Source organism: Pseudomonas sp. R37(2017) (assembly GCF_002113375.1).
Taxonomy (GTDB): Bacteria; Pseudomonadota; Gammaproteobacteria; order Pseudomonadales; family Pseudomonadaceae; genus Aquipseudomonas.
The window spans coordinates 56,827-114,497 of record NZ_NEHO01000013.1 but is presented as its reverse complement, the minus strand read 5'-3'; the positions used below and the strand labels follow the sequence as shown (position 1 = coordinate 114,497).

Below are 57,671 nucleotides of genomic sequence, written 5' to 3'. Positions count from 1 at the left end.
TGACTACAGCGGCTACTTCGTCGATCTGTGCCGAGATTTCGGCGAGAGGGTGCTCAAGGTCAAGGTGACCTTCGTCGATACCAACTGGGACAACCTCGTGGCTGGATTGCAGAGCAACAAGTGGGACATGGCCATGGCCCTCAACCAGACACCGGAGCGCGCGCTGGCCGTCGCTTTCACCGTGCCCGCGACGGACTATCAGGTGTCGCTGCTGGTGAACAAGGAAAACCCCAAGTTCGCTGAGGTGAAGGACGATATTGCCGCGCTCGACAAGCCAGACGTCACCTATGCCGTCATGTCGGGCACCGCGCAGGACAAGGCCATCTCGTCGGTGGTTCACAACGGCAAGATCATGCGCCTGCCGGGAATGGACGAAGCCCGCCTGGCGGTCATGTCCAAGCGCGCCGATATCCTGGTCGACGCCAGCGATACCAACCACTTGTTTGCCCTTGCCAATCCGGACTGGACCCGCGAAATCCTGCCCAAGCCAGCATTGGCCAAGCAGGGTGTTTCGTTTGGCGTGCGCAGGGACATCTCGGCGGCGGATCTGCAAGTGCTGAATATTTACCTGACGCAACGTCGGGACACGGGTGAAATCCAGCAGTTGGTCGACAAAGCGTCGCTCGCGGCCAACGCCACGAAGTAGGGATTCGCAGCCTGGCATGCCGCCTGTTTCAGTGAAGCGGACGGCATCTCTAATCTCGATAAAGGAAGGTGATCACCGATGAGTGACTGCACACGCCCCCTGGCCGGGCAGATCGTACTGGTAACGGGGGGCTCTGGTGGTATCGGCGCTGCAATCGTTGAACAGCTTGCCGCCGAAGGGGCCCGCCCGCTGATCCATTACAGCCGTGATGTGCATGGCGCACAGCGTTTACTGGATCGCATTGACGGCCAAGGCTGGATCGTTCAAGGCGATTTGAGTGAGGACACCGGGCCGGAGCAGCTGTGGCAAGCTGCCCTGGAACTGGCGGGGGGACGCATCCATGGCCTGGTCAACAACGCCGGTATCCGTACCGAAGTGCCGCTGGAAGCACCCGCTGCGCAATGGCGTGCCGCCTGGCGTCGTGAGTTCCAGGTGAACTTCTTCGCTGCCGCCGACCTGTGTCGCGAAGCCGTCGCGCATTTCCGTGCCAATGGCGGTGGACGCATCATCAACATGGCAAGCCGTGCCGCCCAACGTGGGTATGCGGCTGACGCTTTGCCCTACGGATCAAGCAAGGCAGCATTGATCAACCTCACCAAGTCCCTGGCTCGCAGCGTGGCGGGCGAGGGCGTGGTCGCAGTGGCGATTGCGCCGGGCTGGGTCCGCACAGACATGGCCGAGCAGTTTGTCGCTCAGCATGGGGAGGCAGCGGCAGTGGCTGATATACCCACTGGGCGCATGGCCAGTCCTTGCGAAATCGCCGAACTGGTCGCGTTCACCCTGCGACCCTCCCAGGCGTCCCTCAACGGCGCAACACTGGACGTCAATGGTGGCAGTTACATTCGATAGCAGATTGCTCTGAATGTCGCCCAGGCCGACTTTTGCCCGTCCCCCAAAACAACCTTGAATCGACCCTTCTTGCCTATCGCTGCCTGTGGAGCGAACCCTGCGGGGATTAATAAAACAGATTCAATAATGTAGTGATTTTGAGTTAACCAACGCCTGGCGTTCACTTCGTATAGTCCAGCCACACGCCGGCTGACCTCCCATCGAAGGCGCATGAAAATAAAAGGTGGAGTTAACGATGAACACTTACAAAATTGCAGTGGTTCCAGGTGATGGTATCGGCGTGGAAGTGATCGACGCCGGCACTCAAGTGCTCAAGGTGCTGGCCGAGCGTTCAGGCACCTTTGCCCTGGACTTCAAGCACTTTGACTGGAACTCCGACAACTTCCTCAAGAACGGCCACTACATCCCAGCAGGTGGCCTGGAGGAACTCAAGACCTTCGACTCGATATTCTTCGGGGCCGTAGGGGCACTCGATGTGCCGGACCACATTTCACTCTGGGGCCTGCGCCTGCCGATCTGCCAAGGCTTTGACCAGTACGCCAACGTGCGTCCGGCTCGTGTGTTGCCAGGGGTGAAGAGCCCGCTGCACAACGGTCACGAGATTGACTGGGTGGTCGTCCGGGAAAACTCCGAAGGCGAGTACTCCGGTAACGGTGGCCGGGTGCACCGTGGCCTGCCGGAAGAGGTGGCCACCGAGGTGTCGGTGTTCACCCGCGCCGGTGTCGAGCGCATCCACCGCTTCGCCTTCGAGCTGGCGCGTACTCGGCCGCGCAAGCACCTGACCCTGGTCACCAAGTCCAATGCACAACGTCATGGCATGGTGCTGTGGGACGAGATTTTCCACGAGGTGGCAAAGGATTTTCCTGACGTCAGAATCGACAAGGAACTGGTCGATGCCGTGACCACCCGCATGGTGCTCAAACCGTCGACCCTGGATGTGATCGTGGCCACCAACCTGCACGCCGACATCCTCTCCGACCTGGCGGCAGCGCTGTCGGGCAGCCTGGGCATTGCGCCCACCGCCAACCTCAACCCGAGCAAGAAATTCCCATCGATGTTCGAACCCATTCACGGTTCTGCTTTCGACATCACCGGTAAAGGCGTGGCCAATCCCGTCGCGACCTTCTGGAGCGCCGCGATGATGCTCGAACACCTGGGCGAGGTGCAGGCCTCACGTCAGTTGATGTCGGCCATCGAAGCCGTGACCGAGGCCGGAGTACACACCCCTGACCTGGGTGGCACGGCCACTACCCGCGAGGTGACCGATGCAGTGATTGCGCTGATCAGGCGCTGAGCATTTCCCCACCGTGATTCAGCGCCACAGGAACCGGTCTCTCGTACCGGACTCCCGGGCATTACCTGACAACAATTACAATCAGGGCCAGCCATGAAACGCATACTCGGCAAACTCTACGTACAAGTACTCATCGCCGTTGTACTCGGCGCCATCGTCGGCGTGCTGTTTCCCGAAACCGGGACAGCACTCAAACCCATCGGCGACGGTTTTATCAAACTGATCAAAATGCTCCTTGCACCGGTGATCTTCCTGACGGTGGTCAGCGGTATCGCACGCATGGAAAACATGAAGGAGCTGGGGCGCGTGGGTGTGCGCGCATTGCTCTACTTCGAAGTGGTGTCCACCCTGGCCCTGGCCATCGGTCTGATCGTGGTGGATGTGTTCAAGCCCGGTGCCGGCATGAACATCGACCCCAAGACGCTGGACACCTCCAGCATCGCCACCTACACAACCCAGGCACCGCACCACTCGTTCATGGATTTCATCCTGAGCATCATTCCGGACACCATCATCGACGCCTTCGCCAAAGGCAATGTGCTGCAGATCCTGCTGTTTTCGATCCTGCTGGGTGTAGCCCTCGCCAATGCCGGCCCCCGCGCCAGCATCTTCATCGACGTCATCGACAGCCTCATGCGCGGCATGTTCAACATCGTCAACATGGTGATGCGCCTGGCGCCTATCGGTGCCTTCGGCGCCATCGCCTTCACCATCGGTAAGTACGGTTTCGGCTCGATGTTCTCGTTGGGCAAGCTGATGGCCTGTGTCTACCTGACCTGCGTGCTGTTCGTGATCTTCGTGCTCGGACCGATCTGCCGCTACAGCGGATTCAGCCTGTGGAAGTACCTGCGCTTCATCAAGGAGGAGTTGTTCACCGTATTGGGCACCAGTTCCTCGGAGTCGGTGCTGCCACAGATGATCACCAGGATGGAACAGGCCGGGTGCTCCAAGCCCGTGGCCGGCATGATGATTCCCGCCGGACTGAGCTTCAACCCGGACGGCCAGGCCATCTACTACACCATCGCCGCGATCTTCATCGCCCAGGCGACCAACACGCCATTGACCTTGACCGACCAACTGATCGTCCTGGCGGTGTTGATGTTCACCTCCAAGGGATCGGCTGGCGTGAGTGGCTCGGGCTTCATCATCCTCGCCGCGACGCTGGCCTCCCTGGGCAGCATTCCGGTATCAGGCATGGTGCTGCTGCTGGGGGTCGATCGTTTCATGTCCGAGGCCCGTGCCATTACCAACACCATCGGCAACGGCGTAGGTTGCCTGGCCATTGCCAAATGGGTGGGGGCGCTGGACACAGCCAGGCTGGAACGGGCCCTGGAGGGTGAAGAGGAAACGGTGCAAGAGGCCGTGGTCGACAAGACCCCCGGCTTCACTTACCAGAATGAAAGTGCCCATTCGTTGGGTGTTGCGCAAGCCGTCAACCGCAGTTGATCGAAGGGGTGTCATTTGGCTGCCGATTCTCCCGTGGAGTCGGCAGCTTTTTTTCAGCCGCGGTCTTCGATGTTATCGATCTGCTTGAAGCGTTCGATCAGAAAGTCGATCAGGCTGCGTACCCGGGCCGACAGGTGCAATTGCTGCGGGTAAACCGCATACACGTCTGCACGGGTAGGGGTATGGTCCTCCATCACCAGGCGCAGGCGCCCGCTGCGCACATAGCGGGCAATGTCCCATTCCGCGCGCAGCAGCAAACCGTAACCTTCCAGCGCCCAGTTCAGGGCGACCTCACCGTCGTTGCAGCCCAAAGCTCCGCGGACCTTGATGTTCTCGGTGCGGCCGCCGTTGTTGAAGCTCCAAACGCCGTAGGGGGATTCGTTCTGGCGAATGAAAATGCAGTTGTGGTCCTGCAAGTCGCTGAGCTTCTGCGGGGTCCCGTGCTTGTCCAGGTAAATCGGCGAAGCGCACAGCAGGCGTCGGTTCGAGGCAATCTTGCGGGCATGCAGCGCCGCGTCCGGCAGGGAGCCAAAGCGAATGCCCAGGTCGAAACCGTGGGTGGCGAGATCCAGCGGGTGGTCGCTGATCTCCAGCTGGATTTCCACCTCCGGATAGCGTGAGTAGAAAGCCGCCAGCGCAGGACCAATATGCCGACGACCGAACCCCAGCGATGCATTCACCCGTATGAGCCCCTTGGGGGTGGCGCGGCTGCTGCTGACCAACTGCTCCATCTCGTCGACTTGGGTAAGAATGCGCGCGATATGGGCGTAGTACAGTTCGCCCTCGGGGGTCAGGCTCATGGAGCGGGTAGTGCGGTTGACCAGCCGGACCCCCAGCCGCGCCTCCAGGGACGCCAGGCGTTTGCTGACGGCAGGTGGCGTCACGCCAAGCTCCCTGGCAGTGGCAACCAGGCTGCCCTGTTTTGCCAACAGGTGGAAAAAACCCAAGTCTTGGGTGTTGCTCATTCGTGACTCCAGGTTAATTGCCTAGTGATTTCTGGCTGAATTTCGCTTTTGGTTCACTACATATACTCCAGCCGGTCCTGCGCGAACAGCTTTGGAGTTCACGCCGGCCTCGCAGACCGTGGACCTGTTTTTTTCCTGACAACTGTAAAAATCAGGTCGAGGGCCAGACTAATGCCGATCAGTTAAGGAAATTGTAGGAGCGAGCATGCTCGCGAGAAACGCCGGGGCAACGCGGGCATTCAGGCATCCCGCGTCATCGTTGACGTCCATCGCGAGCGTGCTCGCTCCTACAGGGGGATAGGGTCTTTGTAGGAGCGAGCATGCTCGCGAGAAACGCCGGGGCAACGCGGGCATTCAGGCATCCCGAGTCATCGTTGGCGACCATCGCGAGCGTGCCGCAAGCGGGCACCCGCTCCTACAGACTGGCATTAGACGGCCAGACGGCTTTTATTATTCCGATACGTTCATGTAATCCCGAGCCCAGGCCATACAGGTCTCGGTGTCGGCGTAGTGAGCCGCCAGCCGCGACGGATCAAGCGGTTCCTTAATGCTCAAGCCGCGCTGCTCGCGCAGACGTTCGTAGGTCGCCTTGATCGCTGCGAAATACGGGGCGTGGCCATCGACCACGATACGTACCCCCAGCTCTGCCAGCAGGTGATCGTCGTTCAGCGCCGGGTTGCCATAGGTCACCAGCATCAGGGGTACGCAGACGTTTTCGGCGACGGCGTGCAAATGGTCGGCGTCTTTAACCCCGACCAGGCAAACGGCATCGGCCCCGGCGTCTTCATAGGCACGCAGGCGCGCCACCACCTCGGCCAGGGGCTGCACACCGGCGTGGGTGCGTGCGATGATCGCCAGCGACGGGTCCTGCCGCGCGCGCAGGGCGGCGCGTAGCTTGCCCACGCCTTCCTCGATGCTGATCAGGTCCGAGGATTTGCAGCCGAACCGGGCGGGTAGCACGGTGTCCTCCAGGGTCAGCGCGGCGACCCCGGCACGCTCCAGCTCGACCACGGTGCGCATGGTGTTCAGCGCATTGCCGTAACCGTGGTCGGCATCGGCAATCACCGGCAGGCGAGCCACCCGGCCGATGCGCGTGGCCTGTTCGGCGAACTCGCTGAGGGTAATCAAGGCGATATCCGGGGCGCCCAATACTTGCAGGGAGGCGACCGAGCCGCCGAGGATGCCGACCTCGAAACCCAGGTCGGCGGCCATGCGCGCCGACAACGGGTCGAAGACCGACGCCGTATGGTGACAGGAGGAGCCGGCAAGCAAGGCATGAAAGGTGTTTCGCAGTTCGTGATGACTGGCGTTATGCATGATGGTGTCTGATTCTGTGATGGAGGGGTTGCAGCCCGCTTGTTGCGGGTGCCGGCCACGAGGCGCAGGGCACTCAAGGAGCACGCCTGGGGCTGTGTTGGAAAGGGGGCTGCCCGGCGGGCCGGGCAGTGATGCAATGCCAGCGCTGCGTGGGCGCTGGCATTGTCGGGCGTCACAGTCGGGGTGCCAGGTCAATGTGTGAAACCTGAGCAGCCCACCTGATCATTTGATGAAGCGCACCTGGGCATTGATCTTCTCGATGATCGACCCCTTGCGCTCGTTGAAGCGCACCTTGTTCTGTTCGAACAGATTGTTGCCCTTGGTGTCGATGGAAATGATCAGCGGGCCGAACTCGCGTACCCGGTTCACCCACAGGGTTTCCGGCATGCCCAGGTCTTGCCATTCGGCACGTTCGATCTCCTCGACTTTAGTGGCGGCCAATACCGCGCACCCACCCGGGAACACCGCATGCACCGCCTTGTTTTCCAGGCAGCCAGCCGTGGTTTCAGGTCCCATGCCGCCTTTGCCGATGATCAGCTTGACCCCGGTTTCCTCGATGAACTGCTTCTCGAACTTCTCCATGCGCATGCTGGTGGTCGGTCCGATGGAGACCATCTCGAAGCTGCCATCGTCTTTCTCGCGCACGATGGGGCCGGCATGGAAAATCGCGCCACCGCGCAGGTCCACCGGCAACTCGCGCTTGAGCTCGATCAGGCGACGGTGCGCAACGTCACGACAGGTCACCAACTGGCCAGTGAGGTACACCACATCGCCGACGTTCAGGCCGGCCAGATCCTCATCCTTGATAGGGGTATTAAGGACTTTGATCACAGTACTACTCCTTCATGGGAGAGGATGTCGTAGGAAAGGTCGGCGTTGATACGGATCTTGCCGCGGCGATGGGCCCAGCAACCGGTGGATACGGCCACGCCAATAGTGGAAGGGTGACGCGCCGAGGACTCGATGTTCACCCCCATGACACTGCTGTTACCGGTCAGACCCTGCGGGCCGATGCCCACCTCGTTCAGGCCTTCCTCCAGCAATTGCTCCATGAGCGCTGCGCTTTCGTTCGGGTGACTGGAGTCCACCGGGCGCAGAATGGCACGCTTGGACAAGCGGGCAGCCGTCTCCACAGACGTCGAGACACCCACGCCAACCAACAGCGGCGGGCAGGCATTGACGCCGCGCGAGGTGATCACGTCAAAGACAAACTCGGTCACACCCTCGTAACCCTGACCCGGCATCAACACCTTGGCCGAGCCAGGCAAGGTGCAACCGCCACCGGCCATGTAAACGTCGATCAACGCATAGTCGGCATCCGGGATGATTTCCCAGTCCAGCCATGGAATCTTCGAGCCGGTATTTGTGCCGGTGTTTTTCTCGACAAAGGTCTCTACCGCGTTATGACGCAGCGGCCCCTTGATGGTGGCCTCGCGCGTGGCGTTTTCCAGGATGCTCTCCAACTCGCCCAGGAGGGGGAACCGGGCACCGGCACTGATGAAGTACTGAATGACACCGGTGTCCTGGCAGCTGGGTCGGTCCAGCTTGTCGGCGTATTCCTGATTCTCGGCCATGGAGTCATACACGGCAATGGCCAGCGGGTTGGTTTCCGCAGCGCGTAACTGGGCGGTTTTTTTCTTTACGTCGGTGGGCAGGCGTTTGCCGATATAGGCCGTGAACTTGGCCATCACATCGGTCAGCGAATCAACGGCTGTGTCTTTATCCACTTTGATTTTCCTCACTGCATCTCAAGGCTTGGTTTTTTGTTTTGGCGCTTAGGGTTGTGCAAAAGGGCACCGACAGGCCGTGCAGGAAAATCCCGCATGGAATGCATGGTTAAGGCGCTGAGGTAAAATTAACAGTTCAGTTGAAGTGATTGAATTGGGTCCCGGTTACTACACTATTTACTTAAAGTTAATTATTGGGGTGAGGAGTTGGAACGCGGCTTATGTGGTTGGGAAGGAATGTGAAATGGGTATTAGCGGGGGGATGCAAGCTGTGAGTCGGGGAAGGGGGATGGCAAGTAGAGTCTCGCACATCCTCAAAGCCGGGTCTGGATTTGAGGATGGCGACTGAACGAACCAGGAACTGGATTCTCGGCGGTCTACGGGATTAAACGCTATGCAGCCGATTGTCCGGGAATCATTCAGTGTTTTTTCACGGCCCTGATCCGCAACAGAATATTCAGCAGTACAAGCGCTGCAACAGGCGCCATTACCAGGATGGCCGCTCGCGGCGACAAGCCCACTCCCAGTTCATGGATGCCCGAATACAGCAATTTGAACAAGCTCAGTACGTAGTAAGTGATGGCGATGATGGAGAGCCCTTCGACCGCTCGCTGAATCTTGATCTGCGCATCGGCGCGGGCATTCAGGCTTTTCAGGATTTCGGCATTCTGTTCTTCCATTTCCACCTGGACGCGGGCCTGCAGGAGCTCCCCCAGATTGGCCACGCTCTTGCCCAGCACGTCGAGCCGTTGTTCCGTCACGGCGCAGTACCTGACCGTCGGTTTGAAGCGCCGCTCGATGAAGATGCCCAGGCGCTGGCAGTCACCGGCGCGATCCTCCCGCAGTTCTGCCAGTCGTTCGAAGACCAGTTGCGCGTAGGCTTGAGTGGCGCTGAAGCGGTGACGGTGCCTGGCGGAGAGGCTGACGACTTGTGCCGACAACGCCGCAATTTCTGTCAGCAGTTCTTTGGCATTGCTGGTATCGGGGGCGGCATTTCGCTCCGACAGGTCGGCCAGGGTTCTGTCGAAAACATTGAGTTGCGCGCTCAATTGCTTGGCCGCTGGAAGCGAGAGCGAGGCCATCATGCGGTAGGTTTCAATCTCGAGCAGCCGGCGAATCATCCGCCCCTGGCGGTAGGCGTTGAGGTGATGATTGATGAACAAAAACCTGTTCTCGCCGCCTTCGCTCAACCGGAAGTCGCTCCACACCGCCGCATCGCCGCCGCCAATGGACGAGCCGCAAGGGTCCTTGAACCCGTATTCCGTGTGATCGCCTCCCCAGGACTGCTTGTTGCGCACCACAATTTGCACGCTGTTGATCAACAACTGGGTGTAGGGACTGATTTTCGCCGCCAGGGCCTCGGGCAAGGCAATCCAGTGCGGGCTATCCGAGGTGGTGGGGACGACGTAAGTGAGGGTAAAGAATTCGGCATGGCGCTCCCATTTCAACCAGTGTCCGTCGAGCCTGGTGATGCCTTGGGGCGCCTCATCATCGACCGGCTCGGGGTAGAGGCTGTCGAGCAGTGCCTGTCGTTCGTCTTCATTGCCCATGATGGCCAGGTGAAATACATAGGCCGGCTCGCTGAAGTACAGGGAGGGGCGGGCGTGCAGTTCGTTGTGCAGCGTATGTCGTAGCGGGTGCATGGTGGGCGATGCCTTAATGGTGCTTATGCCTTAAGCGCTGGGTCTTTGCCGCGAGTGCTGATGCCCGGGGCAAAGTGGGTCAGGACATCCGTGAGTTTTTGTTCCGTGACTTCCATGTTGTGCCTGTCCAGAAAGCATGCCAGTGACGGCTTCTGTGTTCAGGCCTATAGGGTCACTGATGGAACCACAGCCACTTTCGTCACATTCAGCGCAAAGTGGGGAAGAGCGGGGGGGCATGCTGTAGCAATTGTCGATGCTGGCGTGGCTGCAATAGACAGGCCTCTAGATGCCCCAGCCTTTCAGGGCCCACAAGGCCCCCATCCCGACCCCCAGCGTGAGCAATGAGCTGCGAGTTCGCCAGGCCACCAGGCTTGCGAGTATCGCCGCGGGAATTTGTGGATTGCTCCAGTCGAACGGCGCATGTCGATCCTGGTACATCACCGCCGGCAACACCAGCGCTGCCAGCACACTCGCCGGTACGTACAGCAAGGCACGGCGAAGGAGCGGTGGAATGCGCAGGCTTCCATAAAATTCGATAAAGGACAGCCGAATCGCGAAGGTGCCTGCGCCGATCAACAGGAACAGGCCCCACTGGGATAGCTCACTCATGATGCCTCCTGTTCGGCGTCTTCGCTTTGTGAAGTCAGCGAGCCTTTTTGCAGATGCTCGACGGCAAGCCCCGCAATAACGCCGCCGAGGGACGCCGCCAGCATGCCCAGGTTGTAGGGCAAGTCGACTGCCAGTACCGCCAGCGAACCTCCCGCCATGGCTGCGCAGAGGGTTGCCGCGCTACGGATACTGGGGATCAGAAGTGCCAGAAAGGACAAGGGAACCGCAAAGCCCAATGACCAGGATTCGGGAATGCGTGCTCCCAGGAATACTCCCGCCAGCACCGATAGATTCCAGCCGACCCACAACACGACCGCCGTACCGGCGTAGTAGTGGAAAGCGAATCGTCCCAGTTCACCCGAGGCCGATCTCAGGCTGAACAGCGCGAACACCTGGTCGGAGAGCAGGTACGACAGAGGCCAGGTGCTGCGCCGGGGCAAGTGGTGCAGGTGAGGCGCCAGCGATGCGCTGTACATCAGAAAGCGAAGATTGATGACGAGTGCGGTAATCACCATGGTCAATGGCAGGGCGCCGTTCTGCAGCAACTGCAGGACCGCGATCTGCGCCGACCCTGAATAGAACAGCAGCGTCATGCCCATGGCGGTGGTGGGTGACATCCCCAGGCCGACAGCCGTGACGCCGGCGATCAGCCCGAAAGGAATGACCCCGGTGGTCAAGGGGAGGGCGGTGTGAGCACCGTGCACGAGCGCATGTGTCCCACTTCGATATTTCATTTGAGTTCCTTGAATAGTGATCAGGCTGATCGCTGCGCACAGTGCCTGGCTTCAGCGGGTGGCGCCTGATCAACATAATGCGCGTGCCAACTGGGAACAACGGCAGATTTCTGGAATATTAGGCCTAGAAAAAATGAGGCTCACGCTATGCATCTTGACTCGCCGACCAGGCACACATTGCAACTGAACGCTCTACGCGCGTTCGAGGCGTCGGCCCGTCTTGGCGGTTTCGCCCGGGCGGCAAATGAGCTGAAGGTCACGCCGGGCGCTATCGCCGCGCAGATCAAGGCACTGGAAAATGAGTACGGCGCGGCCCTGTTCGAGCGCCATGCAAAGGGTGTCCGGCTGACGGCTCTGGGCGAAAGCATGAAGGAGCCATTCATCCAGGCATTCGATGCCGTAGAGGAGGCCGCCCGAACCCTCCGGCGACTCTCGGCACCCCAGCGGGTGCATATCGTCACCTCTCCGGCGCTGGCGCAATTGTGGATCGGGCCGCGCCTGCCACGTCTTACCGAAATCCTGGCCCCGATCGAGATCTCGGTCACTGCGGTCGATGAACCGCCCAACCTCAAACGCAGCCCGTTCGATCTCTGCCTGTTCTACACCGAGCGGCTCGAGCGCGGGCAGCGCATGATCGCCGTCGAGGAGGTACTGCCGGTTTGTGCGCCTGCGTTGGCAGCCCAAATCACACATCCTGGCGATCTCGCCAATGTTCGCTGCATCGCGGATGTGGGATGGAATGACTGGGAGGTCTGGACTCGCTCAGTCATGCCCAATCAGAAATTCGTGGCCCGCGGCCCCGGATTTTCCCTGTACTCCATCGCCGTGCAGCAAGCATTGCTGGCAGCCGGTGTACTGATCGGCCGCCGCAGCCTGGTCCAGCGATATCTGGACAATGGCGAACTGGTTGCGCCTATCGATCAAGCGGTTTCGCTTGGCATGGCAATCGCCACCTGGAGGCTTCCAGGCGCCAAGGGCAACCGCGTGGTGGCAGCGGTGGAAGAGGCGCTGACGCAGCTGGCGTAGTCAGGGTTAAAGATGCCCGAAGGTCAGCGGGTACTCGATGACGATGTAAATCCTGTCGATGTCATCCCCGGCCTGGGCGGCATTGGCCCGATGGGTCACATGGGACAGCTTCATGGACAAGTCCTTTGCCGGCCCCGATTGCACGATGTAGTGCAGATCGATGTCCCGCTCCCAGTGCCGTCCGCCGTCCCCTTGTTGCGGGACGAACTGGCCGGTCTGCGGGTCAAACGGGTTGTACCCGCCACCTTGGGGGGCATGGGTGCCGTCAATGTCGCGTCCGTTGACATAGCGGGTCATGAACGTCCAACCGGGGATGCCGAAGGTGGCCAGGTCGAGGTCATAGCGGGCCTGCCACGAGCTTTCCCCGGGACCATTGAAGTCGGCGTATTTGATTGAGTTGGCGAGGTAGATCGAGTCGCCGCCGACAAAGTCGAACGGTGTGTCACCCTGGACTTTCTGATAAGCCACGGTGAAGCCCTGGGCACCGAGGGTAAATTTTCCCGACAAGCTATAGGCGGTGTTATCGATCGCTCCGGCCACGGCATCGCCGTAATCCCGAGTGTGATAAACATTGCCGTCGAGCAACAACCCGGATTGCTTCAGATGCAGGTTGGCGTAGTACTGACGCCAGGTCTCGGTCAACTCGGAAGCGTACAGGGCGCCGCCCAACGGCTGGTCTTCGAACAATTGGGCACCGAGGAAACCGATGCCGCCGGTATCGGTGCTCACCCCATAGCCGGTGAAGTCACCTTTGCTGGTCGTGGCATCCTGATTCTTGAACGCAGTGAAGTGCCCAGCCTGGACATGCACGTCGGCATACTCGTGACTGTCGAGCAGAAAACCCGTGGCGTATTCCGGTTGCAGGCGTTTGTCGCCGGTGTCGAACACCGGGGTTTCCACGGTCATCTCACCGTAGGCCAGGGTGGTTCTTGACGTGCGCATTTTCAACGCGCCACCGGCGCTGGAGTAGTTACTCTCACTGCGGCCGTCCGAATCCAGCGGCAGCAAGCCCGTACCGGCATGGCCCTTGCCGCCATCCAGTTTCACACCGAGAAAACCGTGGGCATCGACGCCGAAACCGAGAGTACCGGGGGTAAAACCGGAGGCAGACGAAACGATAAAACCCTGAGCCCATTCCTGTTTGTAGTTTTGCTTCGCCGCAGAGGGGGATCGGTAGTCACTTTGCAGGAAAAAATTCCGGTCCAGTACGTTGAGGGTCGAACCGTCGACAAAACCTTGCGCTTCAGGCTCGCCGGCCAAGGCTGTCCCGCTGGCGGTGGCGATGAGCATAAGCCAGTGAGTGACGCGAAGTTGAGTCAACTTCCTGTGTCTTTGAGCGGTAATGAAGACTATCGATGCGGGCTGCATGAGCGAGTCGTTCCATTTGGGAATGGGGATTCTCATGGGCATCTGGAGCAGTGCGATTGTACGAATGTGCGTATTTGGAAATGTTGTGCTGAGGTAAACCTGAGGAGAAACGGACTGATGAATCAGTGGCCTGGCACGCTCACGAACATACACGATTTAACAAGTGGCCGATGTGATTTGTTCATAAGTGAACTTTGCTCAATCATTACCAGGATCTCCCACAATTTGCGGAATCTAATGTTCACAGATTTATGTTCATGATGGGCCTCTGACTTGTTTGTAAAAGACTCCCAAGAATTCAAGACTTCGCTTGCGCCAAATGAGATGACCAGGCGGAATAATAAGTGAGGCACCCCAGGGCGCCTCACGTCTGGGCCGACTCCTACTTAAAGCGCTTGGCCTTATGGAACAGACGGAAGTCGTCGAACTTCTGGCCGTAGATGAACGGCACGTAGGCATCTGGGTCTTCCAGGGTGTCGAACCATGGCACAACCCAGGAAGACTCACCTTGCGAGTAGTAGGCCTTGCCAACCGACACCACCGGGATGGTGTCCAGTGGGTCGAACTCGTTGCCGGTAAGCTTGAGCGTGGCGATGCCCTCACGGCGAACGCGGTAGTTCTCCATGTTTTTCATGCAAGTGAGAATGACCTTGTCCTGCAGGCCAATGCCTTTGACATGGGGGCTTGCTTTCAATTCGAAGTCCAAGCCTTCGAAGCTGACCGGGCCTTGGTCTTCACCAAACTCGGCACTAATCTCGATCAGGCGTTGGCCGTTACGCTCAGCAAATCCATAGAATTGGTGGCCGTCCATATACACTTGGGTGGTACCTGTTTTCTTTGGCTCTCCCCACATTTCGCGACCGATACTCACAGGCATGTCACCGCTGACGATGATCCACAACATGGTGGTGCCTTCGTATTCTTTGTATCGGCACTTCAGGAACACAATGGCGCAATCGAACTCGCCGCACATCGCGCTTTGCCATTTCGAAATGTTTACATAGGCGGTAGGCGTGTCGCCGGGCTCGAAGCATGGAGCCAGTACGCTGCGTACGAACTCAGGTGTGGTCTCGAACTCAACCGTCACACCCTCAGTGGTGAACTTTCCATCAGCAAGCAGCTTCTGGATTTCTTTGACTTCTTCGGCTGTTTTTATAAACCCCATGGGATGTCTCCTTGTTTTTCTACGGGCGCTAAAGTCTGAGCGCTCGAAGGAACGCGTGGCGGATAGCTGTTCGGGAAAGGAGATGGGAGAGCGCTACGGCTCTCCTCATCAATGGATCAGAGGCTCACTGGAACCGTGCCTGCTTCCTGATGAGCATTGAGACTGGGCCGGCTGATTACGGCCAAAGTCGAATCGTAGGCACCTTTGTGCATCGGAGAAATCAGCAGGCGCACGCACAGGTAGTACGCGCCGCCGGAAATCAAAATGACCGGCAGCGAGGCACCGAGATAGCGGAAGGGTTCAGCCATGGCAACGGTAACTGGGTTATATAGCCAGAGGTAACCAAAGGTCGCTGCGATAGTGATGATGACCGCTACCCAGTTAACGCCACCCCAGAATTCGTATTTGCCACCCTTGTGAGCGAACAGGCTGGTCACGTCGATTTGCTCGCGGCGCAAGATAAAGTAATCGACGAGCGTGATGCCGGTGATCCCGACGAACATGACACCGTTGTACGAGAGCCAGCTCATCACCACCGAGAGCAACCATTCGGTTTTGAATGCGAAGTAAACGCCTGGCAACAGCAGGACGGCTAGCAACAGTTCCCACTTCAATCGGGCAAGAAACTTGATCTGCTGTACCGAGACGCCTGCGAGATAGATCATGACCACCATGGTCGCAATGTTCGCCGTCAGAACGATCGCCATGACAATGGAGCCGAATACCGGGCCGCCCACCGCAATCATCCAGACCGTGGGGTCGTAGGTGCCGGCACTGATGGCAGCCAGCGCGGCGACGCTTGAAACGAATGCAGCACCCAATACACCTACACCAACCACCGATGGGCCTACCACGTGTTTGCGCTTCGCTACGAGACGGGTCAGGCCGCCCATCACCGGCCACCAGGTCATCGAATTCGAAACCCCGAACTCAACAGCCAGGGCAAACCCTTGGACAGGGTCCTTGCTCAGCATCTGGTCTGCAGGCAACTGGGTCCTCCAGAGATGCTGCAGGCCGAACCTGTGGATCAGGATACCCAGCATGACCAAGGTGATCAGCATGTGCAGTGGGCCAATGTAGCCATTGAGGCGTTCGAAGAGCTTAGGCCCTTTGCTCGCAATCACCCATACCAGCACCAAGGCGGCCAAGGCAACGCCGATGACCAGGTGTTCATGTGATGTCCCTGTCACCTCGGTACCTGTAATTGTTGCCGCTATATTGGCGGCGCCGCGAGCAGTCAGAGCCTCGACGACATACGACCAACCTACCAGGGTGGCAAGCAGTCCAAACATCGGAACGATAATCCCTCTGTAGCCAAACGACGACTTAGCATTATCGATGACGTCTGTGCCGTATTTGTGGCTGGGCGCTCCTGATGCGAGGGTGACGATGGCCATACCAATCATCAAGCCAATTACGTAGCCCATCACGCCGAGACGCCAGTCACCGACATAGGGCAAATAGCTGCCAATGAGAAACGCCCAAGTGGCAGCGCTGAAGGCGCAGCATGTCCAGAGAAAAGATCCATACGTCTTGTACACGCGATCACGGCCGAGTACGGGCAGCCGGCCTGCAAGGGCTTCCTGCTCCACGTGGTTTTTGAAGTCAATATTGGCGTTGGTCATGGCTGGCCTCCTATACGACAAGCATCAAGATGCCGATCCAGAGGATCGCTGCGATCAGAATCCAGAGACTGGACTCAACTATCATCGGGCGCGCCGGCCTCCAGCAATCGGAGGAGGTGTGTTCTTCGCTAGACAAAGCATTCAGTTGGCGAACCAAATCCTGGTTCAAGCTTTGGCTGGTCAGCATCATCCCTGAGCTGATATCGACTTCGGTTTTGCTCATTTTGACCCTCTTCCAGGCAACTCACGTAGGGATGCCAGTAGTGTTTGTTATAGAGAGGCAGCAACTCAATGGAGCAGGGACCAGCAATTACAGTCCCTCTTCCCATTTAAAAAGTCCTCTCTTGATTGCACATGGCTTTCAAGATCAGGACGAGGCTTTGGATATTCAGCTCCTGGCCTTGTGATCTAGGCTACACCCACCTTCGTCGCTCCTTTATCCAGAATCGGCAACCCTGATCGAGTAGCTCTAGTACAAGGGATTCAAGGGGTGTGTGGGCGATTGAGCGGTCTGAGTGGAGCCAGATCGGTGTTCTTGTTTCTGTGTTTTGCGGGATTGCGTGAAGAACCAAAAAAAGCCCCGATGCGCTACGGGAGCGCGCCGAGGCTTGAGCAATACAAATTACTGGTTTTTGGCGACCAGATACTGGGCGCAGAAGCCCAGGTTGCCGTGACCGGCTTTCCGGGTCTCGGTCAAGTCGTCTGCCACAGCGCCGATCAGGCTTGCACGCAGGCCCGAAGCACGCAGGGCGTCGCGCCATTGGATGACGGCATCAAGGTAGACGTCCACGGTCGCCTGGATGGTGGTGAAGTCGTTGGCCTCGATCTCCTTGATGCTTTTCTGCACCTTGTAGCGCAGCAGGTCGATGCACTTGTCAGCGAAGTCGCCCAGCTGACTGGCGTTGACGCCATGAGTTTTCGCGTAGGCAGCTGCTTCCAGGAAGCCGGCCAGGCCTACTGCATAGAAACTACCGGTCATTGCCGCGTCGACGGTGCTGGGAACAGCCAGGTCTTCACCGGTGTAGAGGGTGGCTTGAGGGGCTATCGGCTTCATGGTGGATTCGACTCCAGCCCATACATCTGGATTACCCGAGTACTGAACGATGGTGTACGGGCCACCGATCAGGTCTGGGTAGGACGTGATAGCGGCGTTGATGAACTTGCCGCCGTTGCCTTCAACGACTGAACGGAACGCTTCGCCGTCTTCCGGCATGGAGGAACTCAGGTTGATCACGTACCGATTGCTCAGATCGAGCTTGCCAGCGTGCTCTTTGAACAGAGCGATGCCACCCGAGGCACTGCTGATAATCGAAAGCACCACCTCGCTGGCATTCACTGCTTCAGCGAATGAGGGGGCCAGTGCTGCGCCATTGGCAACGACACCTGCAGTTGCTTGAGGGCGACCGTCCCACACGGTGACTTTGGTACCGGCTTTGAGCAGGGTGTTGACGAAGGCGGAACCCATGAGGCCGGTGCCGATGACGGTGACTGTTTTGCTCATTTTATTAGCCTCTGATTATTAGGTTTTGGCTTTAACCTGGCCTTGAACAAAGCATTCCTGGCCGGGTTTGAGTCGTCGAGTTTCGAGTCGATTATCAGAGCGCCCTGCAAAGCACCCTAGCCAATTTCGGCAACGCCGCTACGCGTTGCGACGCAGCCATCAAAAAACGAAAAACGCTCTTGGAGGAGCCTTTTGCGCATCCCGCTTGGAACACGAGGATCGGCTGAACGGACATAAACTTCATGCTGGAGATACCCAAAAAAAGCACCCCCAGGGCGCCCAAGCACGGGCGTAGATCAGTCGATAGTCATCAGGCTGGCGTTGCCGCCTGCAGCCGTGGTGTTGATGCTGATGGAGCGCTCCAGAACCAGGCGTTCCAGTGGTATGTCGATGCTTGCGGTGGGCAGGTAGATCACGGAAATGATCTCGTCCCGATCCCTGATCACCTGCTGCGCCATTTCTTCTGCCTCGGCGCGTTGACCGTGATAGATCACCGCATCGAAGTGGAAGTTTTGCCATTGCTCAAATGTGGTTACGCGATCACGAAGGCTCTTGGGCAGCGAGTCCACTACGGGTTGGAACCGGCGTGGTACCAGTGCGTTGCTGCCGACTGCGACGGTAGCGGCCAGCTGTGTTACCAAATCCTGCTCGGACTGGGCATGACAAAGTACAAGTTCGTGTGGAAGTACAGAGTAGAGGTTACGTTCCCCAGTCGGGCCCGGCAGCGTACAGGTCACACCGCTCGGAGTGGCTCTCGCGTAGCTCTGACAAATCGTTGTGAGTTGGCTATGGCCGTGCTTGACTCCCCAGCTTTGCAGATGTCCCAACTCAGCAACAAAGCGATTTCGCACAGACTCATCTACCGCAACTGCAATGCTCGAAGCCTTGAGGCCAGCGTATGGAGCCACCGAAGGCCTCTTCGAGAGCAGACGGAAGGTGTAGAGTGGGCCGCCTGCCTTGGGGCCTGTACCCGAAAGGCGCTCGCCGCCGAAAGGTTGAACTCCGACCACGGCACCTACGATGTTGCGGTTGACGTACAGGTTGCCGACCTTGGCCAGATCGATGACCTGGTTGATGGTTTCGTCGATCCGCGTATGCAGGCCCATGGTTAGCCCATAGCCCAGCTCGTTAATCTGGCGAAGTAGCGATGTCAGATCCTTCCGGGCGTAACGCACAACGTGAAGAACAGGGCCAAAAACCTCCCGTTCGAGTTGGGAAAGCTGATGGAGCTCAATCAGGGTTGGCGCAACGAAGGAGCCCCCGCGTCGATCCAGTGCCAGCTGTGGGACAGCCTGGAAAACGGAGCATCCCTCGGCGCCAAGTTTCACGATGTGGTTGACGATGATCTGTTTGGCTTGCTCATCAATTACGGGGCCGATATCGGTGGATAGCAGGCTCGGATCGCCAATCGACAGTTCGCTCATCGCTCCTTTCAACATGTGAATGACGTTGTCAGCAACGTCTTCCTGAACACAAAGAATCCTCAGGGCTGAGCAGCGTTGACCGGCGCTGTCGAAGGCAGATGCAACCACATCATTGACGACCTGCTCGGGAAGAGCTGAGGAGTCCACCAACATCGCGTTCTGACCACCCGTTTCTGCGATCAGGGGGATGAACTGCCCCAATGCGTCGATTCGACCGGCGACCTGGGCAGCAATCAGTTTCGCAACTTCAGTCGAGCCGGTGAACATCACACCTTTGATTCGACGATCCGCAATCAGTGCTGTGCCGGTCAGTTCGCCTCGACCAGGCAACAAATGTAGTGCCGCACCCGGGACGCCTGCTTCATGGAGAATCCGGACGGCCCGGCATGCTATCAAGGGTGTCTGCTCTGCTGGCTTGGCCAGTACGGTGTTACCTGTGGCCAACGCGGCTGCGACTTGACCTGTGAAGATTGCCAGCGGGAAGTTCCACGGGCTGATGCAAACAATCGGGCCCAGGGGCTGGTGTTGATCGTTTGTAAAGCCTTCCTCGACCTGGGTGCTGTAAAAGCGCAGGAAGTCGACCGCCTCGCGCACCTCAGCGATGGCGTTGGCGTAGGTTTTACCCGCCTCCCTGGTCAGCAGGCCGATCAAGGACACCATCTCTGCCTCCATCAAGTCGGCTGCTCTGTACAGGATTTCAGCACGCATCGTCGGCGAAACCGTCGGCCAGGTACTGAAAGACTCAACGGCGGCAGTGACAGCCTCGTTGACTTCAGCCTCCCCAGCGTCAGCCACCTGGCCAATGATTGTCTGCCCATTGGAGGGGTTGAAGACTGAGCGATTCGCCATACTGCGCCGCTCGCCGTTGATGACAGGGCCTGCCGTCCAGATTTGCTCCTCGGCTGCGATGCGACTCTCTTCGAGCTGGGTCAGCACGAACTCGTTGCTGAGATCCAGTCCGTGGGAGTTTTCGCGGTGTTGACCGAACATCGCAGCCGGAAGACCAATCTGCGGGTGCGCAAGGCCGGTGATTCCTTCTGCAGCAGCTGCTTTACGAATGGTCTCGATTGGCTCCTCGATCAAGGAGTCGACGGTGAGACTCTGATCGGCAATACGGTTCACGAACGAGGTATTGGCACCGTTCTCCAGAAGCCGGCGAACCAGGTAGGCGAGGAGCGTCTCGTGTGAGCCAACCGGGGCGTAGATTCGGCATGGACGATTCAGCTTCCCTTGCGCAACTGGGCCTACCACTTGGCGATACAAAGGCTCACCCATGCCATGGAGGCACTGGAACTCGTACTGCCCGGGGAAGTAGTTGCTGCCGGCCATTTTGTAGATCGCAGCCAGCGAGTGCGCATTGTGTGTGGCGAATTGGGGATAGATCGCATCGGGTGCGTCGAGCAGTTTTTTGGCGCAGACCAGGTAGGCCAGGTCGGTGTGAGCTTTCCGGGTGTAAACCGGATAGTCTTCCAGTCCATCAACCTGAGCGCGCTTGATCTCGCTGTCCCAGTACGCGCCCTTGACCAGACGGATCATGAGGCGATGTTGGGTGTTGCGGGCAATGTCGATGACCAGATCGATGACGAAAGGGCAGCGTTTTTGATAAGCCTGGATGACGAAGCCGATACCGTTCCAGCCAGCGAGCCGAGGTTCGTTGCACAGGCGTTCAAGCAGCTCGAGAGAAATTTCGAGCCGGTCAGCTTCTTCTGCGTCGATGTTCAGGCCAACGTCGTAGTGCCGTGCGAGCAAGACCAGCGACAGAAGACGCGGGTAAAGCTCGCCTGCAACGCGGTCGATTTTCGCCCGGCTGTATCGTGGGTGAAGCGCAGACAGTTTGATCGAGATGCCTGGCCCTTCGTAGATGCCACGCCCCGCCGACCGTTTGCCAATCGCATGAATAGCGTCTTCATATGATTTGAGATAACGAACAGCATCTTCTTCGGTAAGGGCTGCTTCGCCGAGCATGTCGTAGGAGTGGCGGAATCCTTCTTTTTCCAGATGCTCAGCGTTTCTGAGAGCCTCGGAAATAGTCTCGCCAGTGACGAACTGGCCCCCCATGACACGCATGGCCATGTCCACACCTTTGCGAATCAGGGGCTCGCCGCCTTTGGCAATGAGCCGGGTGAGCGTTGAGCCCAAGCCCGCTTCGTTGCGGGTAGCTGTCAGGCGCCCGGTAATCAGCAATCCCCAGGATGCGGCGTTGACGAACAAGGAAGAGCCGTTGCCGGTATGCAATTGCCAGTCGCCTGCTGCGACCTTATCGCGGATAAGCGCATCCCGAGTTTTGTTATCGGGGATTCGCAGCAGTGCTTCTGCCAGGCACATCAGTGCGATGCCTTCTTTGGAGGACAACGAGAACTCCTGAAGGAGTTCCTGCACTACGCCGGACTTGCCACCGGAGGCTTTTTGATTCCGAAGGGCGGTGGCAATGCGGTGAGCCAGGTTGTAAGTTTCCGTTCGGCTCGCTTCGAGATACTGCGTCTGGGACAACAGGTTGCCCACTGCCGCGGACTCATCCAGCCGATAGGCGGACGTAATCGGGGTGTATAGGCACGCACGGCGCGTAGCCCGTTGGCACATCGGGGGCTGAGTGGAGGCAGAGACTGGGTCGCGTTGGGGCATGCTCAATTGATCACCTCTGGCAAGGCTGGGCAGTTACTGAAATGGAGCAGGCTATACGCCGGCCATGACCTCCTTTTTTGCGAGAAGGAGGAGTGGCCGATCCATTGGCCCTTGGAGGAAGCTACTCAACTGGCGTGTATGTTCGTAGCCAGAATTGGCAATCCGACGCGCAATTCACCAATCGGTCATGGGTTGCCGATTCTGGCTAAGGGCTGCGGAGAAGGGCTTGTATAACTGAGTCGAAACCGTTTTCCCGGAGTACCGACTCATGAACAAGAAAGGTCTGACAAAACTGCCCGGCACGGCGACTATCGATGACGTGTTGGAATGCTTTGAACGTGACGGTGGTTGCATTGTCGAGAACATGCTCCAGCAATCCACTCTCGACGGCCTCTGGGCTGATCTGCAAGGCGAGTTGGACGTCACTCCGAATGGCGAAGGCTATTTCGTCGGCAATCAAACTCGTCGCGTATCTGGCTTGTTTAGCCGCTCAAAGCACATGCAGGATCTGGTTGCCCAGCCGCATTTCTACGGATCCGCTGAGCGCTGGCTGTGCAAGCCTTTCAAATATTGGCTGAACGACCAGCAGTATGAGTCGTTGCCTGCTCTGCAGGTCTCATTGACTCAGGCGATCATGATTCTGCCGGGCCAGGGCCTGCAGCCCCTTCATCGCGATGATATCGCTCACCACCGTCGTCACCCGGGGCCAGACAGCCAAGTCCAGGTGCTCTACGCGCTTAGCGAATACAGCGAAGCAAACGGAGCCACTCGAGTTATTCCTGGTAGCCACAAATGGGATGACGACCGCGCCCCTACCTATGAAGAATCCGTACCGGCAGAGATGAATCCTGGAGACGGGTTGATCTACCTGGGCTCGACTTATCACGGCGGCGGTCAGAACACGACCGTTGACCGTCCTCGTACTGCCATCGCAACCACCTTGGTGCTGGGCTACCTGCGCCAAGAAGAGAACGCTTACATTGCGGTTCCTCGTGACCGTGTTCGCGAGTATCCAGAGCGAATCCAGCGCATGCTGGGCTGGAGTACCAATCCTCCCTTCTGCGGTTGGATCGAGATGCGTGATCCGCACTATCTGGTGGCCTCGGATGTCCTGAACACCAAAGCTGAAGACATCTTGTAAGGAGTTCTCCAGATGCGTACCGATATCACGTTCAAGTCCCAGGATGGCCTGACACTGGCGGGATGGCTCTTCACACCACCTACCCAGGGGCGCTGCCCGGCCATCGTGATGGCTCACGGCTTCACGGCTGTCAAAGAGCAATATCTGGATAAATATGGCGAGGCTTTCGCGGACGCCGGCTTTGTGGTCTTGATCTACGACAACCGCAATTTTGGAGCAAGCGAGGGTACGCCAAGGCAGGAAGTCGATCCTGTCCTGCAAATCCGTGACTATCGCGATGCAATTTCGTTCGCCGCCACGCTGCCTCAGATTGATCCCGCGAGGATCGGTGTGTGGGGCTCAAGCTACAGCGGCGGGCATGTGTTGCAGGTCGCCGCATTCGATCGACGGGTGAAATGCGTGGTTGCCCAGGTTCCTGATATCAGTGGTTCGATGGATCTTCGCTTGGCCGTTCGCCCTGACTTGCTGCCAGGTCTCTTTGCGGCCTTCGAGGAGGATCGAGCAGCCAGGTATCAAGGTGCAGACCCTGTGCTGGTAGAAGTAGTCAACGAAGATCCGAAGAGTGACTGCGCCCTGCCTGGCAAGGACTCTTATGACTTCTTCGTGGGCAGCCAGAAGGAGAGGGCGCCCGCCTGGCGGAACGAGGTGACGCTGCGGAGCATAGAGATGCTCAATGAGTACGAGCCGGGCAGTGTCATCGAGCGGATCAGTCCTACTCCTCTACTGATGCTTGTGGCAAAACAGGATGCATTGACGGTGACAGACCTCGCGTTGAAGGCTTACGAGCAAGCGCTGCAGCCCAAACATCTGGAGCTTCTGGATGGCGGTCACTTCGACCCTTATCTTTCGGGCTTCGACAAGTCTTCGCAGTGCGCTATCGAGTGGTTCTCAACGCATTTGCAACCTTAACGGCAGGTTCCGTTTGATTGGTTTGCCGGCAGTGCTCAAGCGTGAGGACTGCCGGTTTTTTTCGCCCCTCAGAATCAAGTTCATGCTGATGAATGGGTTGCCAAAACCGGATAGGGGCCATCAAAAGTGGGTGTTAGCTTGAGGTCATCAGCAATTCCATGTACGACCTCAGCGAGGCCTGATGATGCAAGTCCAAAAACCACAAGACGCATACGTCCAAGTCAACGAAGTCCAATGGCAAGACTTCCCAGAGCAATTCCATACCGGCGGAGTCAAATGGAAACTGCTGCACGTTTCTCCTGAGTTCGGCATCTGGACAGTGATGTTCTTTTGCCCGAACCAATCGATCCTGCGTTCCCACATCCATCATGGGCCAGCCGAAGGCTACGTCTTCGACGGCATCCTGGAACTGCGTGGTGGCCCCGAAAAAGGCGGCGCTCTGTGTATCAAGGATGGCTATCTGTACGAAGCGACCGGCGCCGAGCATGAAGAAACCAAAATGCTGGCAGATACCACCTTCATCCTCCAGATGGTCGGGCCGATCACTTGGCTGCTCGAAGACGGCACTCAATTAAACCAGACGTGGTTCGACGCCCAGAATCTGTGGAATCAGCAGACCCGGTAACAGGACAACGTGGGCATTTACCCACCATTGTCTTCTGTCCGTTCCCCACTACTTGAGGTTGAAACATGAGCGTTGCATTCGTACTGACTTCCCACACTGTGCTCGGTGATACAGGCCGTAGCACTGGCTTGTGGCTTGAAGAGTTCCTGGTGCCCTATTACGCATTGATAGATGCCGGTCAGCCAGTTCTGTTGGCTACCCCGAAGGGCGGTATTGCTCCAATCGATCCGGCCTCGATCGACGCCATCAAGGACAGCGAGATCTATGCTCGCTTCGTAAAAGATGCGGAACTGCATCACGCCCTGGAGAGCACTGTCGAGCTCTCCCGCGTGGATGCTGCGAGCGTAACAGGCGCGATTTATCCGGGTGGCCATGGCCCTCTCTGGGATCTGCGTCACGACCCGGCGTCGATCCGCCTGATTGAGACATTGCTGGCCCGTGAAAAACCTGTTGCCACGATCTGTCATGCCGGCTGTGCACTTCTTGAAGTGAAAAAAGGCGACGGCAGCCTGCTCGTCAATGGACTCAATGTGACTGCGTTCAGTGACAGTGAGGAGGCTGCTGTGGCCATGGTTGAGCATGTCCCTTACCTGGTGGAGACAGATCTGAAGGAGCGTGGTGCGCACTACACCAAGACGTCGGACTGGGACGACCACTGCGTTCAGGACGGGCTGGTTATCACCGGCCAGAACCCGGCCTCGTCTGCAGCAGTTGCAATGAAAGTCCTCGCACAAATCAATAAAAACAAGGAGTTTCTCCATGCGCCTTGAAGGGAAAGTAGCTGTTATCTCCGGTGCTTGTTCGGGCCTTGGAAAAGCGACTGCAATTCGCTTTGCTCAAGAGGGTGCCAGGCTCGTACTCGGCGACATCAACGAACAAGCTGCCCAATCGATCGTCGCGCAGATCGTCGAGACTGGCAGTGATGCAATGTTCGTACGTCTTGATGTGCGCGATGAGACGAACTGGATCGATCTCTTCAAGCAAGCCAATGCCCACTTCGGCAAGGTAGATGTTGTCATGAACAGTGCTGGCATCGCCATTCCAGGCAATGTTGAAGAGGTCAGCTTCGAAGACTGGAAGCGTGAGCTCGACGTCAACCTCAATGGTACTTTCCTCGGCACCAAGCACGGCATGAAAGCCCTCAGGGAGCAGGGTGGCTCCATCATCAACTTGTCCTCCATCGAGGGTATCGTTGGTATCGATACTTATGCGGCATACAGCGCTGGCAAGGCTGGTGTGCGCAACCTGACCAAGTCCGCCGCGCTCCACGCCGGTCGAAAGGGGTACAAGGTCAGGGTCAACAGCATTCACCCTGGCTACATCAAAACTCCAATGATTGGGGATGATCCAGTAGAGCTGGCACGGCTGGGCAAGCTGCATCCCATCGGGCATGTAGGAGAGCCAATGGATATAGCCAACATGGCGCTGTTCCTCGCGTCGGATGAATCGAAGTTTGCTACCGGTGCCGAGTTCATAATCGATGGCGGTTTTCTCGCTCAGTAAAGTGAAAACAGCTGGGCCAGCAGTTGGAGAGAATCATGAAAAACGTAGCGGTCATTTCAGGCGCGGCGTCCGGTATTGGACAAGCCACGGCGCTTGTCTTTGCTCAGCGAGGTTACGCGGTAGTGGGTGCTGACCGGGATAGGGCGGGGCTGGTGAAAACCGCCGAGCAAATCAAGGCCATAGGCGGTACCTTCGACTTTAATGTTGTAGATGTCGCGAACGAATTGGAAGTCAGTGCCTTGGTCTCCGGTGCCAAAGAGCGTTTTGGCTGGCTGTCGGCAATTGTTTCCTGTGCGGGTGTAGCTCGTACAGGACGAATTGATCAGATGCCGCGAAGTGAATGGGATCTGCAAATATCCGTCAATTTGAACGGCACCTACCTGCTGGCAAAAAGCGCCATGGATATCTTTATGGAGCAGAAGCACGGCAGCTTCGTGGCAGTCAGTTCGGACGCAGGTGTTCGCGGTGCTTCGGGATATGCAGCTTATTGCGCCTCCAAACATGGCGTCATCGGTCTGGTTCGGTGTTTGGCTCTGGACTACGGTAAGTTCGGCATTCGTTCCAATGCAGTGTGCCCCGGCTTCGTGCAGACCCGGATGATGGATCAACTGTTTGCCGAGGCGGCTAATCCCGAGGAGGAAAAACTCTCGTATATGAAGGAAGTGCCTCTTGGGCGATTCGCTGCCCCGGATGAAGTTGGAAAAGTAATTCATCATCTTTCTTCCAATGATGCTGCATATACCAACGGAATCATTTATTCGATTGATGGCGGCGTGACAGCCGGTCATTTCGAATAAATTTTCAGTGGTCAGAAGAGGGCGCCATTAGCGCCTTTTTTTGTGGTGAACGGTAACGCAGCAGTAACAACTTTATGCTCCGGCTCATTTCGGTGCGTTTTGGCTCGCGATAGGTATCGCGGGAACGTACGATGAATATTCCAAATTGTTATTGATTTACTGTTGCTCCTGCATTTTCGTCATGATTGTTATCTCGTTATCCGTAGATTCATCGCTCTCGAACTGAAAATTCACTTATTATTGTGTTTAATCATCAGACCTTTTTGTGGTGGATTTCCATTAGCGAAAGAAGGTGAGCCGGCATGTATATTGCTGGTTAAACTTATTGGTTCTGTGCGTGGAAAAAGAACGATCATGAATGCTGCTGGCTCTTCCCCTGTACGTGTTTCGGTCTCCAACGATGTATGTGAGCATGCTAACGGCCTGGACCAATGGCTCGATAATCGCTATCACCAGTTGGAGAAAAAGGCGCGATTTCACGGCTCCTTGACCGATGTCCTGTTGGACAAGCACGTGCGTATCACCAAGGAGATTATTGATACGCCATTGGTTGAGCAGATCGGCTATGTTCCGTCTGACAAGATCATGTTGATAAACATCCATGGAGATAACGATATTCTTCTAAATGGTAGATACGTGAACTCCGGGAGCTTTCACTTTTCGTCCGGCAAACCCATCCATGCAGTCTCAAAAAGTACCATCTGTGCTTACATAGTTACCTTGGATCGGGATTTTTTTTACGAGCATCTCACTGACACCAAAATGTTGGCTCTGAAGGGTGCGTTTGAAAAATTTATAACGCCAACTCAGGGTTCGGTTTTGGATTTCCAGAAAACGATACTGCAGAATTTTATAGGTCATCAAGGCTTTGACGTTGGGCAGTCTGAGATTTTGCGTTTAATGGCGTCTGTCAATGATGTGGCGCTAAGTGAAACTGACGCCAGACTGCAAGTTCTACCTCCTAGTACGCGTGCCTATATAGTGGATAGGAGTTGTGAACTGCTGTTTGAGAACTTCTCGAATGAAGAATTCGGTGTGTTGGAGATGTGTAATCATCTCAAGGTTAGTCGTCGCACTCTTCAGTACAGTTTTGAATCAATAATGGGCATGTCACCGTTAAATTACATTCGCACGGTACGTTTAAATATCGCTCGCAAGCTGTTGTTGCTTTCCCCCAATGACAAGATACAAGGGGCGGCATTGGATGCGGGGTTCAGTCACCTGGGGCGGTTCTCAAGATATTATCAAGATTTCTTTGGAGAATTACCGTCTCAGACAGTAGGGCGAACTGCCAATAAAGCACCGCGCTGAGTTGGCTCGGGAAGTGATTTTGGTTTGAGTGATGATCGCATGGGTTGCTGGTTTTGTATTTGCCTGTTTCGCTGGTGTGCTGATCGAAAATATGGATGAGGCAGCTTGGCGTACGCATATCTGCCTGAGCTCTTCCCTATAGAATTGCGAGCCTCTGGCATTGGCTTCTCCGTTGCAATGAGTCGCTTGGGGGCCGCAGGCGCTACCTTCCTGCTGCCTATCGTCATGGACGGTTATGGAGTTCAAGCAACGCTCGGAATTTGCATTGGTGCTTTGGTGCTGGGCGGTGTTATTTGCCAGGTTCTGGCTCCAGAACCAGCAAAAGCCTAATGCTTCCATGAGTGAAGCCCCGTGAGAACGGGGCTTTTTTCTTTCTGTGTCTGGCATGAGCAAATTGGGTGCACCGCCTGTCGTCTGTGCAAGTTCGCCGACTCTGATCAGCATGAGTCAGTTGCTTTGAAAATGCATTAGCGCTAATGTAAATTCAAATGCGTGATGGAGGTAACAGTCATGAGTCGACAAAACGAGCCGGGGCAGGATTTTCTCAGCGAGTGGCACGCATCAAACTTAACTTGGAGCTGAGAGAGTCGATCAATGAATAGTCCTTCAACCGTAGTACGGAACTGGTTCGATCAAGGCGGTCAGGCCTACTCGCGTTTCAGGCCGGAATACCCCCTTGAGCTAAGCGCCTTCCTGGCTTCCATTGCTCCGAACAAGACCCTTGCCGTCGACGTGGGGTGCGGTACCGGTCAGCTAACCTGCCAACTTGCCGATCACTTCACTTCCGTGGCGGGGTTTGATCCAAGTGATGAACAAATCGATCATGCCGTGCCCCGTAACAACGTCAGCTATGAATGTGCTCCAGCGGAGGATATTCCACTTCTGAGCCGTAGCGCCGGCCTGATCACAGCCGCACAGGCCGCACATTGGTTCGACTTGCCGAAGTTCTATACCGAAGTTCGCCGAATCGCGGAGCCTAAAGCGGTACTGGCTCTGATCAGCTATGGTGTCCTGCGTCTTGAAGGGGATCTCGGTGAGCGCTTCAAGCATTTTTACTGGCAAGAGATCGGCCCCTATTGGCCTGCCGAGCGCCAATTGGTCGACACCGGCTACGCCACGCTGGAATTCCCGTTCACTCCCATCGAAACGCCGTCCTTGAGTATTCAACTTGACTGGAACCTGGATGAGTTTCTCGGCTACATCTCAACGTGGTCAGCGGTTCGGCAGGCTCGGGAAGCTGGGCGAGAAGACCTTCTGCATGGTTTTGCGCGTGACTTGGCCGCGATGTGGGGATCGTCCAAAGATCGGCGATCAGTGACCTGGCCAATCAACATGAGAGTCGGACGCGTATGAGCACCTCGGAAAAAGCGCTTTTGTCAGTGGGCCTGCGCCACAGTGATCGGCTGACTGTCGCACAGCGGCACACCGTTCCAGAAGTCGAGACCAGTTGGCCGGGCTTCAGTGATATGCCTCCCGTTCTCGCCACGGCGATGATGATCGGTTTCGTCGAGCAAACCTGTATCGAGGGGCTGCGACCCTTTCTCTCGCCTGAGCAACGAACAGTGGGTACTCATGTCGACATGAGCCACATCGCGGCGACGCCGGTGGGCATGACGGTGACGGCGACCGTCGAACTCATCGGCCTGGAGGGCAGGGCGCTGTTGTTCAACGTGCAGTGCCACGACGAGACCGGCCTCATCGGCGAAGGCACCCATCGCAGGGCGATCATCGACATCAACAAATTCATGCAGCGCCTCCATGAAAAAGCCGCACTTGCAACCACTTGATGGAGATAGCCGCAATGACGAAAAGAAATGAACCGGGTCTGGGTGAGCTTCTGCGGTATGTGTCGGAGTTGGTGGAGTTGGGTGCAGAAGAGCATTACCAACAAATGGGCTTGAAGTATCGAGCGCGATACACCCCTGTGTTGCGTGCAATACGTTCTGGCGCCAGGACGGTTACTGAAATCACCGCCCTGACTCATCTGACCCAAGGCGCCATCAGCCAGACACTCAGCCACATGGAGACTGAAGGCGTGATCGCCCGCCAGCGTGGGGAAGATGCTCGGCAGACGGTTGTTCAACTGACCCCTGCGGGCAAGAAACTAGTGAGCAAGCTGACCTCTCACTGGACGGCCACCTTTGAAACTATTGAGCACCTGGAAGAAGAGATCGGCTACCCATTACGCCGCGTGTTGGAAGACACGGCTCAAGCCCTTGAAAAGCAGGGCTTCTCGCAGCGACTGGCCAATATCAAGCAAGGCATTGCGGCGGGAGGTTCAGGTCATGATTAAGGTCGAATTTCGCAGGAATGCAGAGTGATCCATCCATCAGGAAATCGCTCCCTGTGATAAACGTGCCTTCAGGCCCCATGAGTAAGGTACTTCGGCGGATGACTCAAGCGGGTGGCTATCGTAAAAACGCTGGAACACTGCAATCCAGTGTTCCGGCGATCAGCTTTCAGGTCGGTTCGAGCCGTACGCAAGCAACTAGCGAGGCCAGAGGGATGGAAACAACGGGTGTTCCAAGGGGGCATCGGCTGCCAGCGTTTCCTCGAGCCCGGGGAAATGAGGGGAGGTGGCCCAAGGTCTTGGCGCATGCCGAACATCATCGCCGGTGACTCTCACCGAGAACGCGCGGCGACGATTTTGCCCCCCGACACCGGACGAGGCATGCAAGGTCAGCATGTTGAAGCACACCATATCCCCTGGTGACAACGCCCAGCCCAGAATGGGGAAATCCTCGCGATGATTTTCAATGTCCGGCAGTTCGTCGAGCGTGCCTTCGGCAAACCATTTGGCCTGGCTGTCCATGAAGGAACGAGGCATCAGCCAGGGGCCCTTGTGTGATCCGGCGATGAATTCGAGGGTCGATTCCCGTGGCACGGGGTCGACGGGAATCCAGAAGCTGACGGTGTCTGAACCGCTGATATTGTAGTAAGGCTGATCCTGGTGCCAGGGGGTGCGCTGACGGGTATTGGGCTCCTTGACCAGTAAGTGGTCGTGATGCAGGCGTACCTGTCGGCTGCCCAGCAGCGCGGCCGCAATGGGAGCGATAGCGGAATCGAAGATGAAGTTCCGGTAGTGCGCATTCGTTTGCCAGTTGCAGAAGTCTTCGAAGAACCACCCCGGGTCGTCAGGGCTGCTCGCCACTTTGGCACGGGGGCTGGGTTGCGCCAGGTTGCGTTCGATACCCCGGGTCAGTTCGCTGATGAGCTCTGGCGTAAACGCATTGCGGATACACACGGCGCCATCGCGCTGGAAAGCGCTGACTGTAACGTCGTTGACGGGCAGGGCGAGCGAATCAATGTGTTGGGTCAGATCATTCATGGGTTTGCCTCATTCGCCGTAAATATCGAAGTTGAAATACTGCTTCGCGATCTGGTCGTACTGGCCCGACTGGCGAATGCCGGCAATGGCTGTGTTGAGTTGTTCCCTGAGTTCTGGCTGGTTCTTCCGAACACCGATGGCGACGCCATCGCCAATGATGCTTTTGTCGGTGATGGGGTCGCCTGCAAAAGCGAAGTCCTGGCCTTGAGGCTTTTGCAGTAATCCGATGTCGGCCTGTACCGACGCCTGGAACGCAGCGTCCAGGCGTCCATTGATCAGGTCTGAGAACACCTGATCCTGGGTCTGGTAGGAAAGGATGTTGGCGCCTTGGCGCCCCCATTGCGTCTTGGCGTAACTTTCATGCAGCGAGCCTTGAACGACCCCGACCGACTTGCCCTGCAATGACTGCGGCGTCGGCAGCAGTCCCGAGTTCCTTCGCGCCACCAGTGAAGAGGGGGCGGTGTAGATCTTGTCGCTGAAGTCGACCTGCTGACGACGCACTTCGGTGGCGCTGAATGCGGACAGGATGGCGTCGAATTTCCTGGCCTTCAAAGCCGGGATCATGCCGTCGAAACTTTGCTCGACCCAAATGCACTTGACCTGCAACTCGGCGCACAGGGCGTTGCCCAGGTCGATATCGAAACCGCTCAATGAACCATCCGGCTGTTTGGTCTCGAATGGCGGGTAGCTGGGGTCCACACCGAATTTGATCACCGGCTGCGCCTGGGACAGCGGGGCGACGATCAATCCGAAGAGCAGGGCGGCGTAATGACGATTAAATAGCTGCATGTTGACCTCGTTTTTATTGGTTTTAGCGGTTTGACAGGTCGTGTCTCAAGCGTTCAGCGGCAGGAAAGCTTCGGTCAGCTTGACCCAGAAGCCCGCGCCCCGGATCAGGATGTCATCGTTGAAGTCGTAGCGTGGGTCGTGAGCCATGCAGCTTTTCTCGCCGTCACCATTGCCGATAATCAGGTAACAACCAGGGCATTTCTGCAGGAAATAGGCGAAGTCTTCGCTGCCATTGAAAGGCACGATGTCGGTCATGACTTCGTCTTCACCCAGCCAGTCGACGGCCACTTGGCGTGCGAATCCGGTCATTTCCTGATCGTTGACCAGCAAGGGATAATCGGCACTGTATTGGATGTCGGCTGTCGCGCCGAAAGCCTCGGCCTGGGCATGAATGAGCTTGCAGATCTGCTGTTCCAGGTGGTCTCTGACCGCATTGTTCAGCGAGCGTACGGAAATCAGCATGTGTGCGCTGTCCGGGATCACGTTGGAAGCCTTGCCTGCATTGATTGATCCGACGGTGATCACGCTCATTTCCTGAGGCGAAACGTTGCGCGAGACAATGGTCTGCAAGGCCATGATGATACTGGCGCAGACCACCACCGGATCGACGCTCAAGTGCGGCATGGCGCCATGGCCACCCTTGCCGTGAATCGTCACGCTGACCTGGTCGGCGGACGCCATGAAGGGGCCGGCCCGGAAGCCGAGTTTGCCGACAGGGTAGCCGGGCATGTTGTGTGCCGCGAACACCGCATCGCAAGGGAACTGTTGCAGCACGCCTTCCTGGATCATGCGTCGGGCGCCGGCCAGGCCTTCTTCGGCGGGTTGGAAAATCAGGCGCACGGTGCCGTCGAACGGGTGGCCATGGGCGAGGGCGTAAGCGGCCGCCAGGAGCATCACCGTGTGCCCGTCATGGCCACAGGCGTGCATCTTGCCGGGTATGCGGCTGGCATAGGACAGGCCGGTTTTCTCCAGGATCGGCAGGGCGTCCATGTCGGCCCGTATGCCGATAACCCGTGGGCTCGTGCCCTTTTTCAGCGTGGCAATAATCCCGGTTTCGGCGATCCCGCGGTGTACTTCGTAACCCCATTCCAGCAACCGTTGGGCGACCAGCTCGCTGGTCTCGACCTCCTGGTAACCGAGTTCAGGGTTGGCATGGATCTGGTGGCGCAGTTCGCGCATTTCCTGCTCGATTTCCTTCAACAGCGCGATGGAGTCTGTCATTGGCAGCGTTTTCCTTGGTGACCAGTTGGAGGTACCTCTGGTACGGTCCTTTGCTGAGGATCGAAGCCCGGGCGGTATGGGTCCGAGAGTAGAGGGCCTGGGCAACGGCTGACAGGCAATCGAAAGTGAACGCGACAACCCAAGGTTAACAGTGGCGGATACCATGAAGTTCTATCAACTCAATGCACTGGTGGCAGTGGCCGACGCGGGCAGCATTCGCGGCGCCGCCAAAAGCCTCGACACGTCGCCGGCCGCTGTCACCAAGGCCATCCAGAAACTGGAACAAGACAGCGCGACGCAACTGCTGATCCGTAATGCCACGGGGATTGTGTTTACCGAACTTGGCAAGAAACTGTTGATTCAGGCACGCCTGGTGGTGGCGCAAATGAGCAACGCGCAACAGGTATTGGCTGATGAAAATGGGGAACTGACAGGAAGTTTGTCGGTTGCCGTCACGCCCTGGCTGGCAATGACCCTCATGCCCAAGGCGCTTGTACGTTTCCGCCAACTGTTTCCGCAAGTGCAACTGGAATTGCACGAGGGGCTTTCATCGGTGGCGTGCCCGATGCTGCGTGAGGCACGAGTCGATCTGTTTATCGGGCGTCTCGATACTCGCTTTTCCAGCACCGATCTGACGTATCAGCCACTGTTCACCGCGGATTGCGCCGTAGTCGCTCGCCAGCAACACCCGTTGTCTGACTGCCATGGCATGGAAGAACTGGAATCCGCCGACTGGATATTGGCCTCACAGCAGGACGGTGCGATTTCGACCCAAGGGCATGTGCATTTCGCCCATTCGATCTCGATCATCATGAGTTTGCTGCGGGAAACAGACATGCTAAGCATCTTTCCCTGGCCGCTGGTGGAGATTTGCGCGCAACGGGAAGGTTTGTGCGCCTTGCCATTGCGCGATTCGGTAGGCAGCGCTTCGGTAGGCGCCATCAGTCGTAGCGGACAGCCGTTGAGACCTGCGGCGCAGCGATTTTTGGATTGTTTGATTGAGATCATTCAGTGGGAGATGGAACAGGCGCATTCGCCGTATCGGCGGATGTTGCAGACTGTGGATTTATTGGTTTGATTTGAGTGATGCGGCGAAATACGGGGGAGAGGCTGAGACTTGATCGGATTGGTTCTACGATAAGTGAAGGGCGATTCAATAATCTTTCATTTAACATAATATACATTATGCGTAATATCATGTGCCGCTGCTGGGGACGTGCTCGGCAGATTTGAAGCCAGGCCCCTAGCTCTCGGAAGTAATCTCTCTTCATTTCGAGAACTAAATTTCGTGCATAGCCGTTTAGCCGCCTGGAAAAGAATTTACCTCTACCTGCACATCTTACATTCTATCTGATGAGTTTATGGCCGGTACGGTCACCCGATGGCTTGCACTGATGATCTACACGTGCGCATTTTTGTTCTCCATTGGTCCTCGTGGTCTCCGCTTAACGAGTTCACTTACCGAACCGGTGTGAGTTCTGGCGGGCTTCGGCGCGCCTGATTTTACTTCGTGAGTAGCGAATCCACGGATGTCGTTCTTGATTGATGTAATCGTGCCCCAGACCCGAGTTCACCGATTCGCTTAGTAATGGAAATGTTTTGGGGTTAGCCCGTTCATTTATGCCATTGCTGATACCGCAGATTCGCCTCCGAGCACGGCGCTGTGTGAAATCTGCAGCGTTCAGCGTGGAGTTGGTGAGCAGATTTTAAGGGCTGCCACGCGTGGAAAACACAAACGTCCATTGATTTGCTTGCAGGCACTGACGGTTTGGCGATACACACGTTGCGTTTGAAGGCCGTAGAGTTCTCCAGCCACCAGATACCCCTGAAACTCGCGAAAATCTGGTTGGATGAAAAGCTCAGTGAAATGCTCGTCCGGTGCCGTTGTTAACCACAATTTTGACTTGTTAACCACCGTAGTTAACAAGTCAAAAAACCAGTTTACAGAGTAATACTGAACCGACGTGTTAGCCTTGATATGCCTAGCACTCCTAGGATTTCAAAGCTCCGTAATGCTGTTCGAGTTCTGGGGTTTGCCGGTTGGAATGTTTACCCTTACGATCACTCGCGTCTGGAGAGTGATATGTACTCTTGAAGATGGTCTACCGCAAATGGCAACGCAACGACCTCTACGTGGAATCATTAGCCAACTCAACTAAACATCTATTTAGTTGAGTTAAGTTTGGATGGACTTTATCGAACCCGATGGTTGTATTAAAGGTAGCGCCCTCTCCTACATCACGAAACGGGTATTGTTCGGGTACTTCAGGCGCCGGAATGGGGTGGTACTGTCTGGATTTGGCATCCAGACATCCAGGATGCCAGCACTGGGCTGGCAAGCTCTGAGCGTGATCTCAGGCCAACTGGCCATTAACCATGGTGCGGTCGAAATTCAGTCGTTCCATGATCGGCGCATCGGAAAAACTGAACAGGTCGAATTGGCTTTCGGCCTGTAGTGACCAACTGATCCAGGACGGAATCACGAAAAGGTCACCTTTTTCCAGATGTAGCGTGACACCGTCGAGCACCACCTGTCCCCTGCCCTCGAATACCTGGAAAACTCGCGAACCGACTTCCCGACGCTCAGCCGAGACCGCGCCGGCACGCAAACGATGAAATTCGGCGCGGATGGTAGACATGATGTCGCCACCGGTGGTCGGGTTGATGTAACGCACTGCGGCGTGGCCTTGCTCCAGGACACCGGCATAGCCTTCCTCTTCGAGTCGCAATTGCTCGGCGAGAGCACGATTGGTGTGTTCCCAGCGATAGGCACCGATAGGTGAACTGACGGTGTTGGCCAAACCCGACAACGGACGCAGCCCCGGATGACACCAAAGGCGTTCGCCACGGGAGAATTGCGGCGTAGTGGTATCGGTGAGCTTTTCCGAGCCGAACTCAAAGAAGCCGACATCGTTCTGGTAGGAAAACGGAATATCAAGACCGTCGATCCAGGCCATCGGTTTGTCAGTCACGTTCTGGTGGCCGTGAAAGTTCCAGCCAGGGGTCAACAACAGGTCGCCACGGCTCATGCGCACCGGGTCGCCATTGACCACGGTCCAGACCCCCTCGCCTTCGATCACGAAACGGAAGGCATTTTGTGCGTGGCGATGTTCCGGCGCAGTTTCACGCGGGCCCAGGTACTGGATCGCGCACCACAGGGTCGGGCTGATATAGGGACGCCCCTCAAGCCCCGGGTTACCGAGGCCGATGGCCCGGCGCTCGCCGCCACGCCCCACCGGCACCAGATCACCAGAGCGCTTGGCCAGAGGGTACAGGTCGGACCATTTCCACACATGCGGCACGGCGCGCGGCATCGGGTGACGGGGCATCAGGTTACCGATCTGGGTCCACAGCGGCATCATATGCCCGGCTTCGAAGTCGGCATACAGTTGGCGCAATTGGGGGCTGTCGTCCGGCGCCATGGCGTTGTGAGCGGGGGCCTGTTCAAGTCCATCATGATTGGACATGGCTACGTATCCTCTTTCATTGAAATGGCGATGCGCGGCGCCGTCTCCAGGTTGCAGGCCGCGCAGACATCAGGTAAAGCGGTGACCGAATCAGTGTTTCATGCAGTTGTCGAGGCTCCAGCCGTACAACCATTGCAAGGCGTCGTAGAACTGCTCCTGAGTGCGGCCATCCCAGAGTTGATTACGCACCTGACGCTCGACGCCTTTGGCGTGGTAGAGACGACCCATCTCCCGGGCCGACCAGAGAATGCGGGCCGTGCGCGGGATGCGGATGGTTTCGTACAGACGAAAGGCTGCCGGCAGGTCGAAGTCGCACTGCTTGATCGCCTGTCCCAGGACCACGGCATCTTCCAGCGCGCTACAGGCGCCCTGGGCCAGGTATTGAGTCATCGGGTGAGCGGCATCGCCGAGGATAGTGATGCGCCCCTCGCCCCAGCTTTCCACCGGATCGCGGTCTGCCGTGGCCCAGCGCCGCCACGAGGTCGGACGATCGAGCATTTGCCGTGGACGCGGGTGGATACCCTCGAAGTATTGCAGCACTTCTTCCTTGCTGCCTTCAGTAACGCCCCACTCTTCCTGTTCCTTGCTGTGGAAGGTCACGACCAGGTTGTATTGCTTGCCACCGCGCAACGGGTAGTGCACCAGGTGGCAACGCGGACCGGCCCAGAGCATTGGCGCGTTGACGCGCAAGTCCTCGGGCATGTCTTTTTCATCCACCACGGCACGATACACCACATGCCCGGTCACCCGCGGCGGCTCGCCATGTAGAGCATCACGAACCACCGACCGCACGCCGTCGCAGCCGATCACGGCATCGGCGCGATAAGTGTTGCCGTGTTGGTCGTTCAAGGTAACGCCAGCCTCATCCTGCTCAATCCGTTCGATACGCACGGAGGTTTTGAACTGGATCAGCGGGTTGTTTTGCACCGCTTCGAGGATCGACAGGTGAATGTCGGCACGGTGAATCACCCCATAAGGGTTGCCGAAACGGTCGCGAAAGGCCTGTCCGACATCGATGCGCGCCACTTCGTGGGCATCGATCGCATCCATCATGATCAGGTGGTCGGTGAACACCGAACGACTGCGGGCTGCAACCCCCGCGCCCAGGGCGTCGAGCGCGGCATAGGCATTCGGCCCAAGCTGGATGCCGGCACCGATCTCGCCGATATGGTCCGCCTGCTCCAGCAGCAATACTGCGATGCCTTGCTGCGTCAACGCCTGGGCGGCCGCAAGGCCACCGATGCCGCCGCCGACGACGATAATTGACTGTTTTTGGTTTTGTGCAGTCATGATGCGAGTCTCCAGTATGTTGCCGTGCAGGCTTGTTGAACGGGCAGTGAGGCCTGCGGGAAAGTCATGCGATGAAATCGGCTTGCCGCGCCGGTGCCGCTGCCTGAAAGGCAGGCAGTTCCAGGCAGTGGCGGTATACGGCCAGGATCCGTGGGTAGCCGGACAAGTCGCAGCCCATGCGTTCGGCATTGGCCACTTGCGGTACCAGGCAGCATTCGGCCAGACCCGGCTCGTCACCCACGCAGTAGTTGCCACTGCCATGGCGTTGCAGCAAGGCTTCTACGGCGCTAAGGCCTTCGGCGACCCAATGCTTGTACCAGGCTGATTTTTGCTCAGCCGTGACACCCAACACGTTCTGCAGGTAATTGAGGGCACGCACGTTGTTCAGCGGATGAATATCGCAGCCGATCAGGTTGGCGATTTCCAGCACGCGGGCACGTTGCAGTGCATCAACCGGGATCAGGCACGTTTGCGGGAATCGGTTGTCGAGGTAATCAATGATCGCCAGGGATTGGGTCAGTACCTCGCCATCGGTGACCAGCACCGGCACCCCTCCAATCGGGCTCAATTCACGGTGTGCGTGACTGTACTGCTGGCCTTCGCGCAAGTTGATGCCCAGGTAATCGTAGGTCAGCCCCTTCAAGGCGAGTGCAATACGCACCCGGTAAGAAGTGGAGCTATTGAAGAAACTGTAGAGCTTCATGGTGGTATTTCCTGTGGCGTATCAATGAACGGCGAGTGATGGCTGCGTCAGCGAACGGCTGTAGCGCAGGCCCATCACGAAAATCGCGGTGCCGGCCAGCAAGGCGGGTAGCATCAGGACGCTGAAGATGCCGTTGAAGCCCATGCCCACTCCCAGCATCCAGCCACCGCTCAAGGTGCCGAGGACCGAACCGATGCGCCCGACGCCATGGGCCCAACTGACCCCGGTGGAACGCATGGTGGTCGGGTAGAAACTGGCGGCCAGGGCATTGGCGCCCACTTGCGAGCCGCTGATGCAAAAGCCCATGCCGAACACGCCGACGGCCAACCAGATGAATTGCTCGTGAAACAGACCGATGAGCATCAGGCAGAATGCGCCGGCGACGTAGGCGCAGACCAGCACCCGGAATGGATTGAAACGGTCCATCGCAGCGCCCAGGACAACGGCACCCAGAGTGCCCCCGACCTGGAACATCGCACTGACCCGCGCTGCCTGGCTGAGTGTCAGGCCAGTGTCCTTGACCAGAATCGGTAACCAGCTGGTCATCATGTAGATGATCAACAGGCTCATGAAAAAAGAGGTCCACAGCAGCAGGGTTCCAGTGCGATGGCTGCCACTGAGAATCTGTCGGATCGGCGATTGGCCGGTGTTGGATTCACCGATGCCATCGTGAATGTCGTACCTGAGATCGCTGGCCATCTGCTGGCCGCTGATGCGCTGCAAAATCGCGCTGACTTTCCTGGCGGCCACCTGGCGCTGCACCAGAAACCGCACCGATTCAGGCAGGAACAGATAAAGCAACGGCAGGCATGCCAGCGGCAATAGACCGCCAAGTAACAGCACGCTGCGCCAGCCGTACACCGGCACCAGCTGCGCGGCTATCACGCCGCCGAACGCCGAGCCGAGGGTGAAGCCACAGAACATGGTGGTGACCATCAACGAGCGCCGACGTTGCGGACAGTATTCGGAAGTCAGGGTAATTGCCTGAGGCATGGCGCCCCCCAGGCCAAGGCCGGTGAGCAAACGCATCAACGTCAGGCTGAAGACGTCTTGAGAGGCACAGGCGGCCAGGCTCCAGCCCCCGAAGAACAACACGGAAACCAGCAAGATGGTTTTGCGTCCGAAACGGTCGGCCAAGGGACCGGCGATGAAAGCACCCAGCATCAGGCCCAGCAATGAAGCACCAAGGACCGGGTTGAGTTGTGCCGACGTCAAACCCCACTCGTCACGCAGGGCCGGGGCGATGAAACCAACGGCGGCAGTGTCCAGACCATCAATGGCGGTCACCAGAAAACACAAACCCAGCACCAGCCACTGATAACGGCTGACCGGCCTGCTGTCGATGAAGTCTTGTACATCCACACTGTTGTTTTTATCAGTGGAAGACATGAGTGAATCCTCCGGGTCTGCCTGTTTCGCGGACCACGTAATAGGCAATTCGAGCCGGGGCCGGCGGCGTGGAGCCGACCCCGGAACCGGCTAGACGACGCTGACCTGGATCTCGCCCAGACCTTCGACACCACCGGTCATGCGCTCACCGGCCACCACTGGACCGACCCCTTCAGGGGTGCCGGTCATGATCAGATCCCCAGGCTGCAATTCGAAGAACCGTGAGAGGTAGCTGATGGTTTCCGGTACGGACCAGATCAGCTTGTCAATGTCGCTGCGTTGTTTATCGGTGCCGTCGACCTGCAACCACAAACCGGCCTTGCTCGGATGGCCGATCTGGCTGGCCGGATGCAATGGACCGATCGGCGCCGACGCATCGAACGCCTTGCCGATTTCCCAGGGACGGCCCATTTCGCGCATTTTCATCTGCAGGTCGCGGCGGGTCATGTCCAGGCCCACGGCGTAGCCAAATACGCAGTCGTTGGCCTGCTCCAATGCAATATTGCGCCCTGCCTTGCCGATGGCAACGACCAGCTCGATTTCGTAGTGGTAGTTGCTGGTTTCTGCCGGGTAAGGCAGTTCCAGGACTTGCTCATAGGCAACCGCAACCACGGCATCGGCAGGTTTGCAAAAGAAGAACGGTGGTTCGCGGTCTGGATCGAAACCCATTTCACGGGCGTGCGCGGCGTAGTTGCGGCCCACGCAATAAACGCGGCGTACCGGAAATTTTTGCTCACTACCGGCGACCGCCAGGGTCACGGGGGCTTGTGGCTCGAATACGTAGCTCATCAAAGGGCTCCAGGTAAAGGTGGGTCATGCTGACCACGACTAGCAGGTTGCGCTGGCATGCAGCGACCCCGGCGTTGACCCATTAAAAACCTGCGAGCATTATGAGAATAATGATATTTTACGATGCATCCATATTGGTATTCGTATAGGTGCCCCATGACCTGGACTACCCGTCTACGCCTCAGACACCTGCAACTGCTGATCAGCCTTGCCGAAACCGGCAGCGTCAGCGACGCCGCGCGTACCGCCAATACCACCCAGCCCGGCTTGTCGAAGTGGCTCAAAGACCTTGAGGAAGATGCCGGTGCCACGCTGTTCGAGCGCCACGCCCGCGGATTGCGCCCAACGGCCCAGGGCGAACTGCTGATCAACCACGTGCGGCGCATCTTGAGCGAGATGGAGCGGGCACAGAGCAACATGGACGCGCTCAAGGAAGGCAACGCACCGAACATCGCCATCGGTACGTCACCGGCCTCGGCACCGAGCCTGGTACCCGACGCCATTGCGCATTTCCTGACCATGCACCCACGGGCCCATGTTTCCCTGCAAGAGAGCACCATGAATGTATTGCTTGAGCGCCTGGAACTTGGCCAGCTGGATCTGGTGGTCGGACGACTCGACAGCTATCAGCCCAGGTATACGCTGAACAGCCAGATGCTGTTTCGCGAACCCATGCAAGTCATTGCCCGTCCCGATCACCCGCTGGCATTGAAATCGAATCTGGAGTGGAATGATCTCTACGGATTCGACTGGGTTCTCTGGCCGGAAGGTACGCCGATTCGCCAGAGACTCGACTCAGCGTTGAGCAGCGCAGGGCTCAAACCTTTGCCCTGCCGAATCGAATCGTCATCGCTGATGGCCAACCTCTGGTTACTGCAAACAAGCGATATGCTTTCGATCGCCTCTGGTCGAGTTGCCGAGCATTTCACCCATCGAGGCCTGGTCAAGGCTCTGGACTTTCAAATGGGCGCTGAAGGCAGCATTGGTGTTTGTTGGCGCGATGAACCCTACACTGATAATGCCGTTGTGGATTTTCGCCGATGCCTGCTAAAGGCCTCAGGTCAAGACGAAATCCTCCAGGACTGAAGGTTCCTGGCAGTTGACGCCGAAGTCTTGGATGGTCATGTCCTGGGTTCAGCGGCGCCGAAACAGCGGTCGGGGTTCGATCACCGAACGTCCATACAGCACGCTCATGCCGGCCAGCCCTTTGAGGGCATCTTCAGGGGACTTGTCTTCACGCACGGCAAAGCTGTTGAAACCGCACTGGCGCATATGGCTGAGCTGATCGCGCAGCACGTCCCCGATGGCGCGCAACTCGCCCTGCCAGCCTAGCCGCGTACGCAGCAGATAGGCCTGGCTGTAGCTGCGTCCGTCGCGAAAGCTGGGAAAATCCAGGGCGATCAGTGGCAATACATCCAGCCACAACTCGAGGCTTTCCAAGTCGTCATCGGGTTCGAGCCATATGCCATCCAGGCTCATTGTCTGTAGCTGGCTCTCCTCCTGCCGCTGACGCCAGCGAGCCAGTGGCAGGATCAACGGGCCGGCCGGAAGCTCACCCTCGGTATCGCGGATCAAGGTCCAGTGATCATCCAGCACGTGTCGCGCACCGCCTTCGCACAACTTCAGTAAGTTGTTCATGCCAGAGTCTCCGAGTGCTTGGGGTAGACCCGCTCTTTAAACGGCTCGATACCGATGCGGGAGAAGGTGTCGATAAAGTTTTCCTCGACTTCGCGATAGTCGACGAAGGTATCGACGATGCACTCGATGACATCCGGGATTTGCTCGGCGCTGAACGAAGGGCCGATCACTTTGCCCAGTGCCGCGGCTTTGCCCTGGGCGCCCCCGAGGGTGATCTGGTACCACTCCATGCCATTTTTATCGACACCAAGGATGCCGATATTGCCGATGTGGTGGTGGCCACAGGCATTCATGCAGCCGGAAATGTTCAGGCTGAAATCGCCTAGGTCATGCAGGAAGTCCAGGTCATTGAAGCGCGCCTGGATCGCGGCGGTAACAGGTAGCGAACGTGCATTGGCCAAGGCGCAAAAGTCACCGCCGGGGCAGGCAATGATGTCGGTCAACAAGCCGGCATTGGCCACCCCCAGTCCTTGCTCGCAGGCCAGCATCCACAGAGCCAGCAAGTCGCTTTTGCGCACATTCGGTAAAATCAGGTTCTGCTCATGGGCGATACGTATCTCACCGAAACCAAACTGCTCTGACCAGTCGGCCACCGCCTCCATCTGCGCAGCCGTCAGGTCACCGGGTGGTGTGTCCGCGCCAGGCTTTGTCGACAGCACGACACTCACGTAGCCGGGGACTTTATGCGCCTGGGTATTACGCGAGACCCAGCGGGCAAAGTCAGGGGAAGCCATCAGCTGGCTGCCGAAATCCAGTTCGATATCACTCAGGGACTGATACGCCGGTGCGACAAAGGCACGGGCGACGCGTTGGTACTCGGCCTCAGTCAATTGTGCCGGACCGTCTTTGATTTGCTCCCACTCCTGTTCGACTTCGGCAGCAAAGGCTTCGATACCCAGCGCCTTGACCAGGATCTTGATTCGGGCCTTGTACTTGTTGTCGCGTCGACCGTGGCGGTTGTAGACCCGCAGCACCGCTTCGACATAAGACAACAAATGTTCCCAGGGCAAGTCCTCGCGAATTTGCTGAGACAGGATTGGCGTGCGTCCGAGCCCACCGCCGACCATCACCCGCAGGCGCATATGGCCCGTTTCGTCGGCATACAGGTACAGGCCGATGTCGTGCATCATGATCGCCGCGCGATCCTGTTTTGCAGAACAGATAGCGATCTTGAACTTGCGCGGCAGGTACAGGAACTCCGGGTTGATCGTCGACCACTGGCGCAGGATTTCGGCCAAAGGTCGCGGATCCATCAGTTCATCGGCGGCGACCCCGGCAAAGGCTTCAGTGGTGATGTTGCGCACGCAATTACCCGAGGTCTGGATCGCATGCATATCCACTGCGGCCAAGTGCTGCAGAATCTCAGGCACCTGATGCAGTTCGATCCAGTTGAATTGCAGGTTCTGTCGTGTAGTGAAGTGCCCGTAGCCGCGATCATAGTCGCGAGCGATTCGCGCCAGGGTGCGCAACTGCCGCGCCGCCAGGGTGCCGTAGGGGATCGCGACCCGCAGCATATAGGCATGTTTCTGCATATACAGACCGTTTTGCAGACGCAGAGGCAGAAACTCTTCCTCGCTCAGGTCGCCCGCCTGAAAGCGCTCGACCTGATCGCGGAACTGCTCCACACGTTCCAGCACCAGTGCACGGTCGTAGTCGTCGTATTGATACATGCTCGGGACCTCATCAGCGTTTGCCCTCTCGCATGGGGCAACTTCGATGGGTGCCAATATGCGCTCCCGGTGATGCGCGTTACAGATTCAGCTCAAGCATTAAAAACCGGATCAGACCCAGATAAAGTCATCGTGCTAACGTTGTTCGAGGTTTAGTTGAGCTCCGGCTTGTTGACTACGGCAGAACTGACCTTCACTCGGGGCTCACGCGACATCGCTTTGGTACTCAGTGTTGCCTTGGTCACTCCTGTATCGCCTTCGCGAAGTAAACCGAGGAGCGCCTGGAGGGGATGAAGCACCACTTCCCCCGCCTGGCGCTTCACCTGGCTACGGCATGAATAACCATCGGCAATCAGCCTGCCACTGGCGTGGTAGCGCTCTACCAGCGGCTGCCAGGATTGCGAATAGATGACCTGCGAGGTCTTCACGTTTCGAGTTTCATGCCCGTACGTACCGGACATGCCGCAGCAGCCGCTCGCCAGGACCTGCAACGTCAGGCCAAAACCCTCGAACACCTTTTTCCAGAGCTCGATGCTGGCCGGCTCATTGGTGCGCTCGGTGCAATGCGGCAGAAAATGGAACACCTCTGCCCCGCCCTGCCTTTGCAGCGCTGGGAGCGCAGTCACCAACCATTCCTGAGCCAGTGCGACTTCAGGGGCCGCATCGCGCTCCAGCGTCTTGGCGTACTCCTGCCGGTAGACAAGGGTCATTGCCGGGTCCAGACCCACCAGCGGGATGCCACACTCCTGAAGTGCCTTCAAGCCTTTGGCGTTCTGAGCCGCTGTCTTTTTGAACGCACCGAGGAAGCCCTGAACCTGGAGCGGCTTGCCATTGGGCGAAAACGGCGCGAGGTAGATCTGGTAGCCCAGTCGGGCAATCAGCTCTATCCATTCGGCGGCGACCGGTGTTTCGAAATAGCGGGTAAAAGCATCTTGAACGATGATGACGCTGCGTTGGCGTTGCTCATCAGTCAGTTTTGACAGTTTGCCAGCGGTCGCGATTTCCACCTTCCACTGAGCGCAAACCTGATGGAAATCCATCAGGCTCAGCAACGGGCTGTCGACCATTCCAACCACATGCTGAAGCATGAATTTGACCGGCCGCGCACTCATCATGGCGTTGTACAGCCGTGGAAAACGGGCAATGTAAGGAATGCTGTATTCCAGCGAGCCGATCACATAGTCCTTCAATGGGCGCAGGTAACGGCTGTGATAACGTTCGAGGAAACGGGCGCGGAAATCCGGGACATTGACCTTCACCGGGCACTGTCCGGCGCAGGATTTGCACGCCAGGCAACCCGCCATCGAGTTGTAGACTTCGTGGGAAAAGTCTTGTTCCCCGAGCCATTTGCCAACCGTGTTTCGCGCCCTGACGAACAGCCCTGCGAGGTTGGCGGATTCGTTGCCAAGGATATCGGCGCCCCTGGCCCCCTGCAGGCGCAGCCATTCGCGCACCAGGGAGGCACGCCCCTTGGGTGAATGAATACGGTTGCGCGTGGCTTTCCACGAGGGGCACATCGCATCGTCGGGATCGAAGTTGTAGCAGGCACCGTTGCCATTGCATTGAACGGCGCTCTGATAGCTCTGCCATACGCTTTCGTTGATCTGCCGATCGAATTCCCCGCGCAACCGGACTTCGTCGACCTTGGTCAGCCTGGCATCAGTGACGTGCAAGGGCGTGGCGATCTTGCCGGGATTGAGCTGGTTGAACGGATCGAACGCGGCCTTGATCGCCTGGAGCGATGGGTAAAGGGCACCGAAGTAACCCGGGGCGTACTCGGAGCGAAGGCCCTTGCCGTGCTCACCCCAGAGCAACCCACCATACTTTTGCGTGAGCGCGGCAACTGCATCGGAGATGGGACGAACAATGGCGGCCTGCGCGGGGTCCTTCATGTCCAGGATCGGCCTTACGTGCAGAACACCGGCATCGACATGGCCAAACATCCCGTACTCAAGTTGGTTGGCATCGAGCAGCGCACGGAACTCGGCGATGAAATCCGCCAGGTTTTCCGGGGGCACGGCGGTATCTTCAACAAAGGGTTGAGGCCGGGCTTCGCCCTGAACATTGCCCAGCAGGCCCACGGATCTTTTGCGCATGGTGTAGACGCGCTTCACGGCCTCACTGCCAATGGCCAGCGTATGCCCCAGGCGTTCCACGGTGTTGTCGGTTTTCAGGTGTTGGATGAAGTCGTGGACGCGCTGTTCCAGGTCCTGCAGATCATCGCCACTGAACTCGATCAGGTTGATGCCCAGGGTCTGCCGGCCGGGAGCGGATGGAAAATACTCGGCAACGCCGTGCCACACGATGTCCTGCATCGCCAGCATCAGCACTTTGGAGTCCACCGTTTCGATGGACAACGGCTTGAGCGCCATCAACGCCTTGGCATCGCGCAAGGCATCCATGAAACCGGCGTACTGCACGTTGACCAGGATGCTGTGTCGCGGAATCGGCAGGACGTTGAGTTTGGCTTCGACGATGAAGCCCAGGGAACCCTCGGAGCCACACAGGATGCTGTTGAGGTTGAAGCGCCCGTCCTGTTCACGCAGGTGTGCGAGGTCATAACCGGTCAGGCAGCGATTGAGCTTTGGAAAGGTCTGCTCAATCAACTGGGCTTGCTGATCGGCGATATCCCGGGAGCAACGATACACGTTGCCGATGACGTCCTGACGGATGGCTTGCCGATCGGTTTGCTCGGCGTCCAGTGGCTGGCTATCGAGCCGCTGACCACCCAGCAGAACCGTGGAAAGCGCCAACACGTGGTCGCGCGTCTTGCCGTAGGTGCAACTGCCCTGGCCGCTGGCGTCAGTGTTGATCATGCCGCCGACGGTGGCCCTGTTCGAGGTGGACAATTCGGGGGCGAAGAACAGGCCGTGGGGCTTCAGTGCGGCGTTCAGTTGATCCTTGACCACACCGCTCTGCACCCTGACCCAACGCTCTTCAACGTTGATTTCGAGAATCCCGTTCAGGTGCCTGGAGAGGTCGACCACCACACCGTCGGTGAGCGATTGACCGTTGGTGCCTGTGCCGCCGCCACGAGGGGTCAGGACCACCGAACGAAAGTCCGGGTGCGCAGCGAGTTTCGCCACACATTCTACGTCCGCGTAATCCCTGGGAAACACCGCCGCCTGGGGCAGGCGCTGGTAAATCGAGTTATCGGTCGCCAACACCGTCCGGGAACCATAGTCACGGACGATCTCCCCCTTGAAGCCTTCAGTATCCAACTGGTTGAGGAAACGTTGGTAAAGATCCGTCTGGTCGTGTTCAGGGATAAGGCGCGCGATCATTCGTATGGTTCCTGCAGGCTAATTCTTTTTTACATTCGCTTAACGTATGAGTCGGCGTTGGGGCAAAATGCATGTAGCCCTATTATTTGAAGATGACACTCCTGAGACAAACGTAAAACTCGCAGTGTTTGCATGAGGTTTATGAATGAATCCTAGACGCCTCACCCCCTCCATGTCGGTGCTCGTGGCTTTCGAGGCGGCGGCCAGACACGGCAGCTTTACCAAGGCGGCAGATGAACTTTTGTTGACGCAAAGCGCCGTCAGCCGCCAGGTTCAGTCGCTGGAGTCGTTGCTGGGTGTTGAACTTTTTCATCGCGATGGCCGGCGTATCGACCTGACCGCCGCCGGCGCGTTGTACCAGCATGAACTGGCAGCGGCACTGGGCCGCATTCGCAGCGCCACACTCAATACAATCGCCTTCAGCGCTCAAGGCGGGACCTTGAATCTGGCCGTGCTGCCCACCTTCGGCTCCAAGTGGCTGTTGCCACGGATGAATGACTTCTACACCAGGCACCCGGATATCGTCGTGCATATCCATTCCAGAATCATGCAGGCGGACCTGGCCAGTGTCGCCGGAGAAATGAACGCGATCATCTGCGCCGGTTCAGGGTCCTGGCCGGGGTTCATTTCCCACAAATTGCTGACAGAACAACTGATCGTCGTGGCCAGTCCTTCGGCGCTGCCCGAATACCGCTCGATCACTCCAGCGGACCTGGCTGCCAGTCACTCGCTACTCAATGTCGTCTCCCGCCCCAGCGCGTGGTCCGACTGGTTTGAGTACAACGGTCTGGATCATCGCCTGATGCGCCTGGGCCCGAGCTTCGAGCTCACCAGTCACCTGATTCAGGCGGTGACAGCCGGTATCGGCATCGGATTGGTGCCGCGAGTGCTGGTGCAGGATGAGCTCAAGGCGGGGGCATTGGTCGCGCTGTTTGACCCGATGGAAAGCGGACGGAGCTACTACCTGGCGTATGCCAATCGCTACCAGAACCTGCCGTCACTGGTGGCGTTCAGTGAGTGGTTGCTAAGCCTGTCTTTTCCAGAGGGTCCAATCTAATCAGGCGTTTCGTTTGCAGCAAGCGATCAAGGATTCGACTGGTGCGGGCTCTCAGCCTACTCCATTAGGACAAGCCTGTTCACTCCCTCCACAACTTGGCTAGTCCTGGATTGAGTTGCCTCGCAAATAAGCGGCGTGCGGGGCGTGAACCAACCACCCTGCGTCAACCGGCAGCATCACTCCCGTGATCGATGCCGCCTTCTCCGATTACAGAAGTACGTGGCCTCTGCCACATGTTCAGGCTCTAGGAACGCCCGTTGAGCACCGGTGGCCTGCTCGTTCGCAACGACGAGTTTCGCGGCGCTGAGGGATTCAATTTCTATGGTGTCTAGACCAGTGATGCTCAGGATCCGCTGGACGTTTAGTGGGCACGGCAGCGGCATGTCGAACTTTTGATAGGAGTCGTCGGGTTGGCGGGACGTGCGTGGCGGCGTTTCCCAATATCGTGTTTCCAAGCCAACGGGAACACACCGATGAACAATAACAACCGCTTGATTGACAGCCATGTGCATTTCTTTACAGACGAGGATCTCAGCGCACTGGGTAATGCGCTCCCCTACGAACTGCCTGTGCCAAATCCACTCTGCGATTATCTAGAAACACTAGATAGCAAAGGCCTGTCGCCTGTACTGCTGAATAACGTACACCTGAGTATTCTGCCTGACTCCGAGAATGTATTTGCCTCGTTCAAGGAACTTGAACGCCTGCAGCAGGCGCACCCCGGGAAATACGACCGGATTCGCCTTATAGGCACCATCAAGGCCGATCCTGCCTACGCCAACAAAGAACGACTGAGTCATCCGCAAGTCGTCGGCATTCGAATCGTCTTACATGATGCGCCGGTGGAGAGCATCGCCCCGGATGCCTTCTGCAGCCCTGCATGGCTGGAATTGTACGAGCGCCTGAACTCCGACCAGCACGTTCACGTCTATGCCCAAGCGGCGGCCGCCAACCTTCGGGTACTGGAACAGATTCCACAGCACATCCGCCTGGTCATCGACCATCTTGGCACCTGCCACTTCAGCCTGGGCGCCGATGATGCCGCATACACCCAACTGCTGAAGGCGGCGCGACAACGCGGCAATGTCTGGTTCAAGGGACCGGGCTATCGCACCTCGACCGATATCTCACAGGTCACACCGTTCGTCGTACGCATTGTCGAAGCCCTCGGCGCTGACAAGCTGCTGTTGCAAGCCACCGATGCGCCGCATGTCGGTGCCGACCACGCTGGCAACGCCTATGCCTCCCGGTTCGATCCTGCAGGCGTGTTCGATTTCGTTCGCCAACTGGCCAACTCTGCCTCCCAGCACTGTGCCGTTGCCGCCGACGTGCTGCTCAACGGCGCGGCCACCACTGTCTTCCCCCAACAAATAACCCAACAAGCCACAGGTGAAAAAATGAGTTCCATCTCCACCCGCGAAATCAAGTTCGACGTCGACTTCGGCGGCCAGACCCTCAGCCTCAACGGCACAGTTTTCGAGCCAGCCACTCCCGATCGGAACCTGCCTCCAGTAGTGTTCAACTCTGGCTTCACCGGCGGCGTGTCGATGTACGGACAACTGTTTGGCCGTGCCTTGGCCGCTCGCGGCTATCGCGTCATGACCTACGATGTGGCGGGCTTCTTCAATAACAAGGCCGTTCGCAACACCGCGCAAGTCGATGGCAAGACCGTGACCAACGTCAGCCTGGAAGATCAGAAGGACGAAGTCCTCGGTGCAGTGGCCTGGGTGCGAAAGGAGTTCGGCCAAATGCCAGTGGTCGCTTCCTGGGCGATGGGTTCGGTGGCCAGCTTGGCGGCGATCGCGGAACTGGCGCGCGGCAAAGCCGAACAGGTGAAATTCTGGGCGCCTATGAGCTACACCAGCATCCGTTCGCTGCAAGCCTTGCGTGCAGACGTGAACGCCGCTGATGCCGCGATCAAGGCACTGAACCCCGATGCCGCGATCCCACCATTCGATACCGGTACCGAGGCCACCCGCCTGGGCTATTACCCACTGGATCCGGCCACGCAGCAATATGTCGATGAGCAGTTGGGTGCCTACACCGAGGCAGGAGGTGCGGACCGCTGGCCGGGTTGTGTCTGGGTCAGTGCCAAGTCCTACACCTCCTACATGTGCTTCGATCCGGAGCAGGATATCGAAGGCGCGAGTGGCTTCCCGCCTGCCCTGATCATTCATGGTGCGAAGAACTCGCTGCACATGCCGGCCGAGTCCGAACGCCTCTATCATCGCTACCCAGGCAACGCCGGTGACGGTGTGCTGGTGATCTCCGACATGCAGCACGGCCAGCAGAACGAAGCAGATCATCCGGTATTCCAGGCTATCATTCAGAACATCGACGAAGCCGTACGCAATAACCTGTAAACGACGCTTCACCGGCAGGGGCCATTCAGGCCCCTGCCCTTTTTTTTCCCGCCCCGAACTCTCCCGCCGCTTCCCGAATGCGTCCGCTCCAGTATTCTGACAGCCAGACGGGCCCGCTTGTGGCCCGAGCCGTCGAATGCCCAACCGGAGTGTCTCCATGGCGCAAGCTGCAAAATCGAAAGAAGGTTGCAAACGGATCGGCCTGCTGATCCTGCCGCAGTTCTCGATGATGGCCCTTGCGGGAGCGAGCGAGCCCCTGCGTGCGGCCAATCGCCTGGCGGGCGAATCACTGTATGAGTGGCTGTTGCTCTCGGAAACGGGCGGTACCGTCTGCTCCAGCAGCGGCGTCGAAATCAGCACACAGGCATTGGTCGAGGCCAACGACCTGGATCGCGTGTTCGTGCTCGCCAGTCTGGATATCGAGCACCAACGTCCGCCGAAAATGTTGCGCTTCCTGCAAAGAGCTGCTGCCTTGGGCAAAACGGTCGGGGCCTTCAGTACTGGCACCTTTATCCTCGCTCGCGCCGGCCTGCTGGAGGGGCGCAAATGCACGCTGCACTGGGAGTCGATCAACGAGTTTGCCGAGGAGTTTCCCGGCATCGAAGTGACCCGCGAACTGTATGTAAACCACGACAATCGCTGGACCTGCGCAGGCGGCACAGCGGCCATTGACCTGATGCTGGCGCAGATTTCCGTGGACTACGGCGGCAAGCTGGCCTCCGCAGTGGCCGAGCAGTTTCTGCATGCGCGGATCCGCGGGCCGGAAGAACATCAGCGCATGTCCATCCAATGGCGGTTCGGCATCCATGACCGGCGCATCACCGCGGCCATCGGGTATATGGAAGACAACTTCGAACACGTCATCAGCATCGAGGAAGTCGCGGATCGCTGCAATGTGTCGCAGCGACAGCTGGAACGCCTGTGGCACCAGCATTTCGGCATGACGCCGCAACGCTTCTACCTCGAGCTGCGCCTGGCCGAAGCGCGCCGGCTACTGCGCGAAAGCAGCAAGTCCATCGCCTCGGTAGCCTACTCTTGTGGTTTCGTCTCGGCCTCCCACTTGGGCAGTGCCTATCGCAAGGCCTGGGGCTGTAGCCCAGGTGAGGAGCGTCGAAAGTTTGATAGTGAAACAACGCTCTGAAAACCAACCTCATGATTTCTCATGAAAATCACTGACGGATATTCCAAACCTTCGGGCAAACAAGTTTTGGATCCCGTTTAGCCCCAACAAAACCCTCTATAGCAATGGCTCGACGCCAATCCACTCTTCACAGGCCGCGACCGCGACCAACACACGCATCGCGCCGCTCGACCGGCGTGCAGCACTGTCGGTCGCTGCATGCGCAACGCCGATCTGGGCCTGCGACATGTCGAACTTATGACAAATATCGTCGAACCTTAATCTCAGGATCAAGGCCTGCCAGGGTTAATGTTTTGCCAATACCGGCATCCGCTCCCAGATGAACCGGCGAACAACAATCCTGCGGAGTAAGGCACAATAAAAATGGAAACGTTAAGTTTCATAACCTCGAACATGGGCTTGATTGCCCAACTACTTGGGCAACATCTCTACATCGTCTTCATGGCGGTCGGCCTTGCCATCCTCACCGGGGTCCCCCTGGGGGTCTTCGTCTCGCAGCATCCACGCATGGGGCGCTGGATACTGACCTGCGCCGCCATGCTGATGACCATTCCTTCCGCTGCGCTGTTCGGCCTGATGATCCCCGTACTGTCGACCTGGGGCCAAGGCATCGGCGTGGTGCCAGCGATCATCGCGCTGTTCCTGTACTCACAGCTACCCATCATCCGCAACACCCACACGGCAATTTCCAATGTCGAGCCTTCGTTGCGTGAAGCCGCACGTGGTATGGGCATGTCGTCTTGGCAACGACTGTGGAAAGTCGAACTCCCGCTAGCAACGCCCTTGATCATGGCCGGGGTTCGTGTGGCGACGGTGATCAACATCGGCATCGCGGCGATCGCAGCCTACATCGGTGCAGGTGGGCTTGGCAGCCTGATCGTACGCGGCATCGCCCAGTCTGATACCCGCCAATTGATCGCCGGGGCGATCCTGATCAGCGTGATCGCCGTGGTCGCAGATTACGCCCTGTCCCTCCTCCAGCGTGCGCTGACCCCCAAAGGTCTGATCAAGCTCAACAACCTCAGCATGAAGGAAGCTACATCGTGATCCAGATTAATAATTTGAATAAGAAATTCGGCTCAATCACGGCAGTGGAAGACGTCTCCTTCACCGTACCGGAGGGTCAGATCTGCGTGCTGCTCGGCCCGTCTGGCTGTGGCAAAACCACCACCCTCAAGATGATCAATCGTCTGATCCCTCCGACTTCCGGCAAGGTGCTGATCGGTGGTCGGGACACCGCCGAACTGGACACTGTCACCCTGCGTCGCTCAATAGGCTATGTGATTCAACAAGTTGGCCTGTTCCCCAACATGACGGTCGAGGACAACATCTGCGTTGTGCCAGATATGCTGGGTTGGGACAAAACCAAAAGCCGCAAGCGTGCAGCTGAGCTACTGGAAGTCGTTGCCCTGGAGCCGTCGAAGTTCGCCAAGCGTTTCCCCTGCGAGCTTTCCGGTGGGCAACAGCAACGTGTCGGTGTAGCCCGCGCCCTTGCCGCCGACCCGCCCGTCATGCTGATGGACGAACCCTTCGGCGCCATCGACCCGATCAACCGCGACACGATCCAGGATGAGTTCATGCGCATCCAGCGTCAGGTCGGCAAGACGGTACTGTTCGTCAGCCATGACATCGACGAGGCGGTAAAAATGGCCGACTGCGTCGCGTTGTTCAATGCCGGCCGGGTCGAGCAGTTCGGCACGCCAGACGACCTGCTCGCCCGCCCCGTCAGCGAGTTCGTTGCCAACTTCATGGGCGGTGATCGCATCATGAAGCGCCTGCGCCTGCTACAGGCGGCGGATATCGCCTGCCAGACACCACCCCTGGAACATATGCAGATCGTCGGCGACAAGGCCGGTACTTCGTCGTGGAACCCCATCACCGTGCTGCCGAGTGACGATTTGCGCCAGGTCTTGTGCCAACTGCTCGGGCAAGGCCGCGACTGGGCGATATGCAAGGACCAGCAAGGTCAGTTCATCGGCTTCGTCCATCAACGCGACATTCTCTCGCGCCTGGTTGAAAATACGAAGGCGGTGGCATGATGAACGCGCTGAACAAGATGGTGGAATGGCTTCAGGCTTACTGGAGCGAGGTGGTGTATCTGTCCCTGCAGCACCTACACATTGTGGCGGTGAGCAGCGCGCTGGCGATCATCGTTGCCTTGCCGGTTGGCGTGTGGATGAGCCGCCCGCGCAACCAGCGCCACGCCCTGGCCGTCATGCAAGTGCTCAACATCGGTCAGGCAGTCCCCAAGTTAGCCTTGCTGGCACTGGCGATGACCCTGGTCGGGGTCGGCGCACCCGCAGCGATTTTCGCGCTGTGGGTGGCGACCATCCTGCCGATTACGGTGAACACTTACGAGGGGTTGCGCGCAGTGCCCCCGCATTTGCTTGAAGCCGCCGAAGCCATGGGAATGACGCCTCGGGAAATGCTCTTCAAGGTCGAGATTCCCAACGCGCTGATCGTCATCTTCGCCGGCCTGCGCACTGCACTCGCCATCAACGTCGGCACAGCGCCCCTCGCCTTCCTGGTCGGCGGCGGCGGCCTTGGCGAACTGATCTTCACCGGTATCGACCTTAACGACTACGGCATGATGCTGGCCGGTGCAATCGCCACTGCGGGCCTGGCCATGCTGGTGGACATGCTCTGCGGTCTGGCTCAGCACGCTTCGGTTTCCCGAGGTCTGCGGCTGGCGACACGCTAAATCACGAACAACAACTACAAGAACAGGTGCTGTATGTCCGCACGAGCAATTGCCTTCGCCTTCATGGTCTTCCTGACAGGCGCCAGCGTCGCCGCTGAACCGTCAGTGGTTGTGGGCGGCAAGAAATTCACAGAACAACAACTGGTTTCGGAAATGACCACCCAGTTGCTCAGGAACGACGGATTCACCGTTGACAAGCGCTCCGACCTGGGCTCGACAGTGCTCCGAGCCGCCCAGGAAAATGGACAGGTCGACATCTACTGGGAGTACACCGGTACCTCCTTGATCATCTACAACAAGGTCAAAGAGAAGCTGGATGCGCAGCAAACCTATGACCGGGTCAAACAACTGGATGCAGCAAAGGGGTTGACTTGGCTGGCCCCGTCCAAAGCGAATAACACCTACGCCTTCGCAATGAGGAAAACCGAAGCGCAGGCAGAGGGTATCACCTCCATGTCGGACCTGGCCGCGCAGGTCAATAACGGTAAACACCTGAAGTTCGCCTCCAACGCCGAGTTCTATTCACGCCCCGACGGCCTGCGGCCGCTGCAGGATCGCTACGGCTTCAAATTTGAGCGCAGCGATGTGTTACGCATGGACGGCGGCCTTACTTATCTGGCGTTGCGCCAGGGCCAGGCAGATATATCGCTGGTGCTGTCCACGGATGGACGCGTCTCGGCATTCGGCTTTGTCATCCTCAAGGACGACAAATCATTCTTCCCAAGTTACGCGCTGACCCCGGTAGTGAGGACGGCTTTCCTTGAGCAGCACCCCAAGGTTGCCACTCTGCTCAACAGTCTTTCCGCCAGCCTCGACAGCGAGACCATTGCCGCACTCAATGCCCGTGTGGACGTAGGCAGGGAAGCGATCGAGAAAGTCGCTACCGATCACCTCACTCGCAACAATCTGCTCCCCAGGTAAGCATCCAGCACCCCAATCTGGTCGCATCGCCCAAATCGGCAACGGCTCGGCGTTTCCCCCGCCTTGCCGGATGAGCCGTGCTGCCTCGGGGATATCACCACCTAATGAAGGTACCTGTTATGCTTTCGACTCCGAAACTGATCCTAGCTTGCACCGTGTCCATCATTGTTTCCGCACCCGCACTGGCTCAAGAGCTGGACACCATGGATCTTCGCCAGCTCCGACGTTTGCTGGATGAAGGTCAGGTCACCTCCGAACAATTGGTTCGCCACTTCCAGGAAAAGATCCAGCACAACAACCACCAGGGCAACCGAATCAACGCGGTCATCAGCCTCAACGACCAGGCCTTGGAACAAGCCAGAGCCTGGGATCAGGAGCGGGCGAAAAACCCTACAGCGAAGCATGGCGCCCTCGCCGGCATTCCGTTTCTGGCAAAAGACAACATCGACTCCAAAAGCCTGCCGACCAGTGGCGGGTCCTGGGTGCTACGCGACTCCAAGCCATCCAGCGACGCATTCGTGCTCAATCGACTGATTACAGACGGCGCCATTTTGCTGGGCAAAACCAACCTGTCCGAGCTTGCAGCTTCCTATGGCTGGCTGGGGTACAGTTCGCTCGGTGGACAAACCCTCAACCCGCACAATCTTAAACGTGATGCGTCCGGCTCGAGCAGTGGATCGGCCGCAGCCGTAGCGGCGGGCTTCGCGCCTTTTGCCCTGGGTTCAGATACCAGTGGCTCGATCCGTGCACCAGCCAGCGTCACCGGGACCGTGGGTCTGCGCCCGTCTCTGGGGCTAATCAGCCGCAGCGGCATAATTCCACTATCATTGTCGTTCGATACTGCAGGCGTCATCACGCGCAACGTTCTCGACCAGGCCATCGTGCTGAACGTCATAAAAGGCCGGGACGAGGCAGACGCCGCCACGAGCAATGTGGATTCGGCAGCCATCAATTTCGTCGAGGGCTTGGAGCAGTCCAGCCTCAAAGGACGCATCATCGGCGTTGTGACCAATTTCATCGGCGCAAACACACAAGTCGACGCAGTGTTCAATGCCGCCCGCAAACGCGCTCAGGAACAGGGCGCTCAACTGGTGGAAATCAGGTTGCCGGAACGCTACGAAAAACTTTGGGGCAGCGTGCTTGGCCCCGTCGGTGATGACGAGTTCACGCCGCAGTTTGAGCGTTATCTACACACCCTACCCTCCACGCAACCGAAAACACTTCCCGCATTCGTGGCGCTTGCCGAACAGCACCAGCGCAAACAGCAGGATCACCTGATGAACCCAAAGCGCCTGGCAGCACTTAAAGCGCTCAGCGAAAAGCCCGCAAGCGACTCTCCGCTGTACATCTCCATTCTCACCAATACCATTCCGTCGCTCAGAACCGAACTCACCGCACTGATGCGTAAGGCAGGCACCGAGGTATTGATGTTCCCAACTATAAATTGCCCGGCATCGGTAGTGCCGGGGCAAACCGACCCTGGTTACGTCTGCAAGACGGAAGACACCTACGCCTCTGCATACATCGCCTCCGCTACCGGTTTTCCAGAAATTTCGGTGCCGGGTGGGATAATCGAAGGCAATCTACCTGTAGGCATCTCTTTCATCGGAGGTTTCGGGAAGGATGACGATGTTGTTCGGGTGGGTTACGCATTTACGAAGAAATGAACTATC

Annotated in this window: 50 protein-coding genes and 1 pseudogene (2 of these 51 only partly in view); 26 read left to right on the top strand and 25 right to left on the bottom strand. The window is 57.8% G+C overall.

All coding sequences use genetic code 11. The features are described from left to right. From CAG47_RS20230 to CAG47_RS20215, 4 genes are all read left to right on the top strand, one after another. On the top strand, positions 1 to 646 hold the 3' portion of the coding sequence (locus CAG47_RS20230) for a transporter substrate-binding domain-containing protein (protein WP_085726647.1). The gene continues 185 nt to the left of window position 1, outside the view; only the last 646 of its 831 coding nucleotides appear in the window; the start codon falls outside the window, past its left edge; the stop codon is at positions 644 to 646. 78 nt (positions 647 to 724) lie between these two features. After that, the gene (locus CAG47_RS20225) at positions 725 to 1,495 is read left to right on the top strand and encodes an SDR family NAD(P)-dependent oxidoreductase (RefSeq protein WP_085726645.1); all 771 of its coding nucleotides are present in this window, start codon (positions 725 to 727) and stop codon (positions 1,493 to 1,495) included. 235 nt (positions 1,496 to 1,730) lie between these two features. After that, on the top strand, positions 1,731 to 2,789 hold the full coding sequence (locus CAG47_RS20220) for a tartrate dehydrogenase (RefSeq protein WP_085726643.1): 1,059 nt from the start codon (positions 1,731 to 1,733) through the stop codon (positions 2,787 to 2,789). Positions 2,790 to 2,882: 93 nt separating this feature from the next. Then, entirely contained in the window at positions 2,883 to 4,235 is a 1,353-nt protein-coding gene (locus CAG47_RS20215; protein ID WP_085726641.1) for a dicarboxylate/amino acid:cation symporter, read from the top strand. A 53-nt stretch (positions 4,236 to 4,288) separates the two neighbouring features. Here the strand turns inward: CAG47_RS20215 and CAG47_RS20210 are convergent, their stop codons facing one another. The 7 genes from CAG47_RS20210 to CAG47_RS20180 all read right to left on the bottom strand — a co-directional run bounded on the left by CAG47_RS20210 (position 4,289) and on the right by CAG47_RS20180 (position 11,230). Further along, complete coding sequence (locus tag CAG47_RS20210) at positions 4,289 to 5,200, bottom strand: LysR family transcriptional regulator (protein WP_085726638.1); 912 nt, start codon at positions 5,198 to 5,200, stop codon at positions 4,289 to 4,291. Positions 5,201 to 5,650: 450 nt separating this feature from the next. Next, complete coding sequence (locus CAG47_RS20205; protein ID WP_085726636.1) at positions 5,651 to 6,517, bottom strand: oxaloacetate decarboxylase; 867 nt, start codon at positions 6,515 to 6,517, stop codon at positions 5,651 to 5,653. A 222-nt stretch (positions 6,518 to 6,739) separates the two neighbouring features. Next, entirely contained in the window at positions 6,740 to 7,348 is a 609-nt protein-coding gene (gene ttdB / locus CAG47_RS20200; protein ID WP_085726634.1) for a L(+)-tartrate dehydratase subunit beta, read from the bottom strand. Further along, positions 7,345 to 8,244: a L(+)-tartrate dehydratase subunit alpha gene (gene ttdA, locus CAG47_RS20195; protein ID WP_085726736.1), complete on the bottom strand. Its 900-nt coding sequence runs from the start codon at positions 8,242 to 8,244 to the stop codon at positions 7,345 to 7,347. Before ttdA ends, ttdB begins: the two co-directional genes overlap by 4 nt. Before the next feature lie 419 nt (positions 8,245 to 8,663). Continuing rightward, positions 8,664 to 9,887 carry a DUF3422 domain-containing protein gene (locus CAG47_RS20190; RefSeq protein WP_085726633.1) on the bottom strand — a complete coding sequence of 408 codons (1,224 nt, stop codon included), beginning with the start codon at positions 9,885 to 9,887 and terminating at the stop codon, positions 8,664 to 8,666. 282 nt (positions 9,888 to 10,169) lie between these two features. After that, positions 10,170 to 10,496 (bottom strand): AzlD domain-containing protein, encoded by a 327-nt coding sequence (locus CAG47_RS20185; protein ID WP_085726631.1) that lies wholly within the window; start codon positions 10,494 to 10,496, stop codon positions 10,170 to 10,172. Further along, a complete protein-coding gene (locus tag CAG47_RS20180) occupies positions 10,493 to 11,230 on the bottom strand; it encodes an AzlC family ABC transporter permease (RefSeq protein ID WP_085726629.1) in 738 nt (245 codons plus the stop codon). Before CAG47_RS20180 ends, CAG47_RS20185 begins: the two co-directional genes overlap by 4 nt. A gap of 147 nt (positions 11,231 to 11,377) precedes the next feature. Here CAG47_RS20180 and CAG47_RS20175 point away from each other — a divergent pair, with 147 nt between their 5' ends. Next, positions 11,378 to 12,256, top strand: coding sequence for a LysR family transcriptional regulator (locus tag CAG47_RS20175; RefSeq protein WP_085726627.1), 879 nt, complete (start codon positions 11,378 to 11,380; stop codon positions 12,254 to 12,256). A 6-nt stretch (positions 12,257 to 12,262) separates the two neighbouring features. Here CAG47_RS20175 and CAG47_RS20170 read toward each other — a convergent pair whose 3' ends face one another. The 6 genes and pseudogenes from CAG47_RS20170 to putA form a co-directional block, all read right to left on the bottom strand. Beyond that, complete coding sequence (locus CAG47_RS20170) at positions 12,263 to 13,546, bottom strand: OprD family porin (protein ID WP_143515897.1); 1,284 nt, start codon at positions 13,544 to 13,546, stop codon at positions 12,263 to 12,265. 460 nt (positions 13,547 to 14,006) lie between these two features. Next, the gene (locus tag CAG47_RS20165; RefSeq protein WP_085726623.1) at positions 14,007 to 14,789 is read right to left on the bottom strand and encodes an acetoacetate decarboxylase family protein; all 783 of its coding nucleotides are present in this window, start codon (positions 14,787 to 14,789) and stop codon (positions 14,007 to 14,009) included. A 116-nt stretch (positions 14,790 to 14,905) separates the two neighbouring features. Beyond that, entirely contained in the window at positions 14,906 to 16,414 is a 1,509-nt protein-coding gene (locus CAG47_RS20160; protein ID WP_085726621.1) for a cytosine permease, read from the bottom strand. Between the two features lie 10 nt (positions 16,415 to 16,424). Then, positions 16,425 to 16,637, bottom strand: a complete 213-nt coding sequence (locus tag CAG47_RS28260; protein WP_143515893.1) for a hypothetical protein — start codon at positions 16,635 to 16,637, stop codon at positions 16,425 to 16,427. A gap of 399 nt (positions 16,638 to 17,036) precedes the next feature. Further along, positions 17,037 to 17,915: an NAD(P)-binding domain-containing protein gene (locus CAG47_RS20150; protein ID WP_085726616.1), complete on the bottom strand. Its 879-nt coding sequence runs from the start codon at positions 17,913 to 17,915 to the stop codon at positions 17,037 to 17,039. A 296-nt stretch (positions 17,916 to 18,211) separates the two neighbouring features. After that, positions 18,212 to 21,898, bottom strand: a pseudogene (gene putA / locus CAG47_RS20145) (trifunctional transcriptional regulator/proline dehydrogenase/L-glutamate gamma-semialdehyde dehydrogenase); the annotation flags it as partial. Positions 21,899 to 22,229: 331 nt separating this feature from the next. Here putA and CAG47_RS20140 point away from each other — a divergent pair. The 11 genes from CAG47_RS20140 (at position 22,230) to CAG47_RS20090 (ending at position 30,540) form a co-directional block, all read left to right on the top strand. Further along, positions 22,230 to 23,102, top strand: a complete 873-nt coding sequence (locus CAG47_RS20140) for a phytanoyl-CoA dioxygenase family protein (protein ID WP_085726611.1) — start codon at positions 22,230 to 22,232, stop codon at positions 23,100 to 23,102. A gap of 12 nt (positions 23,103 to 23,114) precedes the next feature. After that, positions 23,115 to 24,011: an alpha/beta hydrolase gene (locus tag CAG47_RS20135; protein ID WP_085726609.1), complete on the top strand. Its 897-nt coding sequence runs from the start codon at positions 23,115 to 23,117 to the stop codon at positions 24,009 to 24,011. A 181-nt stretch (positions 24,012 to 24,192) separates the two neighbouring features. Next, positions 24,193 to 24,636 (top strand): cupin domain-containing protein, encoded by a 444-nt coding sequence (locus CAG47_RS20130; RefSeq protein ID WP_085726607.1) that lies wholly within the window; start codon positions 24,193 to 24,195, stop codon positions 24,634 to 24,636. 65 nt (positions 24,637 to 24,701) lie between these two features. Continuing rightward, positions 24,702 to 25,406 carry a type 1 glutamine amidotransferase domain-containing protein gene (locus CAG47_RS20125; protein ID WP_085726605.1) on the top strand — a complete coding sequence of 235 codons (705 nt, stop codon included), beginning with the start codon at positions 24,702 to 24,704 and terminating at the stop codon, positions 25,404 to 25,406. Next, positions 25,396 to 26,139, top strand: coding sequence for an SDR family oxidoreductase (locus CAG47_RS20120; protein ID WP_085726603.1), 744 nt, complete (start codon positions 25,396 to 25,398; stop codon positions 26,137 to 26,139). Before CAG47_RS20125 ends, CAG47_RS20120 begins: the two co-directional genes overlap by 11 nt. Before the next feature lie 35 nt (positions 26,140 to 26,174). Continuing rightward, positions 26,175 to 26,936 (top strand): SDR family NAD(P)-dependent oxidoreductase, encoded by a 762-nt coding sequence (locus tag CAG47_RS20115; RefSeq protein WP_085726601.1) that lies wholly within the window; start codon positions 26,175 to 26,177, stop codon positions 26,934 to 26,936. 162 nt (positions 26,937 to 27,098) lie between these two features. Then, on the top strand, positions 27,099 to 28,247 hold the full coding sequence (locus CAG47_RS20110; protein WP_143515892.1) for an AraC family transcriptional regulator: 1,149 nt from the start codon (positions 27,099 to 27,101) through the stop codon (positions 28,245 to 28,247). A gap of 105 nt (positions 28,248 to 28,352) precedes the next feature. After that, entirely contained in the window at positions 28,353 to 28,577 is a 225-nt protein-coding gene (locus tag CAG47_RS29255; RefSeq protein WP_305881841.1) for a hypothetical protein, read from the top strand. 264 nt (positions 28,578 to 28,841) lie between these two features. Next, positions 28,842 to 29,600 (top strand): class I SAM-dependent methyltransferase, encoded by a 759-nt coding sequence (locus CAG47_RS20100; RefSeq protein ID WP_085726597.1) that lies wholly within the window; start codon positions 28,842 to 28,844, stop codon positions 29,598 to 29,600. Beyond that, positions 29,597 to 30,034 carry a thioesterase family protein gene (locus CAG47_RS20095; RefSeq protein WP_085726595.1) on the top strand — a complete coding sequence of 146 codons (438 nt, stop codon included), beginning with the start codon at positions 29,597 to 29,599 and terminating at the stop codon, positions 30,032 to 30,034. The genes CAG47_RS20100 and CAG47_RS20095 overlap by 4 nt, the downstream gene beginning before the upstream one ends. Before the next feature lie 14 nt (positions 30,035 to 30,048). Continuing rightward, a complete protein-coding gene (locus CAG47_RS20090) occupies positions 30,049 to 30,540 on the top strand; it encodes a MarR family winged helix-turn-helix transcriptional regulator (RefSeq protein WP_085726734.1) in 492 nt (163 codons plus the stop codon). Between the two features lie 195 nt (positions 30,541 to 30,735). On the opposite strand, the gene CAG47_RS20085 is transcribed toward CAG47_RS20090, so the two are convergent. Genes CAG47_RS20085 through CAG47_RS20075 form a run of 3 tightly spaced genes read right to left on the bottom strand, consistent with a single transcriptional unit; the run spans position 30,736 to position 33,585 of the window. Beyond that, positions 30,736 to 31,575 (bottom strand): phytanoyl-CoA dioxygenase family protein, encoded by an 840-nt coding sequence (locus CAG47_RS20085; RefSeq protein ID WP_085726593.1) that lies wholly within the window; start codon positions 31,573 to 31,575, stop codon positions 30,736 to 30,738. Between the two features lie 9 nt (positions 31,576 to 31,584). Next, positions 31,585 to 32,364 carry an ABC transporter substrate-binding protein gene (locus CAG47_RS20080; protein ID WP_085726591.1) on the bottom strand — a complete coding sequence of 260 codons (780 nt, stop codon included), beginning with the start codon at positions 32,362 to 32,364 and terminating at the stop codon, positions 31,585 to 31,587. Positions 32,365 to 32,409: 45 nt separating this feature from the next. Then, positions 32,410 to 33,585 carry a M20 aminoacylase family protein gene (locus tag CAG47_RS20075; protein ID WP_085726589.1) on the bottom strand — a complete coding sequence of 392 codons (1,176 nt, stop codon included), beginning with the start codon at positions 33,583 to 33,585 and terminating at the stop codon, positions 32,410 to 32,412. Positions 33,586 to 33,748: 163 nt separating this feature from the next. Between CAG47_RS20075 and CAG47_RS20070 the strand changes: the two genes are divergently transcribed. After that, positions 33,749 to 34,663 carry a LysR family transcriptional regulator gene (locus tag CAG47_RS20070; RefSeq protein WP_085726587.1) on the top strand — a complete coding sequence of 305 codons (915 nt, stop codon included), beginning with the start codon at positions 33,749 to 33,751 and terminating at the stop codon, positions 34,661 to 34,663. Between the two features lie 1,276 nt (positions 34,664 to 35,939). On the opposite strand, the gene CAG47_RS20065 is transcribed toward CAG47_RS20070, so the two are convergent. The 5 genes from CAG47_RS20065 to CAG47_RS20045 form a co-directional block, all read right to left on the bottom strand. Beyond that, positions 35,940 to 37,052, bottom strand: coding sequence for a cupin domain-containing protein (locus tag CAG47_RS20065; protein ID WP_085726585.1), 1,113 nt, complete (start codon positions 37,050 to 37,052; stop codon positions 35,940 to 35,942). 90 nt (positions 37,053 to 37,142) lie between these two features. Continuing rightward, on the bottom strand, positions 37,143 to 38,342 hold the full coding sequence (locus tag CAG47_RS20060; RefSeq protein WP_085726583.1) for a 3-hydroxybenzoate 6-monooxygenase: 1,200 nt from the start codon (positions 38,340 to 38,342) through the stop codon (positions 37,143 to 37,145). Between the two features lie 64 nt (positions 38,343 to 38,406). After that, complete coding sequence (gene maiA, locus CAG47_RS20055; protein ID WP_085726581.1) at positions 38,407 to 39,045, bottom strand: maleylacetoacetate isomerase; 639 nt, start codon at positions 39,043 to 39,045, stop codon at positions 38,407 to 38,409. A 21-nt stretch (positions 39,046 to 39,066) separates the two neighbouring features. Further along, positions 39,067 to 40,434, bottom strand: a complete 1,368-nt coding sequence (locus tag CAG47_RS20050; RefSeq protein ID WP_085726579.1) for an aromatic acid/H+ symport family MFS transporter — start codon at positions 40,432 to 40,434, stop codon at positions 39,067 to 39,069. Positions 40,435 to 40,524: 90 nt separating this feature from the next. Then, entirely contained in the window at positions 40,525 to 41,223 is a 699-nt protein-coding gene (locus CAG47_RS20045; protein ID WP_085726577.1) for a fumarylacetoacetate hydrolase family protein, read from the bottom strand. 156 nt (positions 41,224 to 41,379) lie between these two features. On the opposite strand from CAG47_RS20045, the gene CAG47_RS20040 reads away from it, so the two are divergent. Further along, positions 41,380 to 42,309: a LysR substrate-binding domain-containing protein gene (locus CAG47_RS20040; RefSeq protein WP_085726575.1), complete on the top strand. Its 930-nt coding sequence runs from the start codon at positions 41,380 to 41,382 to the stop codon at positions 42,307 to 42,309. Between the two features lie 48 nt (positions 42,310 to 42,357). Here the strand turns inward: CAG47_RS20040 and CAG47_RS20035 are convergent, their stop codons facing one another. From CAG47_RS20035 to CAG47_RS20025, 3 genes are all read right to left on the bottom strand, one after another. Beyond that, positions 42,358 to 42,861 carry a DUF934 domain-containing protein gene (locus CAG47_RS20035; protein WP_085726573.1) on the bottom strand — a complete coding sequence of 168 codons (504 nt, stop codon included), beginning with the start codon at positions 42,859 to 42,861 and terminating at the stop codon, positions 42,358 to 42,360. After that, positions 42,858 to 44,531, bottom strand: coding sequence for a nitrite/sulfite reductase (locus tag CAG47_RS20030; protein ID WP_085726571.1), 1,674 nt, complete (start codon positions 44,529 to 44,531; stop codon positions 42,858 to 42,860). The genes CAG47_RS20035 and CAG47_RS20030 overlap by 4 nt, the downstream gene beginning before the upstream one ends. A 152-nt stretch (positions 44,532 to 44,683) precedes the next feature. Beyond that, positions 44,684 to 47,815 carry an FAD-binding and (Fe-S)-binding domain-containing protein gene (locus CAG47_RS20025; RefSeq protein ID WP_085726569.1) on the bottom strand — a complete coding sequence of 1,044 codons (3,132 nt, stop codon included), beginning with the start codon at positions 47,813 to 47,815 and terminating at the stop codon, positions 44,684 to 44,686. A 145-nt stretch (positions 47,816 to 47,960) separates the two neighbouring features. Between CAG47_RS20025 and CAG47_RS20020 the strand changes: the two genes are divergently transcribed. The 8 genes from CAG47_RS20020 (at position 47,961) to CAG47_RS19980 (ending at position 57,665) form a co-directional block, all read left to right on the top strand. Next, entirely contained in the window at positions 47,961 to 48,872 is a 912-nt protein-coding gene (locus CAG47_RS20020; RefSeq protein WP_143515891.1) for a LysR substrate-binding domain-containing protein, read from the top strand. Positions 48,873 to 49,345: 473 nt separating this feature from the next. After that, positions 49,346 to 51,235, top strand: a complete 1,890-nt coding sequence (locus CAG47_RS29080) for an amidohydrolase family protein (RefSeq protein WP_256577488.1) — start codon at positions 49,346 to 49,348, stop codon at positions 51,233 to 51,235. Between the two features lie 157 nt (positions 51,236 to 51,392). Next, complete coding sequence (locus CAG47_RS20005; RefSeq protein WP_085726567.1) at positions 51,393 to 52,376, top strand: GlxA family transcriptional regulator; 984 nt, start codon at positions 51,393 to 51,395, stop codon at positions 52,374 to 52,376. A 363-nt stretch (positions 52,377 to 52,739) separates the two neighbouring features. Beyond that, positions 52,740 to 53,423, top strand: a complete 684-nt coding sequence (locus CAG47_RS20000) for an ABC transporter permease (protein ID WP_085726566.1) — start codon at positions 52,740 to 52,742, stop codon at positions 53,421 to 53,423. Continuing rightward, on the top strand, positions 53,420 to 54,415 hold the full coding sequence (locus tag CAG47_RS19995) for an ABC transporter ATP-binding protein (RefSeq protein ID WP_085726565.1): 996 nt from the start codon (positions 53,420 to 53,422) through the stop codon (positions 54,413 to 54,415). The genes CAG47_RS20000 and CAG47_RS19995 overlap by 4 nt, the downstream gene beginning before the upstream one ends. Further along, positions 54,412 to 55,077 carry an ABC transporter permease gene (locus tag CAG47_RS19990; RefSeq protein ID WP_085726564.1) on the top strand — a complete coding sequence of 222 codons (666 nt, stop codon included), beginning with the start codon at positions 54,412 to 54,414 and terminating at the stop codon, positions 55,075 to 55,077. The genes CAG47_RS19995 and CAG47_RS19990 overlap by 4 nt, the downstream gene beginning before the upstream one ends. A gap of 33 nt (positions 55,078 to 55,110) precedes the next feature. Further along, positions 55,111 to 55,998 carry a glycine betaine ABC transporter substrate-binding protein gene (locus CAG47_RS19985; RefSeq protein WP_085726563.1) on the top strand — a complete coding sequence of 296 codons (888 nt, stop codon included), beginning with the start codon at positions 55,111 to 55,113 and terminating at the stop codon, positions 55,996 to 55,998. Between the two features lie 203 nt (positions 55,999 to 56,201). After that, positions 56,202 to 57,665, top strand: coding sequence for an amidase family protein (locus tag CAG47_RS19980; RefSeq protein WP_256577487.1), 1,464 nt, complete (start codon positions 56,202 to 56,204; stop codon positions 57,663 to 57,665). Position 57,666: 1 nt separating this feature from the next. On the opposite strand, the gene CAG47_RS29415 is transcribed toward CAG47_RS19980, so the two are convergent. Beyond that, a protein-coding gene (locus tag CAG47_RS29415; protein WP_371917227.1) for a LysR substrate-binding domain-containing protein crosses the window boundary here: on the bottom strand, positions 57,667 to 57,671 show its 3' end. 259 nt of this gene lie beyond the right edge of the window; the window shows 5 of its 264 coding nt (coding positions 260-264); the start codon falls outside the window, past its right edge; the stop codon is at positions 57,667 to 57,669.

Bases quoted from the DNA above. Each gene is read 5' to 3' on its own strand.
- CAG47_RS20225 (WP_085726645.1), top strand. From the start codon at position 725: ATGAGTGACTGCACACGCCCCCTGGCCGGGCAGATCGTACTGGTAACG.
- CAG47_RS20220 (WP_085726643.1), top strand. From the start codon at position 1,731: ATGAACACTTACAAAATTGCAGTGGTTCCAGGTGATGGTATCGGCGTG.
- CAG47_RS20215 (WP_085726641.1), top strand. From the start codon at position 2,883: ATGAAACGCATACTCGGCAAACTCTACGTACAAGTACTCATCGCCGTT.
- CAG47_RS20210 (WP_085726638.1), bottom strand. From the start codon at position 5,200: ATGAGCAACACCCAAGACTTGGGTTTTTTCCACCTGTTGGCAAAACAG.
- CAG47_RS20205 (WP_085726636.1), bottom strand. From the start codon at position 6,517: ATGCATAACGCCAGTCATCACGAACTGCGAAACACCTTTCATGCCTTG.
- CAG47_RS20190 (WP_085726633.1), bottom strand. From the start codon at position 9,887: ATGCACCCGCTACGACATACGCTGCACAACGAACTGCACGCCCGCCCC.
- CAG47_RS20185 (WP_085726631.1), bottom strand. From the start codon at position 10,496: ATGAGTGAGCTATCCCAGTGGGGCCTGTTCCTGTTGATCGGCGCAGGC.
- CAG47_RS20180 (WP_085726629.1), bottom strand. From the start codon at position 11,230: ATGAAATATCGAAGTGGGACACATGCGCTCGTGCACGGTGCTCACACC.
- CAG47_RS20175 (WP_085726627.1), top strand. From the start codon at position 11,378: ATGCATCTTGACTCGCCGACCAGGCACACATTGCAACTGAACGCTCTA.
- CAG47_RS20170 (WP_143515897.1), bottom strand. From the start codon at position 13,546: ATGCTCATCGCCACCGCCAGCGGGACAGCCTTGGCCGGCGAGCCTGAA.
- CAG47_RS20165 (WP_085726623.1), bottom strand. From the start codon at position 14,789: ATGGGGTTTATAAAAACAGCCGAAGAAGTCAAAGAAATCCAGAAGCTG.
- CAG47_RS20160 (WP_085726621.1), bottom strand. From the start codon at position 16,414: ATGACCAACGCCAATATTGACTTCAAAAACCACGTGGAGCAGGAAGCC.
- CAG47_RS28260 (WP_143515893.1), bottom strand. From the start codon at position 16,637: ATGAGCAAAACCGAAGTCGATATCAGCTCAGGGATGATGCTGACCAGC.
- CAG47_RS20150 (WP_085726616.1), bottom strand. From the start codon at position 17,915: ATGAGCAAAACAGTCACCGTCATCGGCACCGGCCTCATGGGTTCCGCC.
- CAG47_RS20140 (WP_085726611.1), top strand. From the start codon at position 22,230: ATGAACAAGAAAGGTCTGACAAAACTGCCCGGCACGGCGACTATCGAT.
- CAG47_RS20135 (WP_085726609.1), top strand. From the start codon at position 23,115: ATGCGTACCGATATCACGTTCAAGTCCCAGGATGGCCTGACACTGGCG.
- CAG47_RS20130 (WP_085726607.1), top strand. From the start codon at position 24,193: ATGATGCAAGTCCAAAAACCACAAGACGCATACGTCCAAGTCAACGAA.
- CAG47_RS20125 (WP_085726605.1), top strand. From the start codon at position 24,702: ATGAGCGTTGCATTCGTACTGACTTCCCACACTGTGCTCGGTGATACA.
- CAG47_RS20120 (WP_085726603.1), top strand. From the start codon at position 25,396: ATGCGCCTTGAAGGGAAAGTAGCTGTTATCTCCGGTGCTTGTTCGGGC.
- CAG47_RS20115 (WP_085726601.1), top strand. From the start codon at position 26,175: ATGAAAAACGTAGCGGTCATTTCAGGCGCGGCGTCCGGTATTGGACAA.
- CAG47_RS20100 (WP_085726597.1), top strand. From the start codon at position 28,842: ATGAATAGTCCTTCAACCGTAGTACGGAACTGGTTCGATCAAGGCGGT.
- CAG47_RS20095 (WP_085726595.1), top strand. From the start codon at position 29,597: ATGAGCACCTCGGAAAAAGCGCTTTTGTCAGTGGGCCTGCGCCACAGT.
- CAG47_RS20090 (WP_085726734.1), top strand. From the start codon at position 30,049: ATGACGAAAAGAAATGAACCGGGTCTGGGTGAGCTTCTGCGGTATGTG.
- CAG47_RS20085 (WP_085726593.1), bottom strand. From the start codon at position 31,575: ATGAATGATCTGACCCAACACATTGATTCGCTCGCCCTGCCCGTCAAC.
- CAG47_RS20080 (WP_085726591.1), bottom strand. From the start codon at position 32,364: ATGCAGCTATTTAATCGTCATTACGCCGCCCTGCTCTTCGGATTGATC.
- CAG47_RS20075 (WP_085726589.1), bottom strand. From the start codon at position 33,585: ATGACAGACTCCATCGCGCTGTTGAAGGAAATCGAGCAGGAAATGCGC.
- CAG47_RS20070 (WP_085726587.1), top strand. From the start codon at position 33,749: ATGAAGTTCTATCAACTCAATGCACTGGTGGCAGTGGCCGACGCGGGC.
- CAG47_RS20065 (WP_085726585.1), bottom strand. From the start codon at position 37,052: ATGTCCAATCATGATGGACTTGAACAGGCCCCCGCTCACAACGCCATG.
- CAG47_RS20060 (WP_085726583.1), bottom strand. From the start codon at position 38,342: ATGACTGCACAAAACCAAAAACAGTCAATTATCGTCGTCGGCGGCGGC.
- maiA (WP_085726581.1), bottom strand. From the start codon at position 39,045: ATGAAGCTCTACAGTTTCTTCAATAGCTCCACTTCTTACCGGGTGCGT.
- CAG47_RS20050 (WP_085726579.1), bottom strand. From the start codon at position 40,434: ATGTCTTCCACTGATAAAAACAACAGTGTGGATGTACAAGACTTCATC.
- CAG47_RS20045 (WP_085726577.1), bottom strand. From the start codon at position 41,223: ATGAGCTACGTATTCGAGCCACAAGCCCCCGTGACCCTGGCGGTCGCC.
- CAG47_RS20040 (WP_085726575.1), top strand. From the start codon at position 41,380: ATGACCTGGACTACCCGTCTACGCCTCAGACACCTGCAACTGCTGATC.
- CAG47_RS20035 (WP_085726573.1), bottom strand. From the start codon at position 42,861: ATGAACAACTTACTGAAGTTGTGCGAAGGCGGTGCGCGACACGTGCTG.
- CAG47_RS20030 (WP_085726571.1), bottom strand. From the start codon at position 44,531: ATGTATCAATACGACGACTACGACCGTGCACTGGTGCTGGAACGTGTG.
- CAG47_RS20025 (WP_085726569.1), bottom strand. From the start codon at position 47,815: ATGATCGCGCGCCTTATCCCTGAACACGACCAGACGGATCTTTACCAA.
- CAG47_RS20020 (WP_143515891.1), top strand. From the start codon at position 47,961: ATGAATCCTAGACGCCTCACCCCCTCCATGTCGGTGCTCGTGGCTTTC.
- CAG47_RS29080 (WP_256577488.1), top strand. From the start codon at position 49,346: ATGAACAATAACAACCGCTTGATTGACAGCCATGTGCATTTCTTTACA.
- CAG47_RS20005 (WP_085726567.1), top strand. From the start codon at position 51,393: ATGGCGCAAGCTGCAAAATCGAAAGAAGGTTGCAAACGGATCGGCCTG.
- CAG47_RS20000 (WP_085726566.1), top strand. From the start codon at position 52,740: ATGGAAACGTTAAGTTTCATAACCTCGAACATGGGCTTGATTGCCCAA.
- CAG47_RS19990 (WP_085726564.1), top strand. From the start codon at position 54,412: ATGATGAACGCGCTGAACAAGATGGTGGAATGGCTTCAGGCTTACTGG.
- CAG47_RS19985 (WP_085726563.1), top strand. From the start codon at position 55,111: ATGTCCGCACGAGCAATTGCCTTCGCCTTCATGGTCTTCCTGACAGGC.
- CAG47_RS19980 (WP_256577487.1), top strand. From the start codon at position 56,202: ATGGATCTTCGCCAGCTCCGACGTTTGCTGGATGAAGGTCAGGTCACC.